This window comes from Ruegeria sp. G10 (assembly GCF_056533645.1).
The window spans coordinates 277,757-330,825 of record NZ_JBQFOQ010000003.1 but is presented as its reverse complement, the minus strand read 5'-3'; the positions used below and the strand labels follow the sequence as shown (position 1 = coordinate 330,825).

Here is a 53,069-nt window from a genome sequence, read left to right as displayed (position 1 = left end):
AGTCTCTCCCGAGCGTCCAACCGTCTCTCCGGCCCGTCTCCGCCACCACCGTAGCGTCCCAGCAACCACCTCAGCAGCGCCGGTGAAGGGGGTTCTAAGTAATACGAACATGGACCGCAAGTGGAAAAACACAGATTGCGAAACTTTTTTGCAGAAATTGATTTTAGTAAATACTATCAATGGCCTACATATCTCTAGCGCCCTCAAAACGCCCTCAACTCTGCCCCCGCAACCCCTAAACCCCCCGCCCCGCTATGCAGGCCTTTCGGTGCTACCGCTATATATAGTGAGTATACGCAACACCCCCACAAGAGTGATACGAGTCGACCGGTCGTAATCGATTCATTTCTCAGTCCGGAATCGCGCCGCCCTCGGCGCGTCGAGCGAGAAAGCGTCAGGGCCTTGCGCATTCTGCGCGGATGCGTTCAGGTCTCTGAAAAACAAAGTCTGCGGCAGAAACCTGTTATGACACAAACCACACAGCTTCCCCTTATGCGAACCGTTGGTTTTGACGGTCTGCTGGTGACATTTGCCGATACCATGACCGAAGCCTCGAACCGCGCCGCACTTGCGTTTCGAGGGGCGGTTGAGGCGCTGCAGTTGGAGGGCGTAGTTGAAACTTCGGCCTCTTTGGCGTCAGCTTATATTCGGTTCGCTCCCGCGCAGTTGTCGCACAAACAGCTTGAGCAGCAAATTCGCGCCCTGCTGGACAGCCGCGACTGGTACACTGCGCCTTTGCCTGCCGGTCGTCGGTTCTGGAAAGTACCTACGGTTTACGGCACCGATCTTGCGCCACAATTGGTGGACGCAGCAACCGCCGCCGGATTGTCGGCTTCGGAAGCTGTCGAACGGTTGAGCCAGACGCGCGTGCGGGTTCTGACCATCGGGTTTGCGCCTGGGCAGCCCTATCTTGGCCCGCTGGGGCCGGAGTTCAACATTCCGCGCCTCAAGGAACTGACGCCGATGGTGCCCGAGGGGGCCCTTGTGCTGGCGATCTCGCAATTCGTGCTGTTCTCGGGGCCGACGCCGACCGGGTGGCGTCATGTTGGCCAGACCGCGTTTCGATGCTTCCGGCCGGATATGGAGCAAAGCTTTGCGCTCAATCCCGGTGATGAGATGCAATTCGTTCCAGTCTCGCGCGATAGGCTGGAAGAGATTCGGGCGACCTGCACCGACGGCACCGGCGGCGCGCGTTGTGAGGAGATCGCGCCATGACGTTGATCGTTCATCGCATCGGCCCGGCCTGCACTATTCAGGATCAGGGGCGCACCGGGTATCTGGCTCAAGGGCTGTCGCGTTCGGGCGCGGCGGATGCTCTGGCCTTGCACGAAGGGGCGGCGTTGCTGGGGCAGAGCCCGGATTGCGCCGCGTTGGAAATGGCAGGCATGGGCGGCACCTTCGAGGCGACCGCCCCGACAGCCATCGCGCTGACCGGCGCGCCGATGCAGGCCAGCATCGACGGCAGCCCCGTAATGTGGAACGCTTCGCATCAGATGGAGGCCGGGCAGCGGCTGGAGATCGGATCGGTGCTGCAGGGCGGCTATGGATATCTGCATCTGGGCGGCGGGATTGAGGCCCCGGTTATTCTGGGCTCCCGTTCGGCACATCTGACCGCCAGAATCGGGCGCGCCATTCAGATCGGGGACACTCTGCCCGCCAACGGTGCTGGCCGCGTGGGTTTGAAACTGCAGCCCGATGACCGGTTCTCGGGCGGGCTGCTGCGGGTGGTGGCCAGTTTTCAGACTGCATTGTTCAATGACGAAACGCTGGCGCGTTTCACCGACACCGATTTCCGACGCGGCGCGCGGGCCAACCGGATGGGAATGCAGTTGGACAGCGACGGTGAGGGATTTGCCGCAAAAGGTCAGCTGAACATCCTGTCCGAGGTCATCACCCCCGGCGATATCCAGATGACCGGCACCGGCGCGCCCTTCATCCTGCTGCCCGAATGCCAGACCACCGGAGGTTATCCCCGCATCGGAACCGTCCTGCCCTGCGACCTGCCCCGCGCGGCGCAGACACCTGCGGGCGGGCAAATCCGCTTTGAATTTGTCTCACTGGACCAGGCCAACGCGTTGCAGTCTGCGTTCGACGCCGAGCTTGCCCGCCTGCCAAGTCGCACCGAGCCCTTGGTTCGCAACCCCCATGACATTCCCGACCTTCTGTCCTACCAATTGATCAGCGGAATGATCTCTGCCACCGAATAAGGAGTTACGCCCATGCCTCACGTCGATCTGAACGCCGATATGGGCGAAAGCTATGGTCCCTGGAAGATGGGCGATGATGCAAGCCTGCTAAAGATCATCACCTCGGCGAATATTGCCTGCGGCTTTCATGCGGGCGACCCGGATGTGATGGTGCAGACGATGGCTCTGGCGGCCGAGAACGGTGTGGGTATCGGCGCGCATCCCGGGTTTCCCGATCTGCAGGGCTTCGGGCGGCGGAATATGAAAGTGCCGCATGACAGCTTGCGCAATCTGGTCCGTTACCAATTGGGCGCGGCGATGGGCGTGGCTAAGGCGGTCGGCACTGAAGTACGGCACCTGAAACTGCATGGGGCGCTCGCAAATATGTGCTCGGTCGATATCGACATGGCACGAGCCTGTTATCAGGGTGCCTTGGACGTGGACCCCGACATCATCATCATGGTTCTGGCTGCCACGAAACAGCAAGAAGCCGTGCGCGAGCTGGGATGCAAATGGGTGGGCGAGATCTTTGCGGACCGCGCCTATAACGACGACGGGACGTTGGTGGATCGGTCCCTGCCCGGCGCAGTGATCCATGACCCGGCGCTGGCAGGGCCGCGTATCCTGAACATGGTGCGCGAAGGCGCGATCATCACCGAATCCGGCAAGCGGTTAGAGACCTCGATCGACACGATCTGCCTGCATGGTGACGGCCCCACGGCGGTTCAGATCGCCCGGTCCGTGCGTGAAAACCTGATTGAAGGCGGCGTCGAGGTTACCAAATTCATCCGTTGATCATCCGGGCCTAACCTGCGGCCCCCATGTCCCGACTGTTGCCCGTGTAGGCCCAAGCGCCTAGCATGGGGCCAAGTGCATGTTCTGACTGCCACAAATCTGCGCATGGAGATGAGCCAATGTCATTCGACCTGATGTCCTATGAACCCCGGGGCGACAAGAAGAACTCGGACTTTTTCACCGAATACCTGCCGATGATCTACGAGCGCCGCACCAGCTCAGGCATCGCCGATCAGGTCGGCGCGATGCGCGCGATTGTCATTCAGGTCGAACCCGACGCGCTGTTTGACACGCTGGTCGAGCTGTATGTGATGACCCCGTATCGCCACACGGCCAGCTATCTGGGGCGGACGCACAAGTTTTCGGTCATGCATTCGCATCCCGACTACCCGGCGCTGATCGTGATGGCCCCGCTCAGCCCCGCGTTCGAGGATTTCATCCCCCGCATCAACCGCATGTACCCGCTGGCGCGCAGCACGCCGCAGACGCGCTATGTGGGCGAGATTTACGGGGCCTCCGATCTGAAGGCGCTGACCGGGACGCTTGAGGATCAGAATATTCGGTTCGAATATTCGGGGGACACCGAAAACCCGTTCTATACGCTGGAGGGCTTCCGTTTCACCACGCCGTCGGATTTCACCTGCAATCGGGTGGGATACTCGACGTTGGATTTCAACGATACCGACAGTCTGGGGCTGGGCGACCGGGTGCTGCTGAGCGATGCCGAGCAAGCCCGGCTGGATCAGGCGGCAGCCTTTGGCGCAGACAGCAAGATCGCGCCGCTGATGCTGGGCATTGACCATCTTGCCACGCGGGTGCTGGCGGGGGAGCGTGAGGACGCGATCCTCGAATTTCTGACCATGGTGCCCTATTACTTCTGGGGCGCGTACAACATCTTCGACATGAACTCGTCGACCAACGTGAACCGCAACGCGAATGTGGATGACGACAAGAAGTCGCCCGCCAAGGTGTTCACCGCCAACAACACGCCGTCTTTCGTGAATTCCTTCGCCAAGCTGCCAATGCCCACCGAGGACTTCGTCCGCAATTTCGGGCGTCGCCTACACCACATGGCGGTTGAGATTCAGGACGGCGACCACGGCGCGGGGGAAAAGAACGTCGATTTCGTGGTCAATACACTCAAAGACAAAGGCGTGCCGTTCTTGGCGCATGTGGTGGGGGAGTGCAAAGACGATCCGAACCTGAAACAGATCTTCTCAAAACACTCGAAACATACGCTGCTGATCACCGAGTATATCGAGCGGTGCCACCACTATGACGGCTTCTTCACCAAGGACAATGTGGCCGCCCTGACAGCCGCCGCCGGGCAGGATGAGCAGTATCAGCACGGCCATGTGTTCGACTGATCGGATATAAAAAATGGGCTGCGAGAGTATCGCAGCCCGGAGCCATCCAGGAGAGAATATGTCGGGTCTTATGATGGCCCGATCATGAAACAGGTGACATTGCGCGCCTGCAGCCTGCGGCAGGCCAGATCGGCCTGTTCGCGGGTCATGCCCTGAAATGTCGCATCAAAGCCGCGCGCGCTCTGGTTCACTTTGCGCAGCGTGCCTTCCAGCGTGGTCATCTCGGACAGGGCGGTTTTCAGCAGAACCTTCTCGGCCTCGTACCGGGTGGTATAGCGACCCACATTGACGCCCCACAGATGTCCGCCGGATGTGGACAGGCGGGTGACAACCTCGGGCTCGGGTTCGGGCTGCGGCGCAGGTTGGGCCGAGGCCAGAACGACCTCGTCGGGCCGCGCTTCGGGGCGGGTTGCATCGGAAGGCGCAATATCCGCAGCCGCAATAGCTGCGGCGATACCGTCCTGAATACGCGCGCGGTTCTTCGCGGCAGCGTCGGCAACGGAGCCTGCCACTTGCACTGCGGCCACCGGGCGCAGCACCGGGCGCAGACTGCTTTTCGGCGGGCCAGCCTGGGCCACCTGCACCGACCCTATGCCAGCATTCCCGGCATATGCGGGCCGCGACGGTTTACGGATCGGCGCACGTGAGGGGGCACGGCGGAAACCCATATCCAGCAGTTCAGCAACCCGCGCATTGCGCGAGGCACCCGACTTGCCGCCAAAGACGGTGGCGATGATACGTTCATCCTTGCGCTTGGCCGAAGCCACAAGGTTGAAACCAGCCGCGCGGGTATAGCCCGTCTTGATACCATCAGCACCTTTATAGGCGGCCAACAGGCGGCGGTTGGTGTTGGGCACCGTCTTGATCCCGGCATGAGTCGATTGGCGCGAGAACAGGTTGTAGTATTGCGGGTAATCATACAGCAGATGACGGCCCAGTGTGGTCATGTCGCGCGCGGTCGACAGGTGGCCCGACTCGGTCAGGCCATGAGCATTCTTGAAGGTCGTACGGCTCATCCCCATCGCCTTGGCGGTGCGGGTCATACGACGCGCGAATGCGGCCTCGGACCCGCTAAGCGTGATGCCGATAGCCGTGGCCGCGTCATTGGCCGACTTCACAGCCGCTGCGCGGATCAGATAGCGGAATGCAATCGTCTGTCCCGCCCGAAGTCCCAGCTTCGAGGGCGGCTCTACCGCTGCCGCCTTGGTGATACGGACCGGAGTGTCCAGCGTGATCTCTCCGTTCCGGACCGCTTCGAACGCGATGTAAAGCGTCATCATCTTGGTTAGCGATGCCGGGTGCAACCGGGTGTCGGCATTGCGCGAATGCAGCACCTCACCGGTGCGCGCGTCGATCACCATGGCCGCATAGGGGGCCGCGATGCCGGGAAGTGGTGCAAAAGAAAGCAACCACAGAAATGCCATAAGGAATAAGCCCATTCGGGCCGGAACTGTCCGCCGAATCTGCACGATCTTTGCCTCTGTCTGCCTCGCGCCGCCGGGTTTTCCCGGTCAGCTTTTCTTTTCTTAATATCATTCAGGCTAACACAGAGGCCGACCTAAAGAAACTGAAAGCTGCGTGATTGATCACGATCTATCCGGCCCGCAACGCCCCACATCTGGTAGGTGAAACTGCCGCGCACACCATACCGGCGATTGCGCCAAAATTCGGGCGCATCGCATATTCGATTTTCCGTAAACTGAGGCGAAACGGCAACAGATCAGGATATCCCACCCACCAGTGCCGCAAGATCGCCCAGATCATGCAATTCGCGAAATCGGGGATTCGTCACCGGTACTTCGGCCTGCTCGATCTCCCAAACCAGTCCGTGGGGCACATGCACACCCCAACACCCGGCCTGGATCGGGGCCACCACGTCCGAGCGCATCGAGTTTCCAACCATCATAGACGCCGCCGCTCCATCCCCATGCTGCGCAAAGATCGACGCATACGTCGCCGCCGTTTTCTCCGAGACGATCTCAACCCCGTCAAACAGCTCTCCCAACCCCGATTGGGCCAGCTTGCGCTCCTGATCGATCAGATCGCCCTTGGTGATCAGCAAAACCCGGTGCGTCGCTGCCACCGCCTCAATCGCCTCGCGGGCGTGGGGCAGCAATTCGATGGGATGGGCCAGCATCTCTTGCCCCGCTTCGATCAGCTGGCGGATCACCTGCGCCGGAACCCGGTCCTCGGTCACTTCGATGGCGGTTTCGATCATCGACAGGGTAAAACCTTTGATCCCGTAGCCATAGTGCCGGATGTTGCGCTTTTCAGCGGCCAGCAGGCGGTCCATCAGATGGTCCCGTTCGGCATGATCGGCCAGCAGTTCGGCGAAGTGATCCTGTGTGAGTTGAAAAAACCGCTCGTTATGCCACAACGTATCATCGGCATCGAACCCGATTGTCGTCAGTTTGTCCTGCATCGCGATTCCGACTCGTTGCTCTTTTCTCTGGCCATGGTGACGTTATATAAGCCCTGAAACAAACCGAAGCGTGAATCGGGAATCTCTTACTGCAATGCGCGAACACCAGTGGATCATGTCTGACAAGGACGATCAGGACGACGACACGTCGGTCCTGCTGCAGACGCGACCCAAGACCAAACGCCCGCCGCTGTATAAGGTGCTGCTGCTGAATGACGACTATACGCCGATGGAGTTTGTGGTGCACGTGCTGGAACGCTTTTTCGGGATGACCCACGCGCAGGCGTTCGAGATCATGCTGACCGTGCATAAGAAAGGTGTCGCGGTGGTCGGCGTCTTCAGCCACGAGATTGCCGAGACCAAGGTCGGTCAGGTGATGGATTTCGCCCGCCGCCACCAGCACCCGCTGCAATGCACCATGGAACGCGAAGAATAACGCGCGGCCATGTCTCCTCGCCTTGATCTTGCCTTGAACAGCGGGCTTTGCCTGTCGCAACCGCTGAGCGTTCTGGCCCCCACAACCGATCACGACCTGTCGGACCTGCCGCGTGAGACGCAGGTGGTGCAGCCGTTCAAACCGTTTCATGATCATTTTGCCGCCCAAGGTTTTGATGCGACGCCCGAAGCGGGTGCGCCCTGTCAGGATGTCATCGTCTTTCTACCCCGCGCCAAGGCACTGGCCCGGGCGCTGGTGCATCAGGCTTGCACCCGCGCCAGCGGCACGGTCGTGGTGGACGGGGCCAAGACCGATGGCGTCGACAGCCTGCTGAAAGACATCCGCAAACGGGTTGCGGTCGAAGGGCCGATCTCGAAGGCGCATGGTAAGATTTTCTGGTTCCAATCCAAGCCCGAGGCCTTTGCCGACTGGGCCGCGCCCGAGGCCCAGATCGTCGACGGATTCCGCACCGCACCGGGCGTGTTTTCCGCCGATGGTATCGACCCGGCCTCAGCCCTGCTGCTGAAGTCGCTGCCCGCCAAACGCGGCACCCGCATCGCCGATCTGGGCGCGGGCTGGGGGTGTCTCGCCGCCAATCTGATCCATGACACCCTGCAGACCCTACATCTGGTCGAGGCCGACCACACCGCCCTCAGCTGCGCCCGCACCAATGTCGCCGAGCCGCGCGCGCAGTTCCACTGGGCCGACGCCACCACATGGACCGCGCCCGAGCCATTGGACATGGTGGTCATGAACCCGCCCTTCCACACTTCACGCAGCGCCGATCCGGCATTGGGTCAGGGCTTTATCGCCAGCGCCGCGCGCAATCTGACCCGCAATGGCAGCCTCTGGATGGTCGCCAACCGCCACCTGCCCTACGAGGCCACGCTGAGCGACACCTTCGCCCGCGTCGAAGAGATCGCCGGGGACAACCGGTTCAAGGTCTTCCATGCCTCTCGCCCTCGGGCGTAACCCCCGCTAACCTGCGCCAGACCTCAGGAGGATTCGCATGTCCTTTTCCATCGCGGGCAAGACCGCAATCGTTACCGGCGCCGCCAACGGGATCGGCCTGGCCATCGGGCGGCACTTTGCCGATGCCGGGGCCAATGTCATGTTTGCCGATATGGACGAAAAGCGCCTGGCCGAAGAGCTGGGTGCGCAGGCGGATGACAGCAATATCCGCTATTTCGCAGGCGACCTGCGCGAGAAGCTGACGATTGCCAACCTGCTCTCGGCGACGCTGGATGCGTTTGATCAGGTCGATATTCTGATCAACGGCGCGCGGCAGGTGATCCCGTCGGACCCGCTGGATGCGGACGACGACTCGGTGCGGACGCTGTTGAACCAGAACCTGATGCCCGCGCTGCGCCTTAGCCAGTTGGTGGCCAAGCGGTTCATCAAGCAGGCCGATGGCGATGACGAACACCCCGCGGGCTCGATCATCAACCTGTCGTCGATTGCCGCACGGCGCACCCATCCCGACCTGATGGCCTATTCCGTCTCGACCGCTGCGCTGGATCAGATGACCCGCTCGCTGGCCGTAGCGCTGGCCCCCAGCCGCATCAGGGTGAACTCGATCGCCTTGGGATCGGTCATGAGCGCCTCGCTGCAGACCACGCTGAAGGACAACCGCGACTTCCGCGACGATATCGAAAAGCACACCCCACTGGCCCGCATCGCCGCCCCGAACGAACTGGTGGAAACCGCGCAGTTCCTCGCCTCGGACGCGGCGGGTTTCATGACCGGGCAAATCCTGACCATAGACGGAGGCCGCACTTTGCTGGACCCCGTCGCAGCCCCGGCACATTGATCCCCATGTTTGACACCGAAAAATCCACCGCCTCCGCCTGGTTCCGCCAGTTGCGCGACGAAATCGTCTCGGCCTTCGAAGGGCTGGAAGACAGCCACGATACTGGTCCTTTCTCGGACGCCCAGCCGGGCCGGTTCGAGGTGAAAGAGACCACGCGCCAGTCCGACGACGGGTCGGACGCGGGCGGCGGGCTTATGTCAGTGATGCGCGGGGGCCGCGTTTTCGAGAAAGTGGGGGTCAACGTCTCGACCGTCTATGGCACGCTGGGCGAACGCGCACAGAATGCCATGGCGGCGCGCAAGGGCATTCCGGGGATGAAGGATGACCCGCGTTTCTGGGCCTCGGGCATCAGCCTTGTGGCGCATATGCAGAACCCGCATGTGCCAGCCGTTCATATGAACACGCGCATGTTCTGGACCCCGCATGCGTGGTGGTTCGGCGGCGGTTCGGACCTGAATCCCTGCATCGAATATGAGGCCGACACCGCCCATTTCCACGCCACGCAAAAGGCGCATCTGGACCCGCATGGGCCGGGCCACTACCCGCGCCTCAAGGATTGGGCCGATGAGTATTTCTATATCCCCCACCGCAAGCGGGCGCGCGGTGTGGGCGGTATCTTCATGGATGACTATTGCACCGGAGACTGGCAGGCCGATTTTGCCCTGACGCAGGACATTGGCCGTGCCTTCCTGCCCGCTTTTCTACCGTTGGTCGAAACACGCCGGGTGCAGGCTTTCGGCGACGCAGACAAGGACGTGCAGCTGGTCCACCGTGGGCTTTATGCGGAATACAACCTGGTCTATGACCGCGGCACCAAGTTCGGGCTGGAAACCGGGCATGACCCGGATGCTGTCCTCATGAGCTTGCCGCCACTGGCGAAGTGGATTTGACGACCGTTAGTCGAAATCCAGCACATTGTCATAGCAATGGCCCCGCGCCGAACTTGCGGTCATATTGGCCCCTACTGTTCTGACGGTAACCGAATAGCTTGAGACGTTCTCGGCCCCCTCGGGCGGCGTCAGCGAAAACTGGACTGTGCGAATCCCGCGTTCGTAGGGTTTCGACACGTAGATGCGCTGGGTGGCAGGTGTTTTCAGCGTCCGGATCGCATAGTCGCCGATCCCGCACCAATACGCGACCGGGGCCGAAGTGGCGATCGCAGACACTTCGTATGTGCCATCCTGCAGCGGCTTTACATCCGTTTGAAATCCGCCCCGTATGCCGACACCAAAGCCGCTGGCCTGAACGATGGCCGGCAGGATCATGGCGCTTATCACACATCCGATTTTCACAAAACGCATTGGCGGTACCCTTTCTCAATAACACGACCCCAGCCATCAAAGCCCGAGCCCGAACAACCTTTCATTGAAATATAGGCGAGCTTGCCACAAGTTCCATTTCGAAACCATCAACAGCATGTGACGCGACAAACGTGTTGTCGCGCATCAGGCTTGCGATGTTTACAGGCCATGACAGCAGTCCAGTGGCACGCCGCACACCTCGCAGCCATTCGACTTTTTGCCCTTAAAAACAAGCTGATCCCGGCGCAGTTTGCGACAGGGCCATGTGCGCAGGCAGGTATTGCAAGCCCAACAGGCTGCAGGCCCCGGACAGGCTCGGAATGCCTATCTAGGGTCGGACCCCTACCGCAGCCTTCGCCGGAACAACTTTCCGCGTGAGGTTGTGAGCACCGCGCCCAAGATCGTCGAAAGGCCAAACCGCAAAGCCGCAAGATCTACCCTAGCGCAGTGTGACGCGGCCCCCGACATCCTGCGGGGCCAGTGCGACGGTCTTGATGACCGCGTGGCACGGGCTGCCAACCTGCAACCCCAGCGCCGCGACCGAGCGCCGGGTGACTCGCGCCAGCACAACACCAGCAGGTGTTCTTACAGACACAATGGCCCCAGGGCCTTCGCCCGCACGAATGGCTTCGACCTGTCCCGACAGCACATTCAACGCCGACAGACCTTCGGGCGGCTTGTTCGACAGGATTACTTCCTGCGCCGGGATGCGGATGCGCAGGTCTTCTCCGATTTTGTGCGTGATACGCGGCAGGAACAGGCGCGCGCCGCCTGCATCCAGTTCTGAGAGGCCATCATCATGATGTGCTGCGACGCGAACCTGCAGCACGGCACCCACTGCGCGCACCCCAGCCGGGGCCACGGACGGATCAGCCAGCACTTCGGATGCCGGGCCATGCCGCAGGACGCGTCCATCCTGCAGCGCCACGACCGATGTCGCGAGCCGGGCAACCTCGGCCGCCGAATGGGTCACATATAGGATCGGCACCGAAACCTCATCCCGCAAGCGCTCGAAATAGGGTAGAATCTCGGCCTTGCGCGCCTCGTCCAGCGCGGCCAGAGGTTCATCCGCAAGGATCAGGCGCGGGCTGGCCAGCAGGGCGCGGCCAATGGCGACACGTTGTTTTTCGCCACCCGATAGGATGGCAGGGCGGCGATCCAGCAGATGCCCGATGCCCAGCATTTCGATCACCCGGTCCGGGTTTTCACGGCGCGCACCACGTGGGGCAAACCAGCGCCCATAGCTCAGGTTCTGGCGCACGGTCAGATGTGGGAACAGGCGACCCTCTTGAAAGATGTATCCCAGACGGCGGCGATGCGGCGGCAGCCAGACACCACGGGACGTATCGAACAGCACCCAATCCTCGACCGAAACGCGCCCGGCTTCGGGGCGCAACAGCCCCGCGACCGCGTTCACAACAGTTGTCTTACCCGAACCCGAGCGCCCAAACAGAACCGTCACGCCGGAAGGTGCATCAAAATCCAGATCCAGCGAAAGCCCGGACAGGCGGTGTTGCAGGTGAACAGACAGGCTCATGACCCGGCCACCCGTTTGGCCACGCGGCGGCCCACATATTCCGACAGCAGCAACGCCCCCATTGCGATGATGATCGAGATGATGACCAACCGCGTTGCGGCTGCTTCTCCGCCCGGCACTTGCAGGAACGCATATACGGCAGACGGCAGCGTCTGGGTCTGACCCGGGATGTTCGATACAAAGGTGATCGTGGCACCGAACTCTCCCATCGCTTTGGCAAAGGCGAGAATCGCACCGGCGATGACCCCCGGCAAGATCATCGGCAGAGTAACCGTTCCAAAGACCATCAGACGTGACGCGCCCAGTGTGGCCCCGGCCTGTTCCAGCTTTGGATCGACGGCCTCGATCGACAGTCGGATCGCACGGACCATCAACGGGAAGGCCATGATCCCGGCGGCCAGCGCGGCGCCCGTCCAGCGGAAGGCAAAGACAATGCCCAACTCGGCCAATGGCGCCCCCAAAGGGCCCTGAATGCCGAAGGTCAAGAGCAGCAGATACCCGGTCACGACCGGCGGCAGGATCAGCGGCAGATGCACCAATCCATTCAGAACCTGACGCCCCGGAAACCGCCAGCGGGCCAGAGCGTAAGCTACAAAAATACCGAAGGGCAGCGTAAGCAGGGTGGCCCAGAACGAAACGCGCAACGACAGGCGCAAGGCCTCCATCTCTGCCGGACCCAGCCAATTCATCCGATCATTCCCCAGGCAGGGAAAAACCCTGCCTTGCAAACTCTGCCCGTGCATCCTCGGTGGTGAGATAGGCGAGGAAAGCCTTCGCACTCGGACCGGCAGACACCGTCAGGGCCGCGGGGTAGACAATGGCGGGATGGACCTCGGACGGGATTGCCCCGACAACGCCAACCCGCACTTCGGCAACGGCATCCGAGCGATAGACGATCCCCAAAGGCGCCGCCCCCGCAGCCACAAGCGCCAGCGCCGCGCGCACGTTGTCCGTCTGGGCGACCCGGTCCTGCACCTCATCCCACAGCCCCAAGCCCTGCAGCGCGGCCTTGCCATAAACTCCTGCGGGCACGGCATCGACCAGCGCCATGGCCAGATACCCTTCACCCAGACGGCCGTTCAGATCGAAATCCGCCCCGATGCGCGCAGGTTCAACATCGGGCGGGCCGATCAAAGCCAGCTCATTTCCCAGCAAATCCAGGCGAGAGCCCGCATCCACAAGCCCATCGCGTTGCAACTCGTCCATCCAGTCTTGATTGGCCGAGATGAAAATACCCGCCGGCGCGCCCGCCTGTATCTGCCGCGCCAGTACCGAGGATGCGGCGTAAGACACAACGACGCTTTGCCCCGTTTCGTGCTCGTAACTGTCGGAAATCGCATCCAGCGCAGTCTTGAGGCTGGCCGCAGCAAACACCAGCACCCCTTCAGCCCGAACCGGGGCTGCAAACAGCGCGCAAAAGGCCAGAGCTGCGATCAGACAGCGCATCTTGTGCCTCCGGATCAGAGGGTTGCAATCTCTCTGGGCATATCGGAGGCGGTACGGGGCAGGCAAGGCCCTTTGCCGCGGGCTTCAGAGATACAGGCCATCTCCGACACGATATTCTGTCGCAATTGGGATTGATCCCATGCCCCAATCAGGCTGTTGTGAGCCTGTAACGACAGGATCTGCCCACAATGCTTCACCAGACCCCCGGCCTTATCGATGAAATCCGCGCCCGTTTCGCCCATGTCGACGCGTGCCCGTTTCAGGGCCCCCGCATCTTCTTTGAAAATGCGGGGGGCGCGCTGACGCTGAATTCTGTGGTCGAGACCTCGGCGAAATTCGCAGCTATTCCGGACAATCAAGGGCGGGATAACGTGGCCAGCCACGCCTTGGTCGACATAATCAATCGGGCCAAGAGCGATCTGTCGGTGTTCATGAACGCGAATGCCGGCCAGTTCTTTGTTGGCGAAAGCGGCACCGAGCTGTTGTTCCGCATGATCCGCACGGCCTGCGTGAATGCCCCGAAGGGTAACAAGGTCATCGGCAGCTCGATCGAACACCCGGCCAGCCGCAGCGCCGCGCGCCGCTGGGCAGAAATCGCCGAGTTGGATTACGTGAACGTGCCTCATGATGACGCCACCGGGCTTGTTACCGCCGAGGCCTATGCAGCGCAGATCACTCCGGATGCTGCCGTCGCAACGATTCTGCATGCCTCACCCGTAACCGGCATGGGCATGGATGTGGCCGCCATCGCAAAAGCTATTCGTGCGGTCGCGCCGGGTTGTTTCATTATCGTCGACGGCATTCAACACGCGGCTCACGGGCAAATCGACATAGACAGCTATGATGTGGATGGCTACGCGATCTCGCCCTACAAGGTTTTCTCGCGCCACGGCTATGGAATCGCCTGGATCTCCGAACGTCTGGCTGCCCTGCCCCACGACCAGTTGATCGATGCCCCCGCCACCGGATGGGAGTTTGGCACCCGCGACACCGGCTCTTACGCCACAATGTCAGACGTCGTTTCCTATTTCGATTGGTTGGGAAGCCGGGTTTCCGAGGCGACAGACCGCAGCGCCCGCCTGCGCGCCGCCGGGCGTGCGATCCACGCCTATGAGACCCACCTGACCGACGCGATGATCAACGGCACGGGCAACCTGCCCGGATTACGCGATATGGACCACGTGACCATTCTGGCCGGGGCCGACAATCCCGCGCGCGAAGGGTTGGTTTCGATCACGGTGCAGGGGCTGCCGTCGGCAGATGTCGTAACCCGCCTGAATGATCAGGGCATCCGCACACATACCCGCAAGGCGGACCACTACAGCGGCAACGTGCTTGATCCGCTGGGCCTGAGCGATTGCATCCGCATTTCGCTATGCCACTACAATACCGAACACGAGGTGGCACAGCTTCTGGCAGCTCTCAAGGATATGGCGGCGTGAGCGGTCAGCGCTGTTTGAGATATCGAAAGAAATTCTGCCAGACCCTCTTGCACCCGCGCGCGGGCTTGGCTACATCAGCGCTCACGGGTGATTAGCTCAGTTGGTAGAGCGCTTCGTTTACACCGAAGATGTCGGGAGTTCGAGTCTCTCATCACCCACCATCTCTTACCAGCACAAGATTGCCATCTACGCTCCGCGCAGAAGAGCCGAAGGTCAGTCAGATCGAATTGCGTTGCCGCGCTCGACAACTGCGATTTGAGCAAACATATCTGCACGCTCTTGCGCCGTTAGCTCGGCTGGCATGTACATACGCACCTGGCCGCGTCCGCAGGGCGTGTCAAAGACAAGTTCGGCCGTGCGGCCCGCTGCCGTCATGTTGATCTTGCCAATCTTGCTGATCCGGCCTTCTTCTCCGCATCCTCCTGCGGCGAACATTGCTCGACCATCGGACATCTTACGCCTCCGTCTCCACCTGTTGATCATGTGGTCACAGTTCGGTTCGGGTCCAAATTAGGTTTTGTTAATGCAATCGACAAAAGGGATGGGTTCACACGGCCGACATCAGTGCTGTTGCCGCACCGACGAAGCCTGCAACCGCCGCGGCGCTTGCCAGGATGATGCAGAAAACTTCCAACACGCTGAGCTTCATGCTTGCCTCCACCAGTTTGGTTCGCATGACCTACGACAAAGCAGTGATGGCAAAAAGGGCGGCCTAATTGACCTAGCGGAAAGCCGCCGCGCGCACGGCACGTATTTGCCCAGTTCCGCTTGTTCGAAGCCCGAAGGGCGCCCCGGAACATGCCAAGAGGCTTGACCTGTGGCGTTCCAGTACCACCTGCGACAGCAACCCACCATGATCGATGCATCCGATCAGGCCGTGCGGGGCCACACGCGTTCGACGAACCTGCCGAGTGTTTTGAAACTGGCGATCCCTGAAGGACTCGAACCCTCAACCTGCTGATTAGAAGTCAGCTGCTCTATCCAGTTGAGCTAAGGGACCGCTGCGCCCTTCTTGCGGTTTTTACGCGCGGGGTTCAAGGGCCAAGCGCATGAAGGCGCTGTTGGGATCGGGCGCGTAGCCATAGATCGGCCCACAATAGGAATAACCCAGAGATTCATACAGCCGGCGCGCGGCCTCATACTCGGGTAAATGGCTGGCGCCGGTTTCCAGAACAAGCGCAGAGACCCCCTCGGATGCAGCGGTATCTGCAAGGTGGGACATCATGCGCCGCGCAAGCCCACGCCCACGGGCCATCGACAAGACATGAACCGATTTCACTTCTGCGGTGCCGTCGGGCAACGACTTGAGCGCACCACATCCCAAGGCCTTCCCTGCCTCGTAGATCGCCCATACCCGAATGCCGGGTCCACGCAGGGCATCGATATCCATCGTATGATTAGAGGTCTGCGGTGTTGCATCCCAACTGTGGGCCAGATGGGCCTGAATGATCTGCCTCAGATCGTCTGCACCCGGATCAGCCTCGTGAATTTCGAACATCCGGCATGACCCGGTTAATGAGTCCAGGGACCGCGCCGACCGGTAGCGAAATTCTCACCATAGCCGCCCGCCCGTACATTCGGCTTGCGCTTGTGCGGCTCGCTGACCTGAACGTCGATGCCATTGTCTTTGGCATAGTCCAGCGCCTCTTCCTTGGTATCGAATTTCAGGCGCACCTGAGTCTGTGTATCACTGGACGAGGTCCAGCCCATCAGCGGATCAACCTCGCGCGACGAGGCAGGGGCATATTCCAGAACCCACTTCCGGGTCTTGGCCATCCCCGAGGTCATCGCGTTTCGCGAAGGCTGGTAAATCCGTGCGCGCATGTCGCCTCTCCGTACTCACTTGGCTGGCCCCGTTTATGCGCCACAGCGCGACCGGGGACAAGATGACAAATGTCGCGGTGTGCTGGTGTCAGAACCTGTCATCAATCCACGCTAGGCCGGGCGGCAATCAAACATGGGGACAACACGTGCCGCAAAAGTGCAGAAGAATACACAGATGCAGCCCGCCTGACCCCCGACCCCCCTTGCAGATGGACAAAATAAGAACAAATGTAAGGGCCTGATCCCCGGAGCCCGCCTATGCCCTACGCCCATTCCGACAAGACCCAGCTGACCGCCGACGATGTCCGCGCCCGCCTGAAACTGGAAGGCGGCAAGCAATTCGTGATGCATACCGAGTTCAACGCGGCGGGTGACCAGCCGACGGCGATCAAGGAACTGGCAGGCGGCGTTCTGGACGGTGAGCGTGATCAGGTTCTGTTGGGCGCGACCGGCACCGGCAAGACCTTCACCATGGCCAAGGTGATCGAGGAAACCCAGCGCCCCGCCATCATCCTTGCGCCCAACAAGACGCTGGCGGCGCAATTGTATGGTGAGTTCAAGGGCTTCTTCCCCGAGAACTCGGTGGAATATTTCGTCTCCTACTACGACTATTATCAGCCCGAAGCCTATGTGCCGCGCAGCGACACCTACATAGAAAAAGAATCCCAGATCAACGAACAGATCGACCGGATGCGCCACTCGGCCACCCGCGCGCTGCTGGAACGCGACGACGTGATCATCGTCGCTTCGGTCTCGTGCATCTACGGCATCGGCTCGGTCGAGACTTACGGCGCGATGACGCAAGACCTGAAGGTCGGCCACGAATACGACCAACGGCAGGTGATGGCCGATCTGGTCGCCCAGCAATACCGCCGCAATGATCAGGCGTTTCAACGCGGCTCGTTCCGGGTGCGGGGCGACTCGCTGGAGATCTGGCCCGCCCACCTTGAGGACCGCGCCTGGAAGCTGTCCTTCTTCGGCGAGGAACTGGAACAGATCACCGAGTTTGACCCGCTGACCGGCGAACGCGCCGCGACGATGGAGCATGTACGCGTCTACGCGAATTCGCACTACGTGACGCCGAAACCGACGATGCAACAGGCGATCATCGGCATCAAAAAGGAACTCCGCATCCGGCTGGATCAACTGGTCGGCGAGGGCAAACTGCTGGAAGCCCAACGTCTGGAACAGCGCACAAATTTCGATCTGGAGATGCTCGAGGCCACCGGCGTCTGCAACGGGATCGAGAACTACTCGCGCTACCTGACCGGCCGCGCGCCGGGCGAACCGCCCCCGACCCTGTTCGAGTTCATCCCCGACAACGCCATCGTCTTCGCCGATGAATCCCACGTCTCTGTCCCGCAGATCGGCGGCATGTACCGGGGCGACTATCGGCGCAAATTCACGCTGGCCGAACACGGCTTCCGCCTGCCATCCTGCATGGACAACCGCCCGCTGAAGTTCGAGGAATGGGACGCCATGCGCCCGCAATCCGTCTTCGTCTCGGCCACGCCTGCAAAGTGGGAGATCGAACAAACCGGCGGCGTCTTCACCGAACAGGTGATCCGCCCCACCGGCCTCTTGGACCCCGAGGTCGAAATCCGCCCCGTGTCGATGCAGGTAGACGATCTGCTGGACGAGGTGCGCAAAGTCGCCGCCAACGGGTTCCGCACGCTGGTCACGACGCTGACCAAACGCATGGCCGAAGACCTGACCGAATACCTGCACGAACAGGGCATCAAGGTGCGCTACATGCACTCGGACATCGACACGCTGGAACGCATCGAAATCCTGCGCGACCTGCGGCTGGGGGCGTTCGACGTGCTGGTGGGCATCAACCTGCTGCGCGAAGGGCTCGACATCCCCGAATGCGGGCTGGTCGCCATTCTGGACGCCGACAAAGAGGGCTTCCTGCGCTCGGAAACATCCCTGATCCAGACCATCGGCCGCGCCGCGCGCAACGCGGATGGCCGGGTGATCATGTATGCCGACAAGATCACCGGGTCCATGGAGCGCGCCTTGGGCGAAACCAACCGCCGCCGCGCCAAACAGCTTGCCTATAACGAGGAACACGGCATCACGCCCGAGACGGTGAAGAAGAATGTCGAGGACGTTCTGGCCGGTCTCTACGAAGGCGACGTCGACATGAACCGCGTCACCGCCACCATCGACAAACCGATGCACGGCGCGAATCTCGAGGCCCATCTGGACGGCCTGCGCGAGAAGATGCGCAAAGCCGCCGAGAACCTTGAATTCGAAGAGGCCGCCAACATCCGGGATGAGATCAAGCGTCTGGAAGCGGTCGACCTCGCCGTCGCCGACGACCCCATGGCGCGACAGTGGGCGGTCGAGAAAGCGTCTGAGGATGCGGTGAAGTCACGCGGGCGCTCAACGGCAGGCAGGCCCGGGCAGCGGGGTGGGAATGTGAAGAGGCGGAAGCGGTGATGAGAAGAAGTTCATTGTATGTTCACAAATTTCGTGCATTGAATAACTTCAATGGTTATCTTAACTAAAAATCATGCATGACGCTCGTTACATAGCAAACAAGTTCATTGAACTCGCTCGTCAAAACGGTAACGTTTTGACACCTATGCAATTATTGAAACTTGTTTACATTGCGCACGGCTGGATGCTTGGGTTGTATGGCGTTCCTCTAATTCGCGATAGAGTAGAAGCATGGAAATTTGGACCTGTTATTCCAAAACTCTACCACGCAATTAAACACTGCAAAGATGGACCTGTTTTTCAAGAAATGAACGTACCGCAGGAGGACTTGGTTCCGGCGGAAGACGCCCTTTTGCAAGAAGTTTATGATATTTACGGAGACATTTCCGGAGTGGGTCTCTCAAATCTTACGCATCAGGCTGGCACTCCATGGGACCGGGTATATGTAGAAGGTATTAGTAATATACCGATTTCAAATGACGTTGTGCAAGAGCACTACCACGCGTTGTCAGAAGCGTAGGTAAGCTTAATTGAAGCCACCGGAAAAGAACGATCTTGAGCAAGCTTTCAGTGAGGTTCGTGCTAGACTGGCGGCCATAAAAGATCTCCGTAGCGTTCCGAATGAACGCCCAACAGAAGCCGTCGATAACAAAGCAGACCAAGAAGCTGCGGCTTTAGCTAGCGGTCAATATGGCTCCATCGAGAAAATGCGCCAAAGGGCTGAAGCCCAAACTATCATTGAAACCAACAGAGACTTAAAAGCCAACCGACGCCTGAGATGGCGATATGCCACATGGGTATTTAAATACCTAGTTTACTATTCAATCGTGGTGGCGGGATTGATTATCTTGAATGCCATAGGAGAGTTCCATTTTCCCTACTGGTTTACCAAGGTAACCGAACCTGAGAACCCATCATCAATTGAGATTCTGTGGGTTAGCTTTATGTTCTCAATCCCGGAAAGCACGTTGACGACATTGGTAGGAAGTACAGCCGTTTCCGCCATTGGGCTGGTTTTGGCCGTTACACACGGCCTTTTTGGAAAGAAGTAAGCGTAGATGGGTTTCCAACCCATCACTCCGAGCCGACCTAATTTGCGAGATGGGGTATAACCCCATCCTACACGCCGCCCCAAAAAACGGGCGGGGAAATCCCCGCCCTGCCGTTCACCCCTTATCCCAATGGGCAATCACATCATAGCCAACCGGCGTTGGCGGGCCTTCCATGAACTCGGCGAAATGGCCCCACAGCTCGGCCACTTTGGGTGCGTTCGCGTCCGAGGTCGCCTCGCTCTCGACCACCGAGACAACATAGCCCGAGCCGTCCTCATTCATCACGTTGGTAAAGCAGTGCATGCCGGGCATGCCCATGATTTCAGATTTCAGTTCATTCATTTTCGCCGTCGCCGCCTCGCGCGTGCCGGGCTTCATTTTGAATTGAGTAATGCGTGCAAACATGACTTTCCTCCCTCGTCTGGCGAAATTGCCATGGGCTGAAATCTAACACGGCGACTCGAAATCTCGTATTGATACTTTAAGAATCGCGCTGTTTTCAACCTCACGCCCTATCCAAACGTACCCAGTGACACTTCTAGGTTGCAGCCCAGCGCCCATGCGGCCCAAAACACCATTCGCCGGGTGCACGGTGCTGACCCAGGATCTGGAGCAATTCCAAGGACAATCCGTTGTCGCCATCAACAACGTCGTCGCGCGCAAGAGCAGCCTTTGATGTCGATACAGTTCTCCGCCCTTGCCCGAGGTCCATCTGCCGCTAGGTCTCTGATCATGCGCATCGTCCTGCTCTCTCTGATCCTCGCCACCCCGGCCACTGCGTGGGAGGCAACGGTTGGATCGATCTGCACCCTGTCGCACGACACCGAACAAGCAGAGATATTTCTGACCTACGATCCGGCCCAGCCGCTCTATACGCTGACGGTCACGCGCAAGACTGACAGCTGGACACAGACCCCTTGGTTCGCCATGCGCTTCGACGGGCCGATCCCGATCGAAATCGGCACGCCGCACCATGTGCTATCCGAAAACGCCGCATCATTGACCGTCGCGGATTCCGGCTTTGGCAACGTGCTGGACGGTCTGGAATACAATCAGACCGCCTATGCCTTTACGCAGGACCGCGTGACCAGGTTTCCATTGGACGGCGCAGCCCCCCAAGTGCGTATCTTTCGCGAGTGTGCCGGGGCCCCGCTGTCCTGAACGCCTCAGAAATCGAACAAATCGTCCAGAAACCCGCCGCGTTTCTTCTTTTTGCGATAGCCGTGGTCAGACCGGTCATCATAGCTCTGCGGCGGAGGTGGGGGCGTATGAGCGGCCGAGCGGTCGATGATCTTGTCCAACTCACCCCGGTCCAGCCAGACACCGCGACATTGCGGGCAATAGTCGATCTCGACCCCGCTACGCTCGGTGATCACCAGTTGAGTTCCATCTATCGGACATTGCATCAGACGCTCTCCCATTTTTTGTCGCCTGTCTTAGATGGGAGCGCGCAGGACCGGTTTCACCCCTGTGCGACCAGAAGCCCCGGCGCCGCATGCCTTTGGCACCCCACCGCGTCGGGGTGTCAGGGCTTTAAGAACTTCGCCGTACCAACAGTGCGTTGTTCAGGTGGTCTGGCCGACTGCTGCACCGAGGGAAGGCCCTGCGGGGCAAGCCACGCGCAGGCCACGCCGTCGCCGTCGGGATCGTTGCGTTTGTGATAGCCCGGTTCGCCTTCGTAAAACGGGCCAGCCCCCAGCTTTCGTACGGCATCACAACCGGCCAGCGCCACCAGATGCACAACCGCGTCTGGTCGGTCATAGTCGGACACGCGAAGATATACACCAATGGCAATCACCCCTGTCGTCAGGGGCAACATCAACACCATCATCAGAATTCGAACCGGAGACAGCGCCTTTCGACGCAGCGCGGCAGCCTTACGCTGCCGTCTGCTCAGACGCGGGTTCTGTTCTTCGTCCTGTGCAGGATTCGCGCGGGTCATACGATGGGCATACGACGGCTATGTGGCAAAGCGATGGCCGCGACGCAGAAAAAGCCCTGATCAGCGCACCACATGCACCGCGCATTTCGCGTGCCGTACCACATGAGTGGCCGTCGAGCCGAGCAACAAATCCTGCATGCCCGGACGGTGCGACGCCATGATGATCAGATCGGGCTTGTTAACTTCAGCCCAATCCAGAATTGTGCGACCGGAATGGCCCTCGATCACCAGACCGCGCGCGTTGGGAACCTTGGCCGCCATCGCATCCAGCTCTGTCTGGATGGCCTTGCGGGCCTGCGACAGGTACTCGGCCGGCATATAGGAAATCGCATAGTCCGGAATATGCTCGACCACGTGCAACAAGGTCACCTGCCCATCAGGCGTGGTCAGCATCTGCGCCAGCTTAAGCGGGGCCGAGGTATCCCGCTCGGCATCAAAGGAAATCGGTACAAGGATGTTGTGATACATGACACGCCTCCGTCTTTCTTCGGATATCCTTGCCCGAAACCTCGGGCGTCGCCTTGATCCAGGTCAGGTCTCGTCAAAAGTCTCGGCGACGTCATACATGACCGGCTCGAAACTCTTGCACAGCTCGTTCACGCGCCGATTGCGCTCGCGCATTTCGGGGGTGCGTAGCATCGACAGGAAATCCTCGCGCCGCTCCCATTGCGAGTAATTGGCGATCCGCGTCTGCGCGTCATTCACATGCAGCCCCGCCGCGATGAAACCGGGCTGCTTCGAGATAAACTGGGCATAAGCGTCCGTCAGCGCCTCAAGAAGATCCTGACAGGTGCCGGGCGTCATCTCGAATGTCGTGATCACGGTCTGATAGCTGTTGTTTTTGGAAATCTGCGGCATGAGAATCCTCCTTCTTGGCTGACCCCAGCCTAGCACAGCTTTTGACAACGCCACCCTTTTCCTGAACCAAAACACGGATTTGCCAAGTTCTTTCCGGGTTATGAACAGGAAGCTAACGATCCGTTAACCATGTCGGACGATGTTGCACGCATGGCACGTCTGGTTTTTATCTTCTTGCTTGCTCTTGTCCCGTGTCGTCCCGGATACGCGGGCGCATGGCTACGCGACCAAGGTTCGGTGTTTGCAGCAGCCTCAGTAACTGCCTTTCGAGAAGAGGAGGAAGAATACAAATACAAAACCGGATTCTACGCGGAATGGGGGGCCAAACCGAACCTGACCATCGGTCTTGATGTTGAAGAACATCAGGACCTGTTCGGTCATGCGCTTGTCTTCGCGCGGCTCCCGGTGGCTGACTTTGGTGCAGCGGGACGACTGGCAGCAGAGCTCGGCGCCGGTGCCCATCATCAGCAATATCGGGCCCAGGCAATGTACAAGGCCGCACTGTCGTATGGCAAAGGCATCCAGACGCGCTTGGGCAACGGGTGGATTGCTGTTGACGGCGCGTTGGAATACCGAACGCATGACGCGCTCATCCGAAAACTGGATTTCACAGCGGGCCTTTCATACGGACGGCGGATCGACCCGCTGCTGCAGGTCGAAACCGCCTACGTGCCGGGACGCCCCGTGTATTGGAGCATCCGTCCTTCACTGATCTACCGAGCCAAAAGCGCTAGAACCAGATGGGTCTTCGGGCCCGAACGCAATTCGGCCCGAAGCCATACAGGGTTTAAGTTTGCGCTCTGGTTCGACTATTGACCAAAGCCGCGTTCAGGCGTCAATCCGCATGATCGCCGAAACAGCGCCACGCAATCCTTCGGGCCAGCGCAGCCGGATGTCACGCTGGCCTGATCCCTGTTCCAGCTCAACATACGGGGCCGCATAGCGGACCGAGTTAAAGACAGACCGCAATGCGCCGATCGCCACAACTGAATCACAGCCGCGCGCGCGTCCGCCAAACGGCAAGCGTCCTTGTGAGCTGACTGTCCAGGCTGACGAGGTCGAGCTTTGCGAATGGCGTACGCGCAGCGGGCTGGCGCTGTGCGTATCAATCCCATGGAACGTGTTGTTCTCAAAGCTGACATTGCGGTGGCTGTCGGCGTCGAGGTCGGCAAAGCTGGTGTCCACGCGGTCGACCCGTTCGGTATCGGCACCGCTGATACGGAACTTGTTGCCAGTCACGGTAAGCCCATTCAGATAATGCCCGGACCCATATGGGCGGATAACAAAATAGCTGAACCATGGCGCAACATTGCTTGCGTAGAAGATGTTATCGGTGACGCTGAGGGCGCTGAACGAATAGCCAGAGCTATAATCCGGTTCCGAGTCCCGCTCATTTGTCCATTCGATAAAGCAGTTATCCACATAATTCTCGGCGATAGATGAACTGTTCGATCCTCCGATCAGCACCAGCCCTGCGTTACGCACTCCGTTGGGTACACCATCCCCCTGAAAGAAGTGGTTGCCCAGCACCAGATTGTTGTCGCCTCCCAGCACTGCGAAATGATGAAACCGCGTCGCCCGGTTGTGGCGCAGTTTGACGTCGTTGGCATTGGAATTCAGCGCGATCGAGCTGCGGTCGGCCACATCCAGACCTTCTTCGGTGGACAAGAACTGACACCCGTCAATCAGCATCCCCTGACACCCTTGTCCGATCGAGGTGATACCACGATCCTTCGGACGGCTGACGAAACAGTCTTTCAGCACAAAGGTGTTACCGCCAGGCGACAGACGAATGGCACTGCAGCGGCCGTTGCACTGGAACTCGATTCCTTCCATGTTGAACTTCTGCAGCGCGCTGAAGCCGCTGAAATCCAGCAGGTATTTGAAAGCGGTAAAGGTAAAGTTCTGCGTCCCCGCCGCATCATAGATCGGCGCGTTCAGCGTGATCTCACCGGCATTGTCATCCTTTGAGCGTACATAGATCTCGCGCCCCACGCCGCTGCCGGTCACCAGCGATCCGACGGGGATATTGGCGATATTGGCCACATTGGTCAGCTTGCGGGAATCCGACGGATCATAGGTCGCGACCGAGGTAAAGGTCTCGGTATCCCACGCGGCGCTGCTTTTGACATCGAACTGCCCGTTACGCACCACCCGGCGGGTGGCATAGCCGGTGCGGTTGGGTACCGCCGCCGCCATGTCGATCGGCTCGCTCACCGACACCTTGCGCCCGCCCAGATCCAACGATTCATGGTCCGAATTGTTCAGCAGCGCCTGAAACGCCTTCTTGAGGGCCAGCGTTTCATCCCCGAAGGCCGAGATATAGGCGGGCAGGTCGAAATTCTTAGTCAGCAGCAGCATCTTGTCATCGGGCATCGTCACGGTGCCGTCAAATTCGATCTCGGACCCCAGAGAGGTGTTCTGATCCAACTGAAACACCCCCTGCGGCACATAAACCTTGTGCCCGTTTGCCGCCTGATCCGCTGCCTCGAACGCCGCGGAATCGTCGGTCGAGCCATCGCCCACAGCACCGAAATCCCGCACATCGACCACGCCGATCATGTCGCGCAGGAATACGCTGGTGATATCCTCGATCTCAAGGTCATCGACCCGCACAACGGCCCCGTTGCTGCCATCGATGTTCAGGCCAAAGTAACCATACAGCGCCGCCCGGCCCCAGGGCATGTCCACGCCGGGCCGCTGCCCGGTGCCGACGATGGCGGTGATCTCATGCACCCGGCCATAGCCCGTCAACTGCGTCGCCGGGCCCTGCTCCACCAGACCCGTCACATGCGTATCACCCGCGCCGCCAGCCCAACCGGCAATGCGCACCTCGGGCAAGGGGCCGCTAATCGCCTTCACCCGTGCCTTGATCTGCAGGTAGCAGCCCGGCAACAGCTGTGTCTGACCCATATAGCGCAGCTGCTGCGTGGCCTGCGTCTTGTAGATCTCCAAACAGCCCGCAAAATCCGCATCCGCCGGAACAAACGCGCCCGATCCCGACCCCTCATAGGTCGGCGATCCCGGCGTGCCGTCGCCGCTGGACCACACCCCCAAACCATCCGCAAACGCGGGTGGCATGAACACGATACCGTCGGTGATTGCCTTGTTCATATGAAACCCCTTTCCAATCGCGCCATGCGCGCCAAAACCCGTGGCCCGGACGGTTTCCGGGCGCGAAGGTCTTGCTATCGAAAAGGGATTAACCGCCGCTCATATCACCGTGACGGTGGTGTTGCCTTACGCGGCGGGATCGGACTTGCCCAGAAGCTGCACACCATTGATCTTCCAGCCGCCTTCAAGGGGCACCATCTGATAGTCGAGGATATGCACACGGCCCTCACCATCCACGACCTTCACCTTCTGCCACAGGTCCCCGTTGACCTCACGCAGGTCCAGAAACTGCACATCCGCAGGTCGCCAGACCATCGGATAGCCGCGCTGCACCATGAGCCCGAAATTCTCGGGCGTGCCGAACAGGCGCTGGATATTGGGGCTGGCAAAGGTAAAGGCTGTGGCGAAGTCATCCGCCTTGAACGCCTGTATCTGCGCGGAAATATTCGCCTCGATCTCGGCGCTTTGGGCAAACGCCCCCGAGGCCATCCCGGCACCTAAAGCAACAGCAAGCAGTAAACGACGCATGGGACCACCTCCTGATGAAAGGGTAGCCCCACGCGGGATCAGGTCAAATCAGACCAGCTCTCCGGCCAGCGCCTTGTCGATCAGAGCGATGGTTTCAGACACGCCATAAAGCGCGATGAACCCGCCGAACCGAGGACCCTGGCTGGCGCCCAACAGCACTTCGTAGAGCGCCGTGAACCAGCCCTTCATCGGATCAAACCGCTCACGCCCGATGGAATAGACCACCGATTGCAGCGCCTCATCCTCGGCGGGGCCGTCATAGGCTTCCAGCGCAGCTTTCAGCGCTTCCAGCGCCTCACGCTCTTGCTCCGTCGGCGCGCGATGCTGGCGCGTCGGTTTGACGAAATCGTTGAAGTAGCGCACCGCAAAACCCGCGGCCTGATCCAGATCAGGATGCGTCTCGGCCGTCGCTTCGGGCGCATAACGGCGAATAAAGCCCCACAGCGCTTCCTTGTCTTCGGCCCCCGAAACAGACGCCAGATTCAGCAGCATCGCAAAGGGCACCATCAACGTGGATGCGGGCACATCCCCACCGTGGATATGCCACACCGGATTGTTCAACTGCGCCTTCAGATCCTGCCCCGGATAGGCGCGCAACTGCTGATGATACTCATCATACGCTTTCGGGATCACATCGAAATGCATCCGCTTCGCTGTCTTGGGCTTTTGATACATGAAATACGCCAGCGACTCGGTCGGCGCATAGGTCAGCCATTCGTCGATCGAGACCCCATTGCCGGACGATTTCGAAATCTTCTGCCCATTCTCATCCAAGAACAGCTCATAGCTGAAATGCTCGGGCGCGCGGCCACCCAAAGCCCGGCAGATCGCGTCATAGATCTTCTCGTTGGTGGCATGTTCCTTGCCATACATCTCGAAATCCACACCCAGCGCCGCCCAGCGCGCGCCAAAATCCGGCTTCCACTGCAGCTTGACGTGGCCCCCGGTGACGGGAACGGTCCACTCCTTGCCCGTCTCATCATCGAAGGTCACGGTATAGGTCTTGGCACAGACCTTCTTCATCGGCACGTACATCACCCGCCCGCTTTCGGGATGCAGCGGCAGGAAGATCGAATAGGTCTGCTGGCGTTCCTCGCGCAGGCTTTTCAGCATGATCGCCATGATCTCGTCATAGCGGTCGACCGCGCGCTTGAGCACTTCGTCAAACTGCCCGGATTCGTAGAATTCCTTGGCCGAGTAGAACTCATACTCGAACCCAAAGGTATCGAGGAACCGCCGCAGCATGGCGTTGTTATACGCGCCAAAGCTGTCATATTCGCCGAACGGATCGGGGACCGAGGTCAGCGGGCGCTGCAAATGCTGCTCCAAAACCTCCGGGTTCGGCACGTTCGTCGGCACCTTACGCATCCCGTCCAGATCGTCCGAAAAGCAGATCAGCTTGGTCGGAATATCCGACAGCGCCTCGAACGCGCGCTTGACCATTGTGGTCCGCGCGACCTCACCAAAGGTGCCGATATGCGGCAGCCCCGAGGGCCCATAGCCCGTCTCGAACAGCACATATCCCTTGTCCGGCGCGCCCTTCTGGTACCGTTTGAGCAACCGCCGCGCCTCTTCAAACGGCCACGCTTTGGACGTCATCGCGGTTTCACGCAGGTCGGACATTGATTTGCTCCATCGGGATAGCTGCCGATCGCACCATGCGACCGGACCGGCCCCTGTTATTGTGCAGGTGGAGTATGAGTCAATAAAACAGGCGGCTTTTTCTGCGCGCGCCCGAAAAGCTACGCAGCTACCGAACAGAGAGTAGTTTCGCGAACGCCTGCAACGCGCTAACCTTCATACCCATACACAGCTCAGCCCGAGACACCCAATGATTTGTTTGAAACTACAACTTCGTCAGATTATTTCGGCGTTCTGCGTCGGATTGAGCGCAACCATCGCAGCGGCGCAATCAAATGAAGATGTTCAGACTTGGCCCTTGGGGGCGCTTCATCTGGAAACGCCCATTCCCGATCTCAGCACGCTCAATCACCGGCCTGCTGGCATTCGTGGTAAAATTCAGGCCCGCGGCGCTGAGCTTTTCTTTGAAGACGGAACGCCCGCGCGCTTTTGGGGCGCGAATCTGCAGGCCTATGCACTGTTCCATACAGAACCGCGTTTCATGCGTGCGCACGCCCGGCGGCTGGCGGGCCTCGGTTACAACCTCGTGCGCATTCACCACCACGACTCACATTGGGTGCAGCCCAACATCTTTGGCGAAGAGGCCGCCACAACACTTAAACTGGAGCCTCGCTCGCTAAGAAAACTTGACCAGTGGATTGCCGCGCTGAAAGCCGAAGGTATCTACATCTGGCTCGACCTTCATGTCGGCCGCCGACTGACGGCTAACGATGGCGCAGTAGATTTTGACGAGATTGCAAAGGGTGAAACCTTGGCCAGTCTCAAGGGCTTCAACTACGTATCGCCCAGCATCGAAAAGCTGATGCTTGACTATCAGGATATGTATCTGCGCCATGTCAACAAAATCACCGGACTGTCTTACGCAGAAGATCCCGCAGTGATCGCTGTCATGATCACCAACGAAAATGATCTGACCCATCATTTTGGAAACGCTTTGCTGCCGGACAAAGACGTGCCCATCCACAACTCGATTTACATGGCAGCCGCCGACAGCTTTGCGTCCGAGCATGGTCTGAATCCGAATGCGACATGGCGCTCTTGGGAACATGGTCCTTCGAAACTGTTCCTCAATGACCTTGAGCGTCGGTTCAATGACAGGATGATCGAAGGTATTAATGCGACCGGCTTTGAAGGGCTTATAACAACCACAAGCCTGTGGGGCGGGATGTCCATCGCCGGGCTCCCCTCCTTGACGCGCGGCTCGATGATCGACGCCCACAGCTATGCGTCTGAAGGCGACATCCTACGGGATCCAAAAACCCAGTCTGGTTTTCTGGACTGGATCGCAATCGCTCAAATCGCCGACATGCCATTGAGTATCTCCGAGTGGAATATCGGAGAGTTCCCCGACGAACAAAGATTTGCTGCGCCACTTCGCATGGCCGCGCGCGCTGCGCATCAGGGATGGGATGCGCCCATCGTCTATGGCTATTCGCAACAGCCCTTGAACGGGCCACTGCGCCCCAGCAATTGGAGCATGGCGGAAGATCCCGCAATGATCTCAATGATGCCCGCAGCGGCCCTTCTCTTTCGTCAAAGCCATGTGCGGCTTGCAGAAAGGACCTACATCCTGTGTCCGGATCGCGAAACCTATTTTGGCACCAACATAACACCAGATACATCGATCGGCATACGGACAATAGCGGGGCAAAGTCGGTTGGTGACATGCAAGCCCGCCACACCCGCGCTACCTTGGCTGCAAGCGACCCGGCTAGATGAGATGGCATACGAGCCGTTGGATATCGGGCAATCCTACCTTGAAGAAAATGCCCGAGTCATCCGGGCAGATACCGAAGAGTTTTACCGATCTTTCGAGGACGGCCTGTTCGTCATCGATACCAAGAAAACACAGGCCGTAGCAGGCAGGTTGTCAGGCAATGCGATTACCACCTCAGACGTTATGTTCGAAATTCGGAACCCTATGGGCGCAGTTGCGGTGCAGAGCCTAGATGAGGCACCTATCACAGGATCACGGCGCATTCTGGTATCTGTGTCGGGTCGCGCCGTTCCAGAAGACACATCTTTTCGAGTGGAACCGCTGGACGGTCAAATTCAAATAGCGGCGCGCCCCGAACTCACGCTGGGTTTCCTGGATGGAACGACCAAACCCGATCCAGGTGCGCATCGCTACCTGAACGGGGTACACGTGATCGATCTCGAAAAACTCGGGACCATAAACTGGTTCTATCTTGAGTGAGCCGCACCCGAACACTCAGAAACACGCAATAGCCGCATTTGGCTTCGCTCGTGCTCAACAAGGTGTTGAACCTCCTTTCACCGCCTCCTATCGTGCCCGCGAACCAATATCACTCAGGACGACCCCATGACCGAGCAAAGCCCACATCCCATGTCCCCGCAGGATTGCCTTGTGGCGATCATGGTTGCGGTGTCCGCCTCGGATGAAACCATTCGCACTGCCGAACTGGTCAAGATCGAAGCCGCCGTCAACATGCTGCCGGTCTTTGCGGGCTATGACATCGACCGCACCCGAGTCGTCTCGCAGATCGTGTTCGATCTGTTCGAGCAGGAAGACGGGCTGGATGCGCTGTTCGGTCTGGTCCGCGAAAACCTGCCCGAGCGCCTGAATGAAACCGCCTATGCCCTGGCCTGCGACGTGGCCGCCGCCGATGGATCCCTGGCTGAGACCGAGCTACGCCTGCTGGAAGAAATCCGCTATGAGCTCAGCGTCGACCGCCTGCATGCCGCCGCGATCGAACGGGGTGCACGGGCACGACACGCAACCTAACTGCCGTAAAGCGATCCCCAGCGCTCGATCAGGTTGCGCTGCAGCTTGCGCGATCGCCGGTTCCAGGCCCGCGCGCCATCCGGGCGTTCGCGTTGGGCGCGCGGGATCGTCTCGCGATGCGCGATATCGGCGGTAAAGATCGCAAACGCCAGCTCGTTGCCTTGGGTCGTCGTGATATAGCCGCCCAGGCCCGAGACAAAATTCAGCGTCCCCGTTTTGGCATCCACCTTAATGGGATGATCCTTGACAGGGCGTCCATTACTGTCCGCAAGAGTGAAAGATCGCAGCAACGGTCTGAGTTGCTCGGATTGCCCTGCCGCAACCAGCGTTTTGACCAGATCGCCGGGCACCATGCGCGAGGCGCCGCTCAGCCCAGAGTGATCGACCATCGCGATCCCATCTGCGCCGAAGGCCGCGGCTGACCAGCGGTTCATCTCGGCGGCAGAACCCGCAAGGGTTTGCGGCCTCGCGCCACGCGCGCTTGTCGCCGCCAGGCCCACCATTTCGGCTGTCAGATTGGTCGAATATCTCAGCATCCCTTTCAGAATGCTGTCCAGCGGGTCGCTTTGATGCACGACCAGCGGCACACCTTGCGGACGCTCCCGCGTCACCTGTACCCGCTTCAATACGACCCCGTTGACCCGCGCCAAAGTCTGGAACACATCACCCGCATACAGCGCGGGCTTGCGCACGGGCAACCACCGCGCACCGCCACTGCCCAATGCGCCCTTGGCCACGGTCCAACGGTCCTGCCGCGCGCTTGGCTCATATGTATAAATCGGAAGGCTGCGACTCTCAACGCGCATGGCCGCCATTTCCACCGACGGAGCATAATGTGCGCTGCGCGCGTCCATGGTCACCCCATAGCCGCTGCCCTCACGCTTCCATTCAAAATGCACACGATTGAAATTTAACGAGATACCGCTGATCGCCGGGCTATAGCCAAGATGATCCGGCTGCCCCGGATCGATGCTGAACACATACGGCAACGCACCTTCATAAACCTTAAACGCGCCCCGCACCTCGGTGATGCCGGCCTCACGCAGATTGGCCGCCATTGTTGCCAGCGCATCCGTATCAAGCAAAGGATCACCGCCCCCGGCAAGGATCAGATCCCCTTGCAGAATGCCGTTTTCAACCGGCCCATCCGCAATCAACGCTGTCTCGAACCGATACTCGGCCCCCAGCACATCCAGAGCATAAAGTGCCGTCAGCGCCTTGGCGACGCTCGCGGGGGGCAGGCTTGCCCCTTCGCCGAACTCCTCAAGCGGGGTTCCGGTCTCAACATCGGACACGGCAAACACAACGTCACCCCGTAACCCTGCCGATCTGACCAAACGTTCTACAGCGCTGGATTGCGGCCCACGCAGCTGAGGGCGTAGGGATACTAACGGGGCATCGGCCAGTGCTGCAGCGGGCACCAGAGACGCCCCTAAACCACTCAGAAAGAAACGACGCGAAATACGATCGACCATGGGTCTATTAGAATCCCAGAGCTTAAATGCAGACAATCACCAGATTAAGATTATGCGCCAAGAGGAGTCATTCTCGCAACACCCCTGCCCCCCAGATGCCGCGATTGCGAAGATCAGTTGAACTGACGTCAACCATCGGCACGTTCACGAAACACCAGGCCGGGGCCTGTGCCCGCCCCAGAAGATGCCGCGCCTGCCCGTCGATCCGGTATTTGGCGTAAAGCCGTGCCGCCGGTGACATCCGCGCCGAGATCCGATCCCCTGGCCGCGCCACAACGCCGACGGGTATGCTGTCCATAATCAGCCGCCAGTCTTTCCAGCGATGGAACTGCACCAGATTGTCGGCCCCCATGATCCACACAAATTTCACTTGCGGATAGAGCCCGCGCAACGCGGCCAGCGTGTCTGCCGTTGCCCGGGTTCCGGTCAGCCTCTCGATATCTGTCACGTTGACCCTGGGGTGGTGCATCACCGCCCGCGCAGCCTGCAAACGTTGTGGCAAAGGCGCGGGCCCTCGGGTCTTCAGGGGATTGCCCGGAGACACCAGCCACCACACCCGATCCAGCCCGAACGCTTTCATCGCCTCGCGCGTGACATGCACATGGCCCTGATGCGGCGGATCAAAGGACCCGCCGAATAGCCCGATCACCTGCCCGGGCCGTACGTATGGAATGGCATATCGCTCCATCCCTTGCTGATGTTCAGAACTGTGGGGCGTTGTCAATCAACAGGTTGCACCGCATCACCCAGCCTGATCTGACCGGGCCGGATCACCTCGGCGCACCAACCCCCATGTCCGCGCACGGCGGAATAGCCGCCTTGGCCTAAGGCTTCCTCCATCCTGCTGCACGGCGCGCAGATCACGGCAAAGCGCAAAACGGCCTCGCCCACCTGCACTTCTCGCGCCTTGAGCGCCGCCAGATTGATCCCTGAAACCACCAGATTGCGCCGTAAGGTTTCAGGGGCCACCGCGCTCCGGCCAAGATATGCGCCAATGGCCTCCAGATGCTCGTGCTGGATCAGAGTCACCGCCCGCTTACCAGCCCGGCTACGGTCGCCATTGAGACCATCCGCTGAGATCATGGCCTCATCTAGCGCAACCATCTCCGCGCGTCGGTCTGGTCGAAGACCAATCCAATCAACTCGCCCCGCTTGCGCCCATCCGGCAATCAGTTTCGCCAGTTCTGCCAAGATGCCTCCGCCCGATGCCCAAGCCATCCTATCGCAAAAAACACCCCTCCAAATTCACAAAACCACCAGCTTGCCCCGCCCGCCCGGCTTAGATATCAAGCGTTTCAACCCAATTTCCCCGACCCAGAGGACGCGACATGGCCGCCTATCAATATGTCTACCACATGCAGGGTGTCTCCAAGACCTATCCCGGTGGCAAGAAGTGCTTTGAAAACATCCACCTGAGCTTTCTGCCCGGTGTGAAAATCGGTGTTGTCGGCGTCAACGGCGCGGGTAAATCGACGCTGATGAAGATCATGGCTGGGCTCGACACCGATTTCACCGGTGAGGCATGGGCGGCCGAGGGCGCCAAGGTCGGCTATCTGCCGCAGGAACCGCAGTTGGATGAATCGCTCACCGTTCGCGAGAACGTCATGCTGGGCGTGGCCGCGAAAAAGGCCAAGGTCGACCGTTTCAACGAGATCGCCATGGAGATCGCCGAGAACTACTCGGACGAGCTGATGGAAGAGATGACCACCCTGCAGGACGCGATCGACGCGGAAAACCTCTGGGATCTCGACAGCCAGATCGACGTCAGCATGGAGGCCCTGCGCTGCCCGCCCGACGATGCCAACATCGCCAACCTCTCGGGGGGTGAGAAACGCCGCGTGGCGCTGTGCAAACTGCTGCTGGAAGCGCCCGACATGCTGCTGCTGGACGAACCGACCAACCACCTGGACGCCGAGACCATCGCCTGGCTGCAACAGCACCTGATCGACTACAAAGGCACCATCCTGATCGTCACCCACGACCGTTATTTCCTGGATGACATTACCGGCTGGATTCTGGAACTCGACCGCGGCCGCGGCATTCCTTACGAGGGCAACTACTCCGCATGGCTGGAGCAAAAAGCCAAACGGCTGGAGCAGGAAGCCCGCGAGGACAAGTCCAAGCAGAAAACCCTGCAGCGCGAATTGGAATGGATGCGTCAGGGTCAAAAGGCCCGTCAGGCTAAATCCAAGGCCCGGATCAACGCCTATAACGAGCTGGCCGAACAGTCCGAGCGCGAAAAGCTGACGCGCGCCCAGATCGTCATCCCCAACGGCCAGCGCCTTGGCGGCAAGGTGATTGAGGTTGAGGGTCTGTCGAAACACATGGGCGACAAGCAATTGATCGAAGGGCTGGACTTCGCCCTGCCTCCCGGCGGCATCGTCGGCGTCATCGGCCCCAACGGTGCGGGTAAATCGACCCTGTTCAAGATGCTGACCGGTCAGGAACAGCCCGACAGCGGCACCATCACGTTGGGCGACACGGTCGAGCTGTCTTATGTCGACCAGTCCCGCGACGACCTGAAAGACAACGATACTGTATGGGAGGCGATCACCGGCGGCGCCGAGATCATCCAACTGGGCGACGCGCAGGTCAATTCCCGCGCCTATTGCTCGTCGTTTAACTTCAAGGGTGGCGACCAGCAGAAGAAGGTCTCTCTACTGTCGGGTGGTGAGCGCAACCGCGTCCACATGGCCCGCCTGCTGAAAGAGGGCGGCAACGTCCTGCTGCTCGACGAACCAACCAACGACCTCGACGTCGAAACCCTACGCGCACTGGAAGACGCCCTGGTCGATTTCGCCGGCTGCGCCGTCGTCATCTCACACGACCGCTTCTTCCTCGACCGCATCTGTACGCATATTCTGGCGTTTGAGGGCGATGCCCATGTGGAATGGTTCGAGGGCAACTTCGAAGACTATGAAGAGGACAAGAAGCGTAGGCTGGGACCAGATGCGCTGGAGCCCAAGCGGTTAAAGCATAAGAAGTTTGCGCGGTAGCTCAAACCACACACCAAGATAAGCCAAGCTCTATACACAGCGCTCCATCCGCTTCAAAGACCTGTGGATAAAGCTGGCATAGTATATCTGAATCGAACTGGCCGTCTTATCTAAAGTGTTGATTTTTTGTGCCCTACTTTACAGCAACCACAATATGTTGTGGATAAACACACATTGTGACATTTTTGACTCTTGAATACAGAGTTTTTCTGAGTCAAACATTGTTCACACCACATTCGAGGCACGCTGTGTCTTGAACGAAAGACCCTCGCTCCGGCGAGGGTTTTTTTGTGGATAACTCTGGGGAGGGATGTGTATAATCGTATGGGAAACTACTTCAAATAGTTGCCCCGAGGATCGCCAGCCCAAAATATAGTTGACAGTTACCTTCAAGCGAGTCAGGCTTGAAGGTGGTGAGGGCGTGTCTCGAATGTGGTGTTCTATCGCGTCCTTACTAAAACGAAACTAGTGAGGAACGTGAACCATGCTTTCACAAACACGGGCCCGTGCTCCCATCGGCACAACTGCACGAACTGGGCAAAAATGCCCTGAGAGCGGAGTTTGGAAAGTGGTTGGATCTCCATCCACCACAGCACCAATTGCCAAAAATAACGTCATGCCACCGTATGCTGGCAAGGCGGTTACCTGGAAGTTGATCCAGCACGCATAGCGCAAGAAGGGCCGGTGTTGCGCCGGCCCTTCTTGACTTATCAGAGTCGAGCTTCATCCATGCCTTATGTAAACTCACGGGCAATCAGACGAATCGAATGGAGTGGCGGCACGCTCTCCATATGGTTTCGGAAAAGTGGCAGGTATGACTACTACGGTGTTCCTGAGCACGTCTACGAAGCGTTTCTGTCCGCTTCATCAAAAGGACGATATTACAACGATTACATTAAGGATCGTTACTAGCTGAAGAGCGCTCAAAAAAGAACTCCACCCTTGCCACACGCCCACCCCGATGCCATATGCAAAGGGCTTACGTTTTTCTATTTCGACCTACTGTCTCCTTCTACGGCGCTCAGTCACTCGATCCAGACTACGACGCCAGGCTGCCGCATCCCCGTGGGCAGCACCAAACAGGAGACAACGGATATGCCAGCAGGCACCGTAAAATGGTTCAACACCACCAAAGGCTACGGCTTCATCGCACCCGAAGAGGGCGGCAAAGACATCTTCGTACACATCTCGGCAGTCGAGCGTTCGGGCCTCACAGGTCTGGCCGACAACCAGAAGGTTACGTACGAGCTGCGCGCCGGCCGTGACGGCCGGGAAAGCGCCGACAATATCGAACTGGCCTAAGCCGTTCAAAGGGCGGAGCTTTCTCTCCGCCCATCCCATGCCCTTGCAAGGCATGTGTGGCCCGCAGAATACATCACATTTTAGTTATACATCCCCTCCGATTGACCAAATCGGATATCCTTTCGAGACTAGAACCAAAAATTCATTGGTCTTTGGAAGGGACGCAATATGTTTACACGCCGCGCTTTTGTGGCAGGAACAGCTGTCTGCCTGCTGCCCGGCATCGCCAGTGCCAAGAAAGCGGTCGAATACGACCCGACACCGCAGTTCGTGCGCATCAAAAAAGAGTTTCAGCCCGGTCAGCTGCTGGTCGCACCCCGGTCATTCTACCTGTATTATGTAACCGAGCCACGCAAAGCGATCCGCTATGGCTGTGGCGTTGGCAAAGCGGGGCTGGAATTCACCGGCTCGGCCACCATCGACGTCAAGAAAGAATGGCCCACGTGGCGCCCCACCAACGAAATGATCGAGCGGGACCCGATTGCCTATGCCCGCTTCAAGGATAACGACTATGTTCAGCCGGGTGGTGGAGACAACCCGCTGGGCGCGCGCGCGCTTTATCTGTTTCAGAACGGGGTAGACACCTATTTCCGCATTCACGGCACCACGCAACCGCAAACCATCGGGCATGCGGTATCAAATGGCTGTATCAGAATGCTGAACGAGCATGTTATCGATCTGTATAACAGGGTTCCGATCGGAACTGTGGTGACAGTCGTCTAGGGCGCGGACCAATCCACATCACCGGCCTGCCGAATGTGCAACCGCCCATCAGGCCAAGGCTTTGCGAGCTGCTGAACCTGTTCCTGTGATCCGTTCAGCCATTGCGCGACCCCATTTCGGTCGAGGAGAACACCCATCCGGTGATGGATAGGTTTCAGGTCCGCGTTTGGCTCGCAGGTGACGGCGGCAACCTGATCGACACGCAACCCACCCGGCGCCTGCCAGGCATCTGAGATGGCTGCAAACAGCAAGGGCGATCCGTCCTTGGCCGAGATGCGCCACGCGGTCTTGCGGCGCTTCTCTCCGGTCCATTCGTACCAGCCATCCACAGGAATAACGGCACGCCCAACGCCTTCGAAGGCGCTTTTGTCGAAAACCGTCTCGGCGCGTGCGTTGATAATCGTTTCCATCACCGGGCGTCCACGCGCATTCACACGACCAACCGGGATCATGCCCCAACGCATGAGTGTCAGCCCTTCGCAGGTCAGAACAACGACCTCTTGCCCTGGTTGGATATTCTGGCGCGGGGGCTGCGGGGGAATATCCACCGAAACCCCAAGATCATCGGCAAGCTCAGATAGCGGTCGTGTCAGGAAGAACCGTCCGGGCATCGATACGCTCCTATTTCGCGGCCTCCTCAGCCAAGATCAGAATTTCGGGACCAAGCGCATCGACGATTAACGAGACACCTTGCGCATTGGGGTGAATCCCATCCGGCTGCATATACTGACGCGCCTGCGCCGGATCGCCCGAGGCTCTCAGGCCAGCAAAAAAACTCTCGGCATACAGCGCGTCGAATTGTTGTGCCAGTTCCGGATACATGGTGTCGAAACGCTGCTTGTAATCCGGTCCGTAGTTGCCCGGAGCCTGCATGCCAACCAACAGAACCTCGACATCAGCTGCTTCAGCTGCATTCAGGATCGCCTCAAGATTCGCGCGAGAGGTATCCGGGTCTATCCCACGCAACAGATCGTTGCCGCCCAACGCCACGATCATCCCGTCCACGTCTGGGGTCAGGGTCCAGCCGACACGCGCCGCGCCCCCTGCGGTGGTATCCCCGGAAACGCCCGCGTTGATCACCCGTACCTGCGCTCCCTGATCCTGTAGCCAGCGCTGCAGTTGCGGCACAAACCCGTCCTGTTCCGCTAAGCCATAACCTTGTGTCAGAGAATCCCCCATCGCCGCGATAACCACCGGCTCGGCCGTCGCAGTAAAACCGCAACAGATCAGTGCCAAAGGCATCAAAGCCTTGCGGAGTTTCAGTTTCGCGCCATATCCCAAAGAACCGTACTCCCCTGACTGGGCTGATTGATGACGACACCTGTTCTTACCCTCCAAGATGCCGCTTTATCGCTGGATGGCAATGCCGGGCGGGTGGATATCCTGCATGACATCACGCTGACCGTGAACAAGGGCGAGACGCTGGGCCTCGTCGGCCCGTCGGGGTCGGGTAAATCCTCGCTGCTGATGCTGATGGGTGGGCTGGAACAAGCCACGGCGGGAACCGTCCGCGCATTGGGTCATGATCTGAGCACGATGAGCGAGGATGCTCTGGCGCGATTCCGGCGCGATGCGATGGGCGTGGTATTTCAGAACTTTCACCTGATCCCGACGATGACAGCGCTGGAAAATGTCGCTACCCCGCTGGAGCTGGCGGGCCACAAGGATGCCTTTGCCCGCGCCGAGTCCGAGCTGGACGCGGTTGGCCTGTCCCACCGCCGCGATCATTACCCGGCGCAACTGTCCGGGGGTGAACAACAACGCGTCGCGCTGGCTCGCGCGGCGGCCCCGCGCCCACAGATCCTGCTGGCGGATGAGCCCACCGGCAATCTGGACGAAACCAACGGGGCCGCGATCATCGACCTGTTGTTGGGGTTACGTGACCGTCACGGCGCGACGCTTATTCTGGTCACGCACAGCCACAGCTTGGCGCAGAAATGCGACCGCGTCATACGGCTGCGGGATGGCCGGATCGCCGAAGACACGCAGCGCGAGGCCGCCGAATGAGCCTGCGCCTGGCCGGGCGTCTGGCACGGCGCGAACTGCGCGGCGGGCTCCGGGGGTTCCGGGTGTTTCTGGCCTGCCTCGCCCTTGGGGTCGCCGCGATTGCGGCAGTGGGCTCGGTCCGGCAAGCGATCCAAACGGGGCTGACGCAGGAAGGGGTTGCGTTGCTGGGTGGCGATGCTCAGTTGGAATTCACCTACCGCTTTGCCGACGATCAGGAACGTGCGTGGATGGAAAACACCGCGCAAGCGGTCTCGGAGGTGGTTGATTTCCGCTCCATGGCCGTTGCGGGTAACGGAGATCAAGCGCAGCGCGGTCTGACACAGGTAAAGGCGGTGGATGACGCCTATCCGCTGCTGGGCACGGTGCGCCTGCAGCCTCAGATCAGCCTGTCTGATGCACTCGCAGGCTCAAATGGGCTGCCTGGCGCGGTGATGGACCCGGCGCTGATCGACCGTTTGGGCCTTGGCGTCGGCGACCCCTTCACCCTTGGAACGCAGTCCTTCACGCTTATGGCTGCCTTGGAACATGAACCGGACGGCGCTGCCGATGGGTTTGCTCTGGGCCCCCGTACGCTGGTCCGCACGCAGGATCTGCAGGCCTCTGGTCTCTTGGCGCCGGGCACGTTGTTTTCAACCAAATACCGCCTCGACCTGCCACCGGACGCAGAGTTGGATGCGCTGGCAGCAGAGGCCGGGCAATCCTTCGACGGCACTGGAATGCGCTGGACCGATGCCCGCAACGGCGCCCCCGGCATCTCCGAATTCGTGGGCCGCCTGAGCGCCTTTCTGATCCTCGTTGGCCTCTCGGGCCTTGCAGTTGGCGGGATCGGCGTTTCCGCAGCCGTTCGCGCCTATCTGTCCCAAAAGACCGAAACCATCGCCACCCTGCGCACGCTTGGGGCGGATCGGGCGACAATTTTTCAGACATATATGATCCAGATCGGAGTTCTGTCGGGAATCGGCATCCTGCTGGGCCTCCTCATCGGAGGCGCGATCCCACTGGTGATCGCCCCCATCATCGAAACCCGCCTACCCGTCCCTGCCGTTTTCTCGCTGTATACGCGCCCCTTGGCCGAGGCCGCACTTTATGGCGTGTTGACCGCCTTCCTGTTCACCCTCTGGCCGCTGGCCCGCACCGAAGAGGTGCGGGCTGCAACCCTGTTCCGTGACGCGCTGTCAACCGCGCGCAGCCTGCCGCGCACGGTCTACGTCGCCGCGACGGCCGTCGGTCTGGCCCTGCTGATCGGCGCAGCCGCATGGTTCAGCGGATCGACATGGCTGACGCTCTGGACCAGCGGTGGATTGGCCGGAGCGCTTGCGTTACTGGCGCTGTCAGCCTTCCTGATCCGCAGACTGGCGCGCATCGGCACGCCTTGGGCAAGGGGCCGCCCGGCGCTGCGATGGGCCTTGTCCGCAATCTCGGACCCGCGCGAAGGGGCGTCCTCGGTTGTCCTATCGCTGGGCCTCGGGCTGTCGGTTCTGGCAGCGGTGGGTCAGATTGATGGCACCTTGCGCAACGCCATCTCTGGCAACCTGCCGGACGTGGCCCCATCTTACTTCTTCGTCGACATTCAGAAAGACCAGATGCCGGGTTTCACCGAACGGCTGGAGACCGACCCCGCCGTCAGCCGCATCGAAAGCGCCCCGATGCTGCGCGGGATCATCACCCGGATCAACGGACAGCCTGCCCGAGACGTGGCGGGCGATCACTGGGTCCTGGACGGCGACCGGGGCGTCACCTACTCGGACCAGCCACCCCAGAATGCGCGCATCACCGACGGCACATGGTGGCCCGACGACTACGCGGGCCCGCCACAAGTCAGCTTTGCCGCCGAAGAGGCCGCCGAGATGGGTCTGAAGCTGGGCGATGCACTAACAGTGAATATCCTCGGTCGCGATATCACCGCAGAACTGACATCCCTGCGCGAGGTTGATTTCTCGACCGCAGGCATGGGGTTCATCATGTCGATGAACCCACAGGCCCTTGCCGGAGCGCCCCACAGCTTCATCGCTACCGTCTATGCCGAGGAACAGGCCGAGGCCGCCATCCTGCGCGATCTGGCCGGGCAATACCCGAATATCACTGCGGTCCGGGTCCGCGATGCCATTGACCGCGTGTCCGGCCTGTTGGCAGGTCTTGCCGCTGCCACGTCCTATGGCGCAGGCGTGTCGCTGCTGACCGGATTTCTGGTCCTGATCGGAGCCGCCGCCGCTGGCGAACCCGCGCGCCGGTACGAGGCGGCAATCCTGAAAACGCTGGGCGCAAACCGGGGCCGCATCCTGCGCAGTTTCGCCTTGCGTGCGGTTTTGCTTGGGGCGGCGGCAGGCTGTGTCGCGCTGTTGACAGGAATACTGGGCGGCTGGGCCGTGGCCACCTACATCTTCGACACCGGGTTCACGATCATCTGGTCCTCGGCGCTCGGCATCGTGTTTGCGGGCATTGCGGTGACACTGGGCGCAGGTCTGGCCTTTGCCTTGCGCCCGCTGTCGGTCCGGCCCGCACGCATCCTGCGGGCCAGCGACTGAGCTTAGCGCACGCAGGCGACGGGCTGCAGGATTTTCAGCAACTGATCATTGTCGCAAACCAAAGCGTCCAGCGTGATCTCATCCAGCGAGGCATAGAACACCTCGGCCGCGTCCTGCAGCGCCAGCCGCAACCGGCAGGCATCAGTCAAGGGGCAAGTGTTGTCGGCATCCGCAAAACACTCAGCTATCGGCAGACCACCCTCGACATGGCGAAAAACCGAGCCGATGCGGATCTGGTCCGCAGGCCGCGCCAGCGTCATGCCGCCATTGCGGCCACGCTGTGTGCTCAGATACTCCAGTTGGCTAAGTTGGTTGATCACCTGCGCCAGATGGTTCTCAGAGATGTTGCACACTTCGGCAATCTCGGACTTCGTGACCAGCCGATCCTGATGCGCCGCGCAGTACATCAGCAGACGCACCGCGATGTTTGTCCGTTTGGTAATCCGCATGGCGGCCTCCCTCATAACAAGATGCAGCCTTATTGCATGTCTCGTAAAAAGACTGTTTGACATACATCAATCGTTACCGAAGGACGCGGCCCACATGGCAGACCCCTATTTCTTTGGCTATGGCAGCCTCGTTAACCTGTCGACCCACGACTTTCCCGACCCCCGCCCGGCCCGCTTACAAGGCTGGCGCCGCGCGTGGCGGCATACTGATCTACGCCCCGTCGCCTTTCTGACCGCGATCCCTGACCCGGATTCGGAAATCGATGGCATGATCGCCCACGTCCCCCAAAACGACTGGGCCGCATTGGATCAACGTGAATGGGCCTATGACCGCATACCGGCAACACACGCCATCACGCACCCGCTGACACACGCAGTCGACATCGCAGTCTATGCGGTGCCTCAAGGCAAACACACCGAACCGACCGATCAGCACCCCTTGCTGCTCAGCTATATCGACGTGGTCGTGCAAGGCTATCTGCGCGCCTATGGCCCGGAAGGCGCGGAGCGCTTCTTTGGTACCACTGACGGTTGGGAGGCACCTATTCTCAACGACCGTGCTGCACCCCGTTATCCACGGCACCAACAGCTGACCCCGGACGAAACGTACTTTGTCGATGACCACCTCAACCGCCTCGGCAGCAAGATCATCCACCCGGCATAGCAAAGGGGCAGGCACGACAGCCCACCCCCTTCTTCTGTTCAAGAATACTTCAGCCGGAAGCGCGCGCCGCAAGGCGCGTCCCCCTAGCCGCGTGCGCGAATAACCTGCAATAACGGCAGCAGAGCCGCCATCTCGGGGCCCCGTTCCATACCGGTCAGCGCCTTGCGCAGCGGCATGAACAGGCCCTTGCCCTTGCGGCCGGTCGCCTCTTTCACGGCGCTGGTCCAGCTGCCCCACGTCTCACCATCGAACGGGCCTTCGGGCAGCAGCGCGACAGCCTCGGCAATGAACGCGCGGTCTTCGTCGTCGATCAGAGGCTCTGCCCCGTCGCGGCACAGCGCCCACCACCCCTTGAGGTCACCCAGAGTCGTAATGTTCTCGCGCGCCATAGCCCAGAACGGCTCGGCCAGATCGGCGGGAACACCCGCATCAGCGACAGCATCGGCCACATCAGCCAGCGGCAGCGTCTGCAGGTGTTTTGCGGTCAGCGGGAACAGGTCCTGCACATCAAACTTGGTCGGGGCAGCACCAAAGCGGCTGACATCGAAGCCGTCGATCAACTCGGCCATTTCCGCGCGCAGTTCAACCGGATCGGACGACCCCAACCGCGCCATCAGGCTCAGCAGCGCCATCGGCTGCACCCCCTGCTCACGCAGATCGCGCAGCGCCAGCGTGCCCAGACGTTTCGACAGCGCCTCGCCCTGCGGGCCGGTCAGCAGCGAATGGTGCGCAAAGCGCGGGCAGGTGCCGCCCAGCGCCTCGATGATCTGAATCTGCGTCGCCGTGTTGGTCACGTGGTCCGAGCCGCGCACCACATCGGTCACGCCCATCTCGGTATCATCCACCACCGACGCAATGGTATAGAGAACCTGACCGTCGCCCCGGATCAACACCGGATCAGAGACCGAGGCCGCGTCGATCGAGATATCGCCCAGAATCCCATCGGCCCACTCGATCCGCTCATGGTTCAGCTTGAACCGCCAGACCCCGTTGCCACGTTCAGCCCGCAGCGCCTCTTTCTCGGCCTCCGACAAAGCCAGCGCCGCGCGGTCATAGACCGGCGGTTTGCCCATGTTCAGTTGCTTCTTGCGCTTGAGGTCCAGCTCGGTCGGCGTCTCGAACGCCTCATAGAACCGGCCCATCTCGCGCAGCTTGTCCGCAGCCTCGGCATACCGGTCCAGCCGCTCGGACTGGCGTTCAACGCGGTCCCAATGCAGGCCCAGCCATTCCATATCCTGCTTGATCGCATCGACATATTCTTCCTTCGACCGCTCGGGGTCGGTGTCGTCGATGCGCAGGATGAAGGTGCCGCCGGCCTTGCGGGCGATCAGATAGTTCATCAGGGCGGTGCGCAGGTTGCCCACATGGATGTAACCGGTGGGCGACGGGGCGAAACGGGTGGTGGTCATGGGAGTCTCCTGTTGGCGCGGCTCTTGTCACAGGATGGATGAATTGTCCAGCCGATCACCGATGGCCCAGCGCAGGCCGAGATCGCGACATAAACAAAAATTAACACGTAATGTTCAACCACACAGACTATGTGACCGGGGTATAAGGTGGCGGCAGGCCCAGACTGACCTACCTCAACCCATTATGCTCTGACAGGGAGAAAGAAGATGACCATCAAGATGACCCGCCGCGCGGCCCTTGGTACGGCGGCGGCTTTGCCTTTTGCAACAGCCGCAGCCCCGGTTCTGGCCGCAGGGGCTGAAACCAAGGCGAATTCGACCATCGCAAAGTCGTTTCAGCTGGGGGATTTCACCGTCACCACCCTGCTGGATGGCAGCCTGCCCCGCGACGGGGCGAAAGAGATTTTTGGCGGTGGCGCATCGGATGAAGAATTCGCCAAGGTTTCAGCCGAGAACTTCATTCCTGCCGATCAGGCGCATTTCTTCTTCACGCCGACGCTGGTCAATACAGGGTCCGAGCTGGTTCTCTTCGATACCGGCCTTGGACAGGGCGGCATTCAGACCGCTCTGGCTGACGCTGGCGTGACGCCGGATCAGATTGATGTGGTCGTGATCACCCACATGCATCCCGACCATATCGGCGGCATGACCACCAATGATGCCGCCACCTTTGCCAATGCGCGCTATGTGACCGCCGCGCCCGAGTATGACTTCTGGTCGGCGCAGGATGCCGGTAACCGCGTCGGCGATCTGGTCGCCGCCAAGGTCACGCCGCTGGCCGAAAAGATGAGCTTTATCGGCGACGGGGGCGAGGTCGCCTCGGGCATCACCGGGGTCGCGGCGTTCGGCCATACGCCGGGCCACATGGTCTATCATCTGGAAAGCAACGGCCAGAGGCTGGTGCTGACCGCCGATCTGGCCAACCACTATGTCTGGTCCTTCGCCCACCCTGAATGGGAGGTGCGCTTTGACATGGACAAAGCCGCGGCCACCCAATCTCGTCGCAATGTGCTGGGTATGCTGGCCGCCGACAAGGTGCCGATGATCGGCTATCACATGCCCTTCCCGGCCGCAGGCTTCGTCGAAACCCGCGGCGACGGGTTCCGCTTTGTCCCGGTCAGCTATCAGATGATGGGCTGAAGCTTAATATCCGGGGTCCGGCCGCACTTCTGAGCCATCCGTAAAGCGGGACAATCGAAAGGCGGCCGGATCAACACAAGGGACAGCTTGCGTCACCAGATCGGCGACAAGCCGCCCTGCACCGGGGCCAATACCAAAACCATGGCCCGAGAACCCGGTTGCGATGAACAGCCCCGGTATGGTTTCGACATCGGAAATCACCGGAATGGCGTCCGGCGTAACGTCAATCATCCCGGCCCAGCTCTGCACGATTTCTGCAGCCTGCAGCGCCGGAAAGGCCTTGCGCGCATTCGACCATGACTGACGCAGCGCCTTTTGCGAGGGCTCAGGGTCCAGTACCCTGCAATGCTCGAACGGGGTCACATCGGTTGGCAGCCACCTGCGATCCTGCCGCGCCTCGGTCAGCCAACGGTGCGACAGGCGGAACCGCAGGGATCGCCACTCCTGACGAAACGCAGGAAGGAATTGCCGGGCCAGCCGGAAACTGTCGGGCACGATATCGACGGTGTTCTCGTGGCCAGACGCGATCGTGCAGCCGCCGTCGGCACGCTTGCGAATGGCGAAATCATCGGTCCAAAGCGCGGGACCGGGGCTCGGCTCGGCCGGAGACGATCGCATCACAGTGTTCAGGACCTTGAGCTGTGGCAGCTCAATCCCCGCATTTCCCGCAAAAAGGCGCGACCAGGCACCGCCTGCCAATACCACGTGGCTGCACGTGACACGGCCTCGTTCGGTGAACACGCCTGCAATGCGCCCGGCTTGCACATCAACGCTGCGCACAGCGCAATTCGTCATGATGGCGGCCCCGCGATCCCGCGCAGCCTCGGCAATGGCCGGGGCGGCCCATTGCGGCTCGGCCCGCCCATCCTGTGGCATGTAAAGCGCGGCGTTCAGGTTCAGGGTGTTGTCTGGCAGCAGCGACTGCAACGCAGCCCCATGGACCATCTGCGCGCCCGTTTGCAACCCTTCCACATTGGCCAGCCACCGCGTCAGGTTTGCCTCATCACGCGCACCTGAGGCACCAAACAAGATGCCGGATTGTACGTACCCGGTTCTGCGCCCAATGCGTGCGTCCAGCCGCTGCCAGATTTGAACTGCCTGCGTCATAAGCGGGATTTCACGCGGGTCCCGCAGACCCAGGCGAACCCATCCCCAATTCCGCGAACTCTGTTCAGCCGCGATCTGGCCCTTTTCGCAGATCAGGACGGAAATCCCCCGCTCGGCCAGTTCCAATGCTGTTGAAACACCAATAACACCGCCGCCGATGACGACGACATCTACATGCTTGGGAAGGGTCAGATCAGAGTCGACAGGCGTCGGAGTCGGGCCAGGCATCAACCGCTCGGGATTAGGTCATTGGACCCGCATCCAGCCTCAGAAAACCTCTGCTGACAACTTGGAACAGGCGCACACCCATGGGTTTGCGCCAACCTGTGGCCAATCGGCCAAAGCGCGGGTCATTGGCCTATGTTCAGGCCGGAATCTTCAGGCCGCGCCGGACAGCTGCGCCCATTTCTGGCGCAGGGCAGAACCAAGCCCAGCGTCTTCCTGCGCAGCCGTGGATTCTTGCGGCTGCAGCGCCGGAAACTCGGCGCGCGCCGGCTGTGTCTCGACCGCAGGTGCGGGATTTTCCTGCTTCAAAAGATCGGCAATTGAGGCGTCCAGCGCTTCTTCATCCAGCTCGCAGGGCGCGGATTCCATCGGTCTCAATTGCATCGGCGCGTGAAGCGGCTTGTCGTACCAATAGTCCATATTAACACCAATACCTTTACGAACATCCCAAACACGGATGCTTTGCCCCAGTTCGACAACCCCGGCATTGGCCCCCTAACACAGACCAAACCATCAGATTGCGTCATGCTTGCCGCACTTGTGGCAAACCCCTGTCTCAAATGTGGCGAAAAGTGGGCCAGGAATCAAGATAAACACGGGTCCATGTCCCGTAGCGCACAGTATTTACTGCATAATTCTGGTCCAATGCGGCTATTGTAGGAAATTGGTAAACAATCCCCTCAGATACGGCCTCAGCTGCGGTCACGCCAGCGATTCACGATGGGATAGCGGCGATCCAGCCAGAAGGCGCGCGGCGTCAGCCTTGTACCCGGCGCCGACTGGAACCGTTTGTATTCGCTGATATAGATCAGATGCTCGACCCGCTCTGCCTCGGCCTTGTCGAACCCGGCGGCAACGCAATCCGCAACCGAACCGTCCTGATCCACCAGAATGTCCAGCAGCGCATCCAGCACCGGGTAATCCGGTAGGCTATCGCTGTCTTTCTGATCCTCACGCAACTCAGCACTGGGTGGCTTGTCGATGACGGACGGGCGGATGACCTCGCCCTCGGGCCCCATCATCCAGTCGCGATGATTGGCATTGCGCCAGCGGCAGGTCTCGAACACGCGCGTTTTGTAGAGGTCTTTGATCGGATTATAGCCACCGTTCATATCACCGTAGATCGTGGCATAGCCCACCGCGATCTCGGATTTGTTGCCCGTGGTCAGCAGCATCTCACCAAACTTGTTCGAGATCGCCATCAGCAGCAGCCCACGCAGACGGGATTGGATGTTCTCCTCGGTCAGGTCCTCATCACGCCCCTCGAACAGAGGGGCCAGCGTGTCGGTCACCGCAGCCCGCCCCTGTGAGATCGGCACAAAGTCATAATGCACGCCCAGCGCCTTGGCGACGGCCTCGGCATCATCCAGAGAACTTTGGCTGGTGTATTCCGACGGCAGCATCACACAGCGCACATTCCCGGCCCCGATAGCATCCACGGCAATCGTCGCCACCAGCGCCGAATCGACGCCGCCAGACAGGCCCAGAACGACCTTCTTGAATCCGGTCTTGCGCATATAGTCACGCAAGGACAGCACCATGGCGCGATAGTCCTGCTCCCATGCGTCGGGTTGGGGCACCACCTCGCCGGGCGCGATCCGCCAGCCATCCTCGCCGCGCAGCAGGTCGACATGCTGTACCGTTTCGTCAAAAACCGGCATCCGAAACGCCAGCTCTCCGCCCGGGTTCAGACCAAAGGTGGCACCGTCAAAGACCTGATCATCCTGCCCGCCGACCATGTTCAGATAAATCAAGGGCAGCCCCGTTTCGACCACGCGCGAGACCATGTGGTTCAACCGGATATCGTATTTGTCGCGGAAATAGGGTGAGCCATTGGGGATCAGCAGGAACTCGGCCCCCGTCTCTTCCAGCGTCTCGGCAACGTCCTCATGCCAGCCATCCTCGCAGATCGGGCTGCCGATGCGGATATTGCCCACCGCATAGGGACCGCCCATCGGGCCAGCATCATAAAGACGCACTTCGTCAAAGACTGTTTCATTGGGCAGATGGTGTTTCAGAACCTTGCTGACGATCCGTCCGCCTTTCAGGATCAGATAGGCGTTGTAAAGCTTGTCATCCTCAAACCATGGCCCCCCGATGGCCAGAGCGGGACCTTCGGCGCATCGTTCGGCCAGCACCTCAACAGCCGCCATCGCCGCCCGGTGAAACACCGGTTTCCGCACCAGATCCTGCGTGTTGTACCCGGTGATGAACATTTCGGGCAGTGCCACCAGATCGGCCTGCGCGTCGCGACCTTCGGCCCATGCGGCGGCAGCCTTGGCGGCATTGCCGTCTATGTCACCCACGGTCGAGTTCAGCTGCGCCAGCGTGATACGGAAACGATCGGCCATTTTGCCCTCTTGCCTTCGTCAGTCTTTCAGGGATTTAGCAGATCACAGCGCGAGTAAAAGGCAAATGCGGCAAAAGCCGTTGCCCTGTCCTTGGCGGTATCTTAGTTTTGCGGCGAAAGAACACTTCAGTTCCCCCGCAGGCAGGTACACCGATGAACGCAATCCGCACCTCTATCGCCGCAACAGTACTTACCCTCGTGGCGCAGGTCGCTGCAGCCCAGCAAGATGGTCAGGTGATCATTGCAGATGACGATGTGGGCGGCGTCTATGAAGGGACCTTCCAGAACGGGCTGAGGCATGGAACCGGCACTTACCGTCTGCCAAGCGGGTTCGAATATGCAGGCGAGTGGGTCGAGGGCGAGATTCAGGGCCAAGGAACGGCGCGCTATGCAAATGGCGCGGTTTACGAGGGCAGCTTTGTCAAAGGCCGCCCGGACGGGCGCGGCAAGATTACCTATGCGGACGGACGCACCTATGAAGGTGAGTGGTCAGCCGGTGCGATCAATGGAACGGGTGTGGCCGAATACACCAACGGTATGCGGTACGAGGGTGGCTTTGAAAACGCTAAACGCCACGGCAAGGGCGTTCTGACCGGGCCCGACGGCTATGTCTATGACGGGGACTGGGTGCAGGGCAGTAAAGAAGGCACCGCCAAGATCACCTATGCCGATGGCAGCACCTATGAAGGCGGCGTGAAAGACGGCAAACGCCACGGCACCGGCGCGCAGAACATGGCTGACGGGTTCACCTATACCGGCGACTGGGTAGAGGACACGATGACCGGAACCGGTCGTCTGGTCTATGCCAATGGTGATGTTTACGAAGGCGTTCTGGCTGATGGCAGGCGTCAGGGCGTTGGCAAGGTCACTCATGCCAATGGCGCGGTTTACGAGGGTAATTTCGCCGGCGACATGCGCAATGGGCAGGGCACATTCACGGGAACCGACGGGTTTCGGTATTCCGGCGAATGGCAGAACGGTCAGATTCAGGGCTTGGGCGAAGTGACCTATGCCGACGGCTCGGTCTATATTGGTGACTTCCAGGATGATCTGCCGCACGGAACGGGCCGCACCACCTATCCAAATGGCACAGTTTATGATGGCGAATGGGTCGCCGGTATTTTTGAGGGGTCAGGCACTGCGACCTACCCCAATGGAACCGTCTACAAAGGCCAGTTCAGGAACGCGCGCAGCCACGGCAAGGGCGTGCTGACATTTGCCAACGGCTATCGCTATGACGGCGACTGGGTGGATGGTGTCCGGCATGGAACGGGCAAAGCGACATTCCCCGATGGCACCACCTATGAAGGCGATTTTGAAGACGGCAAGCGTCAAGGTCAGGGGACATTCACGCGGCCCGGCGGGTTCAGCTATACTGGTGCTTGGGTAGATGGCAAGATCACCGGCTTCGGCACGGCGACTTACGAAACCGGCGATGTCTATGAAGGCCATTTTCTTGAGAATAAGCGCCATGGCGACGGCACCATGCGCTACGCAGGAGGTGAGGTGGAAACAGGCGTCTGGGCAAATGACACGCTGGCAAGCGAAGCCGAGGCCACGTCAGACCCTGCCCCTTCTGCGGCCGAGCCAGATGCAGCGGATCCTGCAGCCGATACCGCCAACACGGATACAAATGACGGCTAACCAAGCCTACCAGGGGATCGGTTTACCGGCCCAATCATAGAACCCGCCAGAATCTGCCGGGGCAAGACCATTGATTACCCCCAGCAGATTGGCGGCGGCGTCCTCGGGTTCGACCGCCGGGTGTCTGCCTAGATATTTCTTCGTAAAGGCGGTTTTTACCGTTCCAGGGTGCAGAGCAACACAAACGGCTTCATTGTGCGTGCGCGCAAGCTCGATCGCGGCCGTATGGACAACCTGGTTCACCGCAGCCTTCGCTGCGCGATAGCTGACCCAACCGCCCAGCCGATTGTCTCCGATCGAGCCCACCCGCGCCGAAAGCACCGCAATGGTCGCGGGGCGATCCCGTGGCAGTAAGCGGTGCGCGTGGCCCAGCACCAGCGCCGGGCCAACTGCGTTCAACGCAAACTGATCCATCATCGCCTGCCCCGTCACGCTGCGCATGGATTTCTCGGGCGCCGCGCCGTTGATCTCTAACGCACCCGAGGCAACCATGATCAGGTCGTATGGGCCCTTAAGGGCGGACAATTGACGCTCGACCACATCGGGCCGGGTCAGATCGAACCCATCTGCCGAGCGTGACAGACGGGTCACCTCAACGCCTTGCTGTTGCAGTCGCGCGCTCAGGGCCTGGCCGATCCCGCCGGACGCGCCGATAATCAATGCATTTTCCATGCTGCGGGACCTAGACGGAAATCCCAGACCATCAACCGCGCATCCAAAATTCATCTCATCTGAATTTCGTTCTTTTCAATCGCGCCATGCGCTGTATAACCTCATCCTCATGATCAACCGCGCAGATATCCTTGTCGCCGACACCGCCCTTCGCGGTGCGTCGCTGCGTGGCCTACTGATCCTAATCCGCCTCTGAGCGTGCCATCCGGCGCGCCCGCTCAGAGGAGGACGCCCGCGCGCCATAGGCTTTAGGACAGAAGAAGAAAGAGTACCCCATGACCAATGTGACCGACCAAGACCGCGTCTTGATCTTCGATACCACTTTGCGCGACGGCGAGCAGAGCCCCGGCGCAACCATGACCCATGACGAAAAGCTCGAGATTGCCGAACTGCTGGACGAAATGGGCGTCGACATTATCGAAGCCGGTTTCCCCATCGCATCCGAGGGAGATTTCAAGGCCGTCTCTGAGATTGCCGAGCGATCAAAGAACAGCCGTATCTGTGGGCTTGCCCGCGCCAACTTCGCCGATATCGACCGCTGCTGGGAGGCTGTGAAACACGCGCGGCAGAACCGCATTCACACTTTCATCGGCACATCCCCCCTGCACCGTGCCATCCCGAACCTGACGCAGGACGAGATGGCCGAGAAGATTCACGAAACGGTCAGCCACGCACGCAACCTGTGTGAAAACGTGCAATGGTCGCCGATGGATGCGACGCGGACCGAGTGGGACTATCTGTGCCGTGTGATCGAGATCGCGATCAAAGCAGGCGCGACCACGATCAACATCCCCGACACGGTGGGCTACACCGCCCCAGTGGAGTCGGCCGACCTGATCAAACGCCTGATTGAGACCGTACCGGGCGCGGATGAAGTGATCTTTGCCACCCACTGTCACAACGACCTTGGCATGGCGACCGCGAACTCTCTGGCCGCTGTTGCAGGCGGTGCGCGTCAGATCGAGTGTACCATCAACGGTCTGGGCGAACGCGCAGGCAACACGGCTTTGGAAGAGGTCGTGATGGCTTTGCGCACCCGCAACGACATCATGCCGTGGCACACGGGCATCGACACCACCAAGATTATGCATATCTCGCGCCGCGTGGCGACGGTGTCGGGCTTCAACGTACAGTTCAACAAGGCCATCGTCGGCAAGAACGCCTTTGCCCATGAAAGCGGCATCCATCAGGATGGCATGCTGAAGAACCGCGAAAACTTCGAGATCATGCGCCCCGAGGATATCGGCCTCTCCGGCACCTCTCTGCCCTTGGGCAAACACTCGGGCCGCGCCGCGCTGCGCGACAAACTTGAGACTTTGGGCTTTGATGTGGGCGACAACCAGCTCAAGGACATCTTCGTTCGGTTCAAGGATCTGGCCGACCGCAAGAAAGAGGTGTTCGACGACGACCTGATCGCATTGATGACCATGGATGAGCATGACGACTATCTGCAGCTCGTCTCGATGAAAGTGACCTGCGGCACCGGCGG

The 53,069-nt window shown here is 60.1% G+C and carries 54 protein-coding genes and 2 tRNA genes (1 of these 56 cut by a window edge); 27 read left to right on the top strand and 29 right to left on the bottom strand.

All coding sequences use genetic code 11. The features are described from left to right. Nucleotides 1-465 precede the first annotated feature (465 nt). The 4 genes from ACR0KM_RS08545 to ACR0KM_RS08530 all read left to right on the top strand — a co-directional run bounded on the left by ACR0KM_RS08545 (nt 466) and on the right by ACR0KM_RS08530 (nt 4,348). Nucleotides 466-1,215 carry a 5-oxoprolinase subunit B family protein gene (locus ACR0KM_RS08545; protein WP_480861446.1) on the top strand — a complete coding sequence of 250 codons (750 nt, stop codon included), beginning with the start codon at nt 466-468 and terminating at the stop codon, nt 1,213-1,215. Beyond that, nucleotides 1,212-2,207: a 5-oxoprolinase subunit C family protein gene (locus ACR0KM_RS08540; RefSeq protein ID WP_480861447.1), complete on the top strand. Its 996-nt coding sequence runs from the start codon at nt 1,212-1,214 to the stop codon at nt 2,205-2,207. The genes ACR0KM_RS08545 and ACR0KM_RS08540 overlap by 4 nt, the downstream gene beginning before the upstream one ends. Before the next feature lie 12 nt (nt 2,208-2,219). Next, nucleotides 2,220-2,981, top strand: coding sequence for a LamB/YcsF family protein (locus ACR0KM_RS08535; protein WP_480861448.1), 762 nt, complete (start codon nt 2,220-2,222; stop codon nt 2,979-2,981). A 119-nt stretch (nt 2,982-3,100) separates the two neighbouring features. Then, on the top strand, nt 3,101-4,348 hold the full coding sequence (locus tag ACR0KM_RS08530; protein WP_480861449.1) for a hypothetical protein: 1,248 nt from the start codon (nt 3,101-3,103) through the stop codon (nt 4,346-4,348). 68 nt (nt 4,349-4,416) lie between these two features. Here ACR0KM_RS08530 and ACR0KM_RS08525 read toward each other — a convergent pair whose 3' ends face one another. Together ACR0KM_RS08525 and ACR0KM_RS08520 are read right to left on the bottom strand one after the other, a co-directional pair. Continuing rightward, nucleotides 4,417-5,787, bottom strand: a complete 1,371-nt coding sequence (locus ACR0KM_RS08525; protein ID WP_480861450.1) for a D-alanyl-D-alanine carboxypeptidase family protein — start codon at nt 5,785-5,787, stop codon at nt 4,417-4,419. A 281-nt stretch (nt 5,788-6,068) separates the two neighbouring features. Next, nucleotides 6,069-6,770: an HAD family hydrolase gene (locus ACR0KM_RS08520; RefSeq protein ID WP_480825916.1), complete on the bottom strand. Its 702-nt coding sequence runs from the start codon at nt 6,768-6,770 to the stop codon at nt 6,069-6,071. Nucleotides 6,771-6,864: 94 nt separating this feature from the next. Between ACR0KM_RS08520 and clpS the strand changes: the two genes are divergently transcribed. From clpS to hemF, 4 genes are read left to right on the top strand one after another with little or no spacing between them, the layout of a single operon-like run. After that, nucleotides 6,865-7,206, top strand: a complete 342-nt coding sequence (gene clpS, locus ACR0KM_RS08515; RefSeq protein WP_480534657.1) for an ATP-dependent Clp protease adapter ClpS — start codon at nt 6,865-6,867, stop codon at nt 7,204-7,206. Between the two features lie 9 nt (nt 7,207-7,215). Next, a complete protein-coding gene (locus ACR0KM_RS08510; protein ID WP_480861451.1) occupies nt 7,216-8,178 on the top strand; it encodes a class I SAM-dependent methyltransferase in 963 nt (320 codons plus the stop codon). 37 nt (nt 8,179-8,215) lie between these two features. Further along, nucleotides 8,216-9,016 carry an SDR family NAD(P)-dependent oxidoreductase gene (locus ACR0KM_RS08505; RefSeq protein ID WP_480825911.1) on the top strand — a complete coding sequence of 267 codons (801 nt, stop codon included), beginning with the start codon at nt 8,216-8,218 and terminating at the stop codon, nt 9,014-9,016. A gap of 5 nt (nt 9,017-9,021) precedes the next feature. Continuing rightward, nucleotides 9,022-9,906, top strand: a complete 885-nt coding sequence (hemF, locus tag ACR0KM_RS08500) for an oxygen-dependent coproporphyrinogen oxidase (protein ID WP_480861452.1) — start codon at nt 9,022-9,024, stop codon at nt 9,904-9,906. 6 nt (nt 9,907-9,912) lie between these two features. Here the strand turns inward: hemF and ACR0KM_RS08495 are convergent, their stop codons facing one another. The 4 genes from ACR0KM_RS08495 to modA form a co-directional block, all read right to left on the bottom strand. Beyond that, entirely contained in the window at nt 9,913-10,317 is a 405-nt protein-coding gene (locus ACR0KM_RS08495) for a hypothetical protein (RefSeq protein WP_480825907.1), read from the bottom strand. A 439-nt stretch (nt 10,318-10,756) separates the two neighbouring features. Next, complete coding sequence (modC, locus tag ACR0KM_RS08490; protein WP_480861453.1) at nt 10,757-11,854, bottom strand: molybdenum ABC transporter ATP-binding protein; 1,098 nt, start codon at nt 11,852-11,854, stop codon at nt 10,757-10,759. After that, a complete protein-coding gene (gene modB / locus ACR0KM_RS08485; RefSeq protein ID WP_480861454.1) occupies nt 11,851-12,543 on the bottom strand; it encodes a molybdate ABC transporter permease subunit in 693 nt (230 codons plus the stop codon). Before modB ends, modC begins: the two co-directional genes overlap by 4 nt. Nucleotides 12,544-12,547: 4 nt before the next feature. Further along, nucleotides 12,548-13,300, bottom strand: a complete 753-nt coding sequence (modA, locus tag ACR0KM_RS08480) for a molybdate ABC transporter substrate-binding protein (RefSeq protein ID WP_480861455.1) — start codon at nt 13,298-13,300, stop codon at nt 12,548-12,550. A gap of 188 nt (nt 13,301-13,488) precedes the next feature. On the opposite strand from modA, the gene ACR0KM_RS08475 reads away from it, so the two are divergent. Beyond that, entirely contained in the window at nt 13,489-14,742 is a 1,254-nt protein-coding gene (locus ACR0KM_RS08475; protein WP_480861456.1) for an aminotransferase class V-fold PLP-dependent enzyme, read from the top strand. Between the two features lie 85 nt (nt 14,743-14,827). Beyond that, nucleotides 14,828-14,903, top strand: a tRNA-Val gene (locus ACR0KM_RS08470). Nucleotides 14,904-14,955: 52 nt separating this feature from the next. On the opposite strand, the gene ACR0KM_RS08465 is transcribed toward ACR0KM_RS08470, so the two are convergent. The 4 genes from ACR0KM_RS08465 to ACR0KM_RS08450 form a co-directional block, all read right to left on the bottom strand. After that, nucleotides 14,956-15,195: a hypothetical protein gene (locus ACR0KM_RS08465; protein ID WP_480825897.1), complete on the bottom strand. Its 240-nt coding sequence runs from the start codon at nt 15,193-15,195 to the stop codon at nt 14,956-14,958. Nucleotides 15,196-15,665: 470 nt separating this feature from the next. Beyond that, nucleotides 15,666-15,742, bottom strand: a tRNA-Arg gene (locus ACR0KM_RS08460). 21 nt (nt 15,743-15,763) lie between these two features. Further along, entirely contained in the window at nt 15,764-16,240 is a 477-nt protein-coding gene (locus ACR0KM_RS08455) for a GNAT family N-acetyltransferase (RefSeq protein WP_480825895.1), read from the bottom strand. A 14-nt stretch (nt 16,241-16,254) separates the two neighbouring features. Then, nucleotides 16,255-16,566, bottom strand: coding sequence for an ETC complex I subunit (locus tag ACR0KM_RS08450; protein ID WP_480825893.1), 312 nt, complete (start codon nt 16,564-16,566; stop codon nt 16,255-16,257). Nucleotides 16,567-16,824: 258 nt separating this feature from the next. Between ACR0KM_RS08450 and uvrB the strand changes: the two genes are divergently transcribed. From uvrB to ACR0KM_RS08435, 3 genes are all read left to right on the top strand, one after another. Then, entirely contained in the window at nt 16,825-19,011 is a 2,187-nt protein-coding gene (gene uvrB / locus ACR0KM_RS08445; RefSeq protein ID WP_480861457.1) for an excinuclease ABC subunit UvrB, read from the top strand. A gap of 73 nt (nt 19,012-19,084) precedes the next feature. Further along, nucleotides 19,085-19,531 (top strand): Panacea domain-containing protein, encoded by a 447-nt coding sequence (locus ACR0KM_RS08440; RefSeq protein WP_480861458.1) that lies wholly within the window; start codon nt 19,085-19,087, stop codon nt 19,529-19,531. Between the two features lie 10 nt (nt 19,532-19,541). Then, nucleotides 19,542-20,063: a hypothetical protein gene (locus ACR0KM_RS08435; RefSeq protein ID WP_480861459.1), complete on the top strand. Its 522-nt coding sequence runs from the start codon at nt 19,542-19,544 to the stop codon at nt 20,061-20,063. Nucleotides 20,064-20,177: 114 nt separating this feature from the next. Here ACR0KM_RS08435 and ACR0KM_RS08430 read toward each other — a convergent pair whose 3' ends face one another. Continuing rightward, on the bottom strand, nt 20,178-20,468 hold the full coding sequence (locus ACR0KM_RS08430) for an antibiotic biosynthesis monooxygenase family protein (RefSeq protein WP_480861460.1): 291 nt from the start codon (nt 20,466-20,468) through the stop codon (nt 20,178-20,180). A 327-nt stretch (nt 20,469-20,795) separates the two neighbouring features. Here ACR0KM_RS08430 and ACR0KM_RS08425 point away from each other — a divergent pair, with 327 nt between their 5' ends. Continuing rightward, entirely contained in the window at nt 20,796-21,224 is a 429-nt protein-coding gene (locus tag ACR0KM_RS08425; protein WP_480861461.1) for a hypothetical protein, read from the top strand. Nucleotides 21,225-21,229: 5 nt separating this feature from the next. Here ACR0KM_RS08425 and ACR0KM_RS08420 read toward each other — a convergent pair whose 3' ends face one another. From ACR0KM_RS08420 to ACR0KM_RS08405, 4 genes are all read right to left on the bottom strand, one after another. Continuing rightward, complete coding sequence (locus ACR0KM_RS08420) at nt 21,230-21,469, bottom strand: TFIIB-type zinc ribbon-containing protein (protein WP_480825928.1); 240 nt, start codon at nt 21,467-21,469, stop codon at nt 21,230-21,232. Between the two features lie 119 nt (nt 21,470-21,588). Beyond that, nucleotides 21,589-22,005, bottom strand: coding sequence for an excalibur calcium-binding domain-containing protein (locus ACR0KM_RS08415; RefSeq protein WP_480861462.1), 417 nt, complete (start codon nt 22,003-22,005; stop codon nt 21,589-21,591). A gap of 60 nt (nt 22,006-22,065) precedes the next feature. Beyond that, complete coding sequence (locus ACR0KM_RS08410; protein ID WP_480861463.1) at nt 22,066-22,473, bottom strand: universal stress protein; 408 nt, start codon at nt 22,471-22,473, stop codon at nt 22,066-22,068. A 63-nt stretch (nt 22,474-22,536) separates the two neighbouring features. Further along, entirely contained in the window at nt 22,537-22,863 is a 327-nt protein-coding gene (locus ACR0KM_RS08405; RefSeq protein WP_480825879.1) for an antibiotic biosynthesis monooxygenase family protein, read from the bottom strand. 150 nt (nt 22,864-23,013) lie between these two features. On the opposite strand from ACR0KM_RS08405, the gene ACR0KM_RS08400 reads away from it, so the two are divergent. Continuing rightward, nucleotides 23,014-23,679 carry a hypothetical protein gene (locus ACR0KM_RS08400; RefSeq protein ID WP_480861464.1) on the top strand — a complete coding sequence of 222 codons (666 nt, stop codon included), beginning with the start codon at nt 23,014-23,016 and terminating at the stop codon, nt 23,677-23,679. 12 nt (nt 23,680-23,691) lie between these two features. Here ACR0KM_RS08400 and ACR0KM_RS08395 read toward each other — a convergent pair whose 3' ends face one another. From ACR0KM_RS08395 to ACR0KM_RS08385, 3 genes are all read right to left on the bottom strand, one after another. After that, nucleotides 23,692-25,977 (bottom strand): glycosyl hydrolase family 28-related protein, encoded by a 2,286-nt coding sequence (locus ACR0KM_RS08395; RefSeq protein WP_480861465.1) that lies wholly within the window; start codon nt 25,975-25,977, stop codon nt 23,692-23,694. 126 nt (nt 25,978-26,103) lie between these two features. Continuing rightward, complete coding sequence (locus ACR0KM_RS08390) at nt 26,104-26,505, bottom strand: DUF4864 domain-containing protein (protein WP_480861466.1); 402 nt, start codon at nt 26,503-26,505, stop codon at nt 26,104-26,106. Nucleotides 26,506-26,553: 48 nt separating this feature from the next. Further along, on the bottom strand, nt 26,554-28,128 hold the full coding sequence (locus ACR0KM_RS08385; protein ID WP_480861467.1) for a lysine--tRNA ligase: 1,575 nt from the start codon (nt 28,126-28,128) through the stop codon (nt 26,554-26,556). 262 nt (nt 28,129-28,390) lie between these two features. Here ACR0KM_RS08385 and ACR0KM_RS08380 point away from each other — a divergent pair, with 262 nt between their 5' ends. Together ACR0KM_RS08380 and ACR0KM_RS08375 are read left to right on the top strand one after the other, a co-directional pair. Further along, nucleotides 28,391-30,343, top strand: a complete 1,953-nt coding sequence (locus ACR0KM_RS08380; protein ID WP_480861468.1) for a cellulase family glycosylhydrolase — start codon at nt 28,391-28,393, stop codon at nt 30,341-30,343. Nucleotides 30,344-30,469: 126 nt separating this feature from the next. After that, nucleotides 30,470-30,892, top strand: a complete 423-nt coding sequence (locus ACR0KM_RS08375) for a tellurite resistance TerB family protein (protein ID WP_480825867.1) — start codon at nt 30,470-30,472, stop codon at nt 30,890-30,892. Here ACR0KM_RS08375 and dacB read toward each other — a convergent pair. From dacB to ACR0KM_RS08360, 3 genes are all read right to left on the bottom strand, one after another. Beyond that, entirely contained in the window at nt 30,889-32,367 is a 1,479-nt protein-coding gene (gene dacB, locus ACR0KM_RS08370) for a D-alanyl-D-alanine carboxypeptidase/D-alanyl-D-alanine endopeptidase (protein ID WP_480861469.1), read from the bottom strand. The two genes, ACR0KM_RS08375 and dacB, sit on opposite strands and share 4 nt — an antisense overlap. A gap of 67 nt (nt 32,368-32,434) precedes the next feature. Next, the gene (locus tag ACR0KM_RS08365) at nt 32,435-33,055 is read right to left on the bottom strand and encodes a nicotinate-nucleotide adenylyltransferase (RefSeq protein WP_480861470.1); all 621 of its coding nucleotides are present in this window, start codon (nt 33,053-33,055) and stop codon (nt 32,435-32,437) included. Nucleotides 33,056-33,087: 32 nt separating this feature from the next. Next, nucleotides 33,088-33,471 carry an MOSC domain-containing protein gene (locus tag ACR0KM_RS08360; protein WP_480861471.1) on the bottom strand — a complete coding sequence of 128 codons (384 nt, stop codon included), beginning with the start codon at nt 33,469-33,471 and terminating at the stop codon, nt 33,088-33,090. A gap of 224 nt (nt 33,472-33,695) precedes the next feature. Here ACR0KM_RS08360 and ettA point away from each other — a divergent pair, with 224 nt between their 5' ends. The 4 genes from ettA to ACR0KM_RS08340 all read left to right on the top strand — a co-directional run bounded on the left by ettA (nt 33,696) and on the right by ACR0KM_RS08340 (nt 37,388). Beyond that, a complete protein-coding gene (gene ettA / locus ACR0KM_RS08355; RefSeq protein ID WP_010442471.1) occupies nt 33,696-35,363 on the top strand; it encodes an energy-dependent translational throttle protein EttA in 1,668 nt (555 codons plus the stop codon). A gap of 729 nt (nt 35,364-36,092) precedes the next feature. Continuing rightward, a complete protein-coding gene (locus tag ACR0KM_RS08350; RefSeq protein ID WP_480861472.1) occupies nt 36,093-36,275 on the top strand; it encodes a KTSC domain-containing protein in 183 nt (60 codons plus the stop codon). Nucleotides 36,276-36,458: 183 nt separating this feature from the next. Beyond that, nucleotides 36,459-36,665 carry a cold-shock protein gene (locus tag ACR0KM_RS08345; RefSeq protein WP_480614380.1) on the top strand — a complete coding sequence of 69 codons (207 nt, stop codon included), beginning with the start codon at nt 36,459-36,461 and terminating at the stop codon, nt 36,663-36,665. Nucleotides 36,666-36,833: 168 nt separating this feature from the next. After that, nucleotides 36,834-37,388 carry a L,D-transpeptidase gene (locus tag ACR0KM_RS08340; protein ID WP_480825857.1) on the top strand — a complete coding sequence of 185 codons (555 nt, stop codon included), beginning with the start codon at nt 36,834-36,836 and terminating at the stop codon, nt 37,386-37,388. On the opposite strand, the gene ACR0KM_RS08335 is transcribed toward ACR0KM_RS08340, so the two are convergent. Continuing rightward, nucleotides 37,385-37,999, bottom strand: coding sequence for an SOS response-associated peptidase (locus tag ACR0KM_RS08335; RefSeq protein ID WP_480861473.1), 615 nt, complete (start codon nt 37,997-37,999; stop codon nt 37,385-37,387). The two genes, ACR0KM_RS08340 and ACR0KM_RS08335, sit on opposite strands and share 4 nt — an antisense overlap. A gap of 10 nt (nt 38,000-38,009) precedes the next feature. Next, the gene (locus ACR0KM_RS08330) at nt 38,010-38,630 is read right to left on the bottom strand and encodes an arylesterase (RefSeq protein ID WP_480861474.1); all 621 of its coding nucleotides are present in this window, start codon (nt 38,628-38,630) and stop codon (nt 38,010-38,012) included. Nucleotides 38,631-38,699: 69 nt separating this feature from the next. Between ACR0KM_RS08330 and ACR0KM_RS08325 the strand changes: the two genes are divergently transcribed. Both ACR0KM_RS08325 and ACR0KM_RS08320 read left to right on the top strand, forming a co-directional pair. Beyond that, complete coding sequence (locus ACR0KM_RS08325; RefSeq protein ID WP_480861475.1) at nt 38,700-39,395, top strand: ABC transporter ATP-binding protein; 696 nt, start codon at nt 38,700-38,702, stop codon at nt 39,393-39,395. Beyond that, nucleotides 39,392-41,920 carry an ABC transporter permease gene (locus ACR0KM_RS08320; RefSeq protein WP_480861476.1) on the top strand — a complete coding sequence of 843 codons (2,529 nt, stop codon included), beginning with the start codon at nt 39,392-39,394 and terminating at the stop codon, nt 41,918-41,920. Before ACR0KM_RS08325 ends, ACR0KM_RS08320 begins: the two co-directional genes overlap by 4 nt. 2 nt (nt 41,921-41,922) lie before the next feature. Here the strand turns inward: ACR0KM_RS08320 and ACR0KM_RS08315 are convergent, their stop codons facing one another. Further along, on the bottom strand, nt 41,923-42,369 hold the full coding sequence (locus ACR0KM_RS08315) for an RrF2 family transcriptional regulator (protein ID WP_480732999.1): 447 nt from the start codon (nt 42,367-42,369) through the stop codon (nt 41,923-41,925). A gap of 94 nt (nt 42,370-42,463) precedes the next feature. Between ACR0KM_RS08315 and ACR0KM_RS08310 the strand changes: the two genes are divergently transcribed. Beyond that, complete coding sequence (locus tag ACR0KM_RS08310) at nt 42,464-43,033, top strand: gamma-glutamylcyclotransferase family protein (RefSeq protein ID WP_480861477.1); 570 nt, start codon at nt 42,464-42,466, stop codon at nt 43,031-43,033. An 83-nt stretch (nt 43,034-43,116) separates the two neighbouring features. Here ACR0KM_RS08310 and gltX read toward each other — a convergent pair whose 3' ends face one another. After that, nucleotides 43,117-44,442 (bottom strand): glutamate--tRNA ligase, encoded by a 1,326-nt coding sequence (gltX, locus tag ACR0KM_RS08305; protein WP_480861478.1) that lies wholly within the window; start codon nt 44,440-44,442, stop codon nt 43,117-43,119. Nucleotides 44,443-44,649: 207 nt separating this feature from the next. Here gltX and ACR0KM_RS08300 point away from each other — a divergent pair, with 207 nt between their 5' ends. Then, nucleotides 44,650-45,582 carry an MBL fold metallo-hydrolase gene (locus ACR0KM_RS08300; protein ID WP_480825843.1) on the top strand — a complete coding sequence of 311 codons (933 nt, stop codon included), beginning with the start codon at nt 44,650-44,652 and terminating at the stop codon, nt 45,580-45,582. Nucleotides 45,583-45,585: 3 nt separating this feature from the next. Here ACR0KM_RS08300 and ACR0KM_RS08295 read toward each other — a convergent pair whose 3' ends face one another. The 3 genes from ACR0KM_RS08295 to ACR0KM_RS08285 all read right to left on the bottom strand — a co-directional run bounded on the left by ACR0KM_RS08295 (nt 45,586) and on the right by ACR0KM_RS08285 (nt 49,265). After that, on the bottom strand, nt 45,586-46,917 hold the full coding sequence (locus ACR0KM_RS08295; protein ID WP_480861479.1) for an NAD(P)/FAD-dependent oxidoreductase: 1,332 nt from the start codon (nt 46,915-46,917) through the stop codon (nt 45,586-45,588). A gap of 150 nt (nt 46,918-47,067) precedes the next feature. After that, nucleotides 47,068-47,334: a hypothetical protein gene (locus ACR0KM_RS08290; RefSeq protein WP_480825839.1), complete on the bottom strand. Its 267-nt coding sequence runs from the start codon at nt 47,332-47,334 to the stop codon at nt 47,068-47,070. Between the two features lie 272 nt (nt 47,335-47,606). Continuing rightward, a complete protein-coding gene (locus ACR0KM_RS08285; RefSeq protein WP_480861480.1) occupies nt 47,607-49,265 on the bottom strand; it encodes an NAD+ synthase in 1,659 nt (552 codons plus the stop codon). A gap of 152 nt (nt 49,266-49,417) precedes the next feature. Here ACR0KM_RS08285 and ACR0KM_RS08280 point away from each other — a divergent pair, with 152 nt between their 5' ends. Beyond that, nucleotides 49,418-50,908, top strand: coding sequence for an MORN repeat-containing protein (locus tag ACR0KM_RS08280; protein WP_480861481.1), 1,491 nt, complete (start codon nt 49,418-49,420; stop codon nt 50,906-50,908). Between the two features lie 6 nt (nt 50,909-50,914). On the opposite strand, the gene ACR0KM_RS08275 is transcribed toward ACR0KM_RS08280, so the two are convergent. Continuing rightward, nucleotides 50,915-51,580 (bottom strand): SDR family NAD(P)-dependent oxidoreductase, encoded by a 666-nt coding sequence (locus ACR0KM_RS08275; protein ID WP_480861482.1) that lies wholly within the window; start codon nt 51,578-51,580, stop codon nt 50,915-50,917. Between the two features lie 275 nt (nt 51,581-51,855). Between ACR0KM_RS08275 and ACR0KM_RS08270 the strand changes: the two genes are divergently transcribed. Next, on the top strand, nt 51,856-53,069 hold the 5' portion of the coding sequence (locus ACR0KM_RS08270) for a 2-isopropylmalate synthase (RefSeq protein WP_480825831.1). 355 nt of this gene lie beyond the right edge of the window; 1,214 of the gene's 1,569 nt are visible here — the first part of the coding sequence; its start codon is at nt 51,856-51,858; the stop codon falls past the right edge of the window.

Excerpts from the sequence above, each read along its gene's own strand:
- ACR0KM_RS08425 (WP_480861461.1), top strand. The coding sequence starts at position 20,796 with ATGCGCATCGTCCTGCTCTCTCTGATCCTCGCCACCCCGGCCACTGCG.
- ACR0KM_RS08395 (WP_480861465.1), bottom strand. The coding sequence starts at position 25,977 with ATGAACAAGGCAATCACCGACGGTATCGTGTTCATGCCACCCGCGTTT.
- ACR0KM_RS08325 (WP_480861475.1), top strand. The coding sequence starts at position 38,700 with ATGACGACACCTGTTCTTACCCTCCAAGATGCCGCTTTATCGCTGGAT.
- ACR0KM_RS08540 (WP_480861447.1), top strand. The coding sequence starts at position 1,212 with ATGACGTTGATCGTTCATCGCATCGGCCCGGCCTGCACTATTCAGGAT.
- ACR0KM_RS08275 (WP_480861482.1), bottom strand. The coding sequence starts at position 51,580 with ATGGAAAATGCATTGATTATCGGCGCGTCCGGCGGGATCGGCCAGGCC.
- ACR0KM_RS08430 (WP_480861460.1), bottom strand. The coding sequence starts at position 20,468 with ATGTTTGCACGCATTACTCAATTCAAAATGAAGCCCGGCACGCGCGAG.
- ACR0KM_RS08450 (WP_480825893.1), bottom strand. The coding sequence starts at position 16,566 with ATGCGCGCACGGATTTACCAGCCTTCGCGAAACGCGATGACCTCGGGG.
- modC (WP_480861453.1), bottom strand. The coding sequence starts at position 11,854 with ATGAGCCTGTCTGTTCACCTGCAACACCGCCTGTCCGGGCTTTCGCTG.
- ACR0KM_RS08280 (WP_480861481.1), top strand. The coding sequence starts at position 49,418 with ATGAACGCAATCCGCACCTCTATCGCCGCAACAGTACTTACCCTCGTG.
- ACR0KM_RS08320 (WP_480861476.1), top strand. The coding sequence starts at position 39,392 with ATGAGCCTGCGCCTGGCCGGGCGTCTGGCACGGCGCGAACTGCGCGGC.
- modA (WP_480861455.1), bottom strand. The coding sequence starts at position 13,300 with ATGCGCTGTCTGATCGCAGCTCTGGCCTTTTGCGCGCTGTTTGCAGCC.
- ACR0KM_RS08535 (WP_480861448.1), top strand. The coding sequence starts at position 2,220 with ATGCCTCACGTCGATCTGAACGCCGATATGGGCGAAAGCTATGGTCCC.
- ACR0KM_RS08300 (WP_480825843.1), top strand. The coding sequence starts at position 44,650 with ATGACCATCAAGATGACCCGCCGCGCGGCCCTTGGTACGGCGGCGGCT.
- ACR0KM_RS08290 (WP_480825839.1), bottom strand. The coding sequence starts at position 47,334 with ATGGACTATTGGTACGACAAGCCGCTTCACGCGCCGATGCAATTGAGA.
- ACR0KM_RS08285 (WP_480861480.1), bottom strand. The coding sequence starts at position 49,265 with ATGGCCGATCGTTTCCGTATCACGCTGGCGCAGCTGAACTCGACCGTG.
- ACR0KM_RS08465 (WP_480825897.1), bottom strand. The coding sequence starts at position 15,195 with ATGTCCGATGGTCGAGCAATGTTCGCCGCAGGAGGATGCGGAGAAGAA.
- ACR0KM_RS08360 (WP_480861471.1), bottom strand. The coding sequence starts at position 33,471 with ATGGTTGCGCTAGATGAGGCCATGATCTCAGCGGATGGTCTCAATGGC.
- ACR0KM_RS08330 (WP_480861474.1), bottom strand. The coding sequence starts at position 38,630 with ATGCCTTTGGCACTGATCTGTTGCGGTTTTACTGCGACGGCCGAGCCG.
- gltX (WP_480861478.1), bottom strand. The coding sequence starts at position 44,442 with ATGACCACCACCCGTTTCGCCCCGTCGCCCACCGGTTACATCCATGTG.
- ACR0KM_RS08545 (WP_480861446.1), top strand. The coding sequence starts at position 466 with ATGACACAAACCACACAGCTTCCCCTTATGCGAACCGTTGGTTTTGAC.
- ettA (WP_010442471.1), top strand. The coding sequence starts at position 33,696 with ATGGCCGCCTATCAATATGTCTACCACATGCAGGGTGTCTCCAAGACC.
- ACR0KM_RS08340 (WP_480825857.1), top strand. The coding sequence starts at position 36,834 with ATGTTTACACGCCGCGCTTTTGTGGCAGGAACAGCTGTCTGCCTGCTG.
- hemF (WP_480861452.1), top strand. The coding sequence starts at position 9,022 with ATGTTTGACACCGAAAAATCCACCGCCTCCGCCTGGTTCCGCCAGTTG.
- ACR0KM_RS08455 (WP_480825895.1), bottom strand. The coding sequence starts at position 16,240 with ATGTTCGAAATTCACGAGGCTGATCCGGGTGCAGACGATCTGAGGCAG.
- ACR0KM_RS08405 (WP_480825879.1), bottom strand. The coding sequence starts at position 22,863 with ATGCCGCAGATTTCCAAAAACAACAGCTATCAGACCGTGATCACGACA.
- ACR0KM_RS08400 (WP_480861464.1), top strand. The coding sequence starts at position 23,014 with ATGGCACGTCTGGTTTTTATCTTCTTGCTTGCTCTTGTCCCGTGTCGT.
- modB (WP_480861454.1), bottom strand. The coding sequence starts at position 12,543 with ATGAATTGGCTGGGTCCGGCAGAGATGGAGGCCTTGCGCCTGTCGTTG.
- ACR0KM_RS08520 (WP_480825916.1), bottom strand. The coding sequence starts at position 6,770 with ATGCAGGACAAACTGACGACAATCGGGTTCGATGCCGATGATACGTTG.
- ACR0KM_RS08440 (WP_480861458.1), top strand. The coding sequence starts at position 19,085 with ATGCATGACGCTCGTTACATAGCAAACAAGTTCATTGAACTCGCTCGT.
- ACR0KM_RS08410 (WP_480861463.1), bottom strand. The coding sequence starts at position 22,473 with ATGTATCACAACATCCTTGTACCGATTTCCTTTGATGCCGAGCGGGAT.
- uvrB (WP_480861457.1), top strand. The coding sequence starts at position 16,825 with ATGCCCTACGCCCATTCCGACAAGACCCAGCTGACCGCCGACGATGTC.
- ACR0KM_RS08350 (WP_480861472.1), top strand. The coding sequence starts at position 36,093 with ATGCCTTATGTAAACTCACGGGCAATCAGACGAATCGAATGGAGTGGC.
- ACR0KM_RS08530 (WP_480861449.1), top strand. The coding sequence starts at position 3,101 with ATGTCATTCGACCTGATGTCCTATGAACCCCGGGGCGACAAGAAGAAC.
- ACR0KM_RS08505 (WP_480825911.1), top strand. The coding sequence starts at position 8,216 with ATGTCCTTTTCCATCGCGGGCAAGACCGCAATCGTTACCGGCGCCGCC.
- ACR0KM_RS08415 (WP_480861462.1), bottom strand. The coding sequence starts at position 22,005 with ATGACCCGCGCGAATCCTGCACAGGACGAAGAACAGAACCCGCGTCTG.
- dacB (WP_480861469.1), bottom strand. The coding sequence starts at position 32,367 with ATGGTCGATCGTATTTCGCGTCGTTTCTTTCTGAGTGGTTTAGGGGCG.
- clpS (WP_480534657.1), top strand. The coding sequence starts at position 6,865 with ATGCGCGAACACCAGTGGATCATGTCTGACAAGGACGATCAGGACGAC.
- ACR0KM_RS08345 (WP_480614380.1), top strand. The coding sequence starts at position 36,459 with ATGCCAGCAGGCACCGTAAAATGGTTCAACACCACCAAAGGCTACGGC.
- ACR0KM_RS08385 (WP_480861467.1), bottom strand. The coding sequence starts at position 28,128 with ATGTCCGACCTGCGTGAAACCGCGATGACGTCCAAAGCGTGGCCGTTT.
- ACR0KM_RS08365 (WP_480861470.1), bottom strand. The coding sequence starts at position 33,055 with ATGGAGCGATATGCCATTCCATACGTACGGCCCGGGCAGGTGATCGGG.
- ACR0KM_RS08420 (WP_480825928.1), bottom strand. The coding sequence starts at position 21,469 with ATGCAATGTCCGATAGATGGAACTCAACTGGTGATCACCGAGCGTAGC.
- ACR0KM_RS08375 (WP_480825867.1), top strand. The coding sequence starts at position 30,470 with ATGACCGAGCAAAGCCCACATCCCATGTCCCCGCAGGATTGCCTTGTG.
- ACR0KM_RS08295 (WP_480861479.1), bottom strand. The coding sequence starts at position 46,917 with ATGCCTGGCCCGACTCCGACGCCTGTCGACTCTGATCTGACCCTTCCC.
- ACR0KM_RS08335 (WP_480861473.1), bottom strand. The coding sequence starts at position 37,999 with ATGCCCGGACGGTTCTTCCTGACACGACCGCTATCTGAGCTTGCCGAT.
- ACR0KM_RS08390 (WP_480861466.1), bottom strand. The coding sequence starts at position 26,505 with ATGCGTCGTTTACTGCTTGCTGTTGCTTTAGGTGCCGGGATGGCCTCG.
- ACR0KM_RS08475 (WP_480861456.1), top strand. The coding sequence starts at position 13,489 with ATGCTTCACCAGACCCCCGGCCTTATCGATGAAATCCGCGCCCGTTTC.
- ACR0KM_RS08310 (WP_480861477.1), top strand. The coding sequence starts at position 42,464 with ATGGCAGACCCCTATTTCTTTGGCTATGGCAGCCTCGTTAACCTGTCG.
- ACR0KM_RS08495 (WP_480825907.1), bottom strand. The coding sequence starts at position 10,317 with ATGCGTTTTGTGAAAATCGGATGTGTGATAAGCGCCATGATCCTGCCG.
- ACR0KM_RS08315 (WP_480732999.1), bottom strand. The coding sequence starts at position 42,369 with ATGCGGATTACCAAACGGACAAACATCGCGGTGCGTCTGCTGATGTAC.
- ACR0KM_RS08525 (WP_480861450.1), bottom strand. The coding sequence starts at position 5,787 with ATGGGCTTATTCCTTATGGCATTTCTGTGGTTGCTTTCTTTTGCACCA.
- ACR0KM_RS08510 (WP_480861451.1), top strand. The coding sequence starts at position 7,216 with ATGTCTCCTCGCCTTGATCTTGCCTTGAACAGCGGGCTTTGCCTGTCG.